Origin of the sequence: Aphanizomenon sp. CS-733/32, assembly GCF_028330045.1 — a bacterium.
In the GTDB taxonomy this organism is placed as follows: Bacteria; Cyanobacteriota; Cyanobacteriia; order Cyanobacteriales; family Nostocaceae; genus Dolichospermum; species Dolichospermum gracile.
The window spans coordinates 1-56,379 of the sequence record NZ_JAQMSE010000228.1 but is presented as its reverse complement, the minus strand read 5'-3'; the positions used below and the strand labels follow the sequence as shown (position 1 = coordinate 56,379).

Genomic DNA, 56,379 nt, shown 5'->3' with positions numbered 1-56,379 from the left:
AACCTCAGTAATTTATCAAAATTAAAGTAAGATAGCCAAAAACTCAACCTGACACTTTTTTGAAATTGCCTAAAACTTGCCATAATCAACCTGCAAACAAAACTAAAAATATTCATGAATACACTTGAACAAAAAACTTGGATGACGCAAGCAGAGTATGCTAAAATGGTAAGTCTAAGTATCCTGTAGTGGCTTTTACAGTTAGTGTGAAAGAACAACGGGCGATCGCTATAGAATTACTCATGATTATTGCCATCCATGCCACGATCTTAACTTACCTGGAGTTCCATGCCATTAAACTACTTCTTAGCTACTTCTTGCCCATATAGGCTATGGGGGGGCTGATATTTTATATCTATACCAATCATCTGTTATGCCCCATGACAAATGTGAATGATCCTCTCATCAATAGTCTCTCTATTCGAGTTCCCAAACTATTTGATGTCTTACATTTAAACTTTTCTTACCATACAGAACATCACATTTTCCCCGGTATGAATTCAGATTATGCGCCAATGGTGCAAGAACTATTACAAACATATTACCCTGAAAGATTTAACTTATTAAATGCGGGAAAAGCCTGGGAATTAATGATGGAAACACCCAGACATTACAAAAATGATCATACTTTCACAGATTGGTCTGGAAATAAATTTGTAACCTGTCCAATCTTAGGGATAAATCTCAGCGATCTATAGTCAAATTTAATCAGCACCTATGGAGAAGTAATGTAGAGACTTTCCCTTGTCAACTCGATTATATCTCCATCCAAAGACGTTCTAATTGTCTTTGCCAAGCTGCTAAAACTTGTTCTCTTCCCTGGGCATTTTGGTCAATATCTCCTAACAATCCTTCGGCATAAAAACGATCTAGATTTTGCATAGTTGCTTCTAAGGATTGTCCCTGTTGTTTTGCGGCTTTAATAATTTCGCGGATACGAGTTTCTACTAAATTATTGAAAACATCATGAACACCAGCTTGATATAATGAAATCAGACGAGCGATCGCATTAGCAAAATCTCCATTAGTCAAAGTCCCACTATTATGCTGAAACACGCCCCAAATTACATCATCATAAACAGCATATCGTGTTTCCTGAGTATCATCAAAATTAGCCTCTAGAAACTGTGTCATAAAGGCTGTAGCTTCTTGTAAAGGCATAATTGGCAATAACACCCGCAACCAAGTATTATCTTCTGAAAGCAGCACCAATAACCGAAAATCAGCAGTTTCTACTTGCCAAGAACCAGGAGCGATAGATTTTACAACTTCAGCACTAAATAACTCTGTTAACGTACCCGCTATGTCTTCCGGTGTCATAATTATTTTTGAACTTTATCATCTAGAGTAACGCTTTTTGGCATAGGACTTACCCAAGTTTCACACTAAAAATCTGTTGTCGGGTACTAATCTTAGCACTATTGACTTTTAGACTCAGTTGGTGATGTAGTCGCAGGTTCTAGTGATGCGGGAGACTCTGCTGGCGGTGAATCAACAGACTTTTGACGACGACGGAGGACTTCTGTTAAGCGTCTCTGACTTTTTTGCACCCTTTCGGTTCTATCTTCGTCCGATTGATTACTCGTGTCAGATTTTACGGGCTGAACTGAACGGCGACGGGCTGGAGATTCTTCTGTTTGCTTGGGTTGTTCAGGTTCAATAGACTGACGGGGTAGTGAAACTGGTTTACTTTTGGAGGGTGCAGATTCTTGTCTCTGTCTAGTTATATTTTCGGATGGAATATCGGTAATAATAACATTCGTTTTTCTGCGATTGCGTTGACGTGATTCTATCGAAGTGGAAGCAGCAGCTTCTTGTTCCGGTTTTTTATTAATGGCTTCCCGCTGTTTTTCTATTTGGCGTTCTTGAAGTTTACGGTGACGCTGTGATCCTTTAATAGCAAAGTTAACCGAGGCTCTTACTCCTTCTCTTCCTGCTTCTGTAGGCGTTAATTTCCACTCTTGAGCAGCTTTTTGAGCAGCTTCATCTAGTTCACTATCACCACTGGAACGGATTAACCGTACTCTAGTAACATTACCTTTATTATCTGTGTCAATAGCAACTTCTGGAGTTCCTTCTGCACCTCGCCGTCTGGCTCTCTCTGGATACTTAGTTTCACACCGTAGACAATCCGCACGATTTAATTTAGAACTGTTTTCGATGGGAGGTTTGGGTGCGGTAGCTACTGGCGTATTTTCTGGCTTTGCTGTGTTTCCCACACCATTACCGGAATTGTTTCCCACACCATTACCAGAATTATTTCCCACACCATTACCGGAATCTTTACCTAAAATATTTCTCCAGCGCTGATTTCCTAAATTACTGAAAATCTTTTTATTCTGCGAAACAGGTGTAAAATTCGTGGAGTTACTGGGGATATTATTAGAACTAGTATTGGGTTGAGTTTCTGGCTTTAATAATGGGATTTCTGTAGGTTTAGTTTCTGATTGAGGTTGAGTAGATGCTAGAGTATTGGAATTTTCATCTAATTTTGGAATTGGTTTAGTTTCTGTGGGGATTGGTGCTATTGTCGGTTCAGGATTTGTGTTGGCTATGGGGGTATTTTTTACAGGATTTGGTATGATTGCGGTTTGAGGAGGCGTGAGTATTGGGGATTGTTTACCAAGAAGATTGTTATTGGCTGTTGGTTGAGAATGTTTGCTTACAGGTGCAACAGAAGATTTAATTTTACTAATAGTTATTTTTTTAGGTATGGAAATTTCGCCACCTTCATTACCACCACCAGAATTTGTTTTTGGTTGGGATTTTATCTCTACTGGTGGTTGGATTGGTTTCTGAGGGAGAGTCTCCAAAATCGTCAATTCAATTGGTTCACTTATAACTTCAGGTACTTTCAAGAAAAACTTATTAATAGCTAAAGCTAGTAGTCCAGTATGTAATGCTAATGAGCCAATAAAACTAAAAACCAGGAAAGTTTTTAAGGCTTCAGCCTCTTTTTCGCGCTGTTCTATAGTGATGCTTGATAAACTCATATTTTATGATTAGTTATGAATAATATGACAGTTATTACGCTTGATGAAACACAATCTAGGGCGGGGAAACCCCGCCCCTACAGGCTTTGCGGGTTGCTGACTGTATCTCACAAAGAGTGAATACTGCTATAACTATAGGAATAATAAGCGAAAAGCCCCGCACATTGTTAAGCCATCAAGTTAGTACTTTTTGTAGTTATTCACTCCCCCCCTCTAAAATTATCGGAACCCTTGATCTCTCGTTAAAGATGGGGGGAGTGTGAACAGTTACTACCTTTTTGGCCAGCCTTTATCAGCTTGTTGTAGGACATAAGCAGCTACATTTTCTATTTGTTCTGCTTTTAATCTCTTACCAAAGGCTGGCATTGCGCCTTTACCCTTAGTAACTTGAGCAATAATTTTTTCAGCCGAGTACATATCGTACTTTTCTAAAGCCTCTTTCTTCAAGGTTTTCGCGCGATTAACTATATTACCACCCCCTATGTGACACTGAGCGCAATTAGCCTTAAATATTGCCGCGCCACTAGCAGCGTCCGCGGCGAAAGCGGGACTACTGAAGGTAAAGGTAAAGATAGCTACGCCTAGCAATAATACTGAGATGATCTTTTTCATGTGGTGTTTTCTCTACAACAATGTCTGAATCCGTGCAAGTATCCTCTATAATTCTCATTTAATTTTGTGGGATTAGTCAAACGACAAGCTGTCAAACTTGGTTCTCAATTATGGGAAATTGGCGATTAATTGATTGATAGCTTGAGGGTTTAGGCTGAAGGTAAATTTATGTGAATTTAAATTTACAATTAGCAAAAGGAAATTAATTATGAAACATAAAAGGTAAACTGTTCGGATTCCTCCTTGATTTTTTAAACTTCATTTTTGATTTGCTAATCTAGGAATATCCTTTTCGGTGACACGACAAATCCGCCAATCGTCTAAAATGTCTGCGCCCATATTCCGGTAAAATGCTTGGGCTGACACATTCCAATCTAAAACGCTCCACTCTAAGCGCCCACAATCCCTTTCTAAAGCTATTTGGGCTACCTTTGCCAAAAGTGCTTTACCAATACCTTGGCGGCGATATTCTGGCAAAACAAAGAGATCTTCCAGGTAAAGTCCTGGCTTGGTGAGAAATGTTGAATAATTATGAAAAAATATAGCAAAACCTACAGTTTGACCTTGAGATTCAGCTAAGATTGCGTCTACATATTTTGGCGAACCAAATAAATGATCTTTGAGGGCTTCAGCATTACCAATCACAGCATCGGATAGTTTTTCATATTTTGCAAGTCCTTGAATTAATGCAAATAAGGTATGAGCATCACTGGGTTGGGCAAAACGGATGATTAAATTAGTCATTGGTCATTGGTCATTGGTCATTAGTTTACAGTTTATACTTAAGAGGTTTAATTTTTTAACAACTAACAACTGACTAATGACTAATGACTAATGACTAACAACTTATACTAACCAGCCTTTTAACCGTTTGGCTATGTGGGGGCGACGTAACTTTCGCATGGCTTTACTTTGGATTTGACGAACTCGTTCGCGGGAAAGGTTAAACATATTACCCACTTCTTCGAGAGTGCAGGGTTCGCTGCTGGTGAGTCCATAGCGGAGGGAAATAACATCTTTCTCTCGTGGAGTGAGTACGTCTCCTAGAACTTCCCAAATTTCCTGACGCATCATATTTTCGTTCATTTTTGCTTCGGGAGATTGGTTGTCTTCATCTTCTAGCAAGTCCATTAATTCTGTGTCTTCTTCTTTACCGACACGGTGGTTAAGGGACAGTGCTTGTCGTCGAAGTTGTTGCAGTTGACGCAGTTGGTGAACCGTAATTTCCAAAGATTCGGCCATTTCGGCTTCCGTTGGGTTACGAGAGAGTTTTTGTTTGAGTTCCCGTTGGGCTTTTTTTAGTTTATTAAGTTTCTCAACAATATGGATTGGTAAGCGAATAGTTCGGGCATCATTAGCGATCGCTCTGGTAATTGCTTGTCTAATCCACCAATAAGCATAAGTAGAAAACTTATATCCTTTATCGGGATCAAATTTTTCAGAAGCGCGGTTTAAACCCATTGCTCCTTCCTGAATCAAATCGAGAAAAGGGACACCACGATTTAAATATCGTTTAGCAATAGATACAACTAACCGGAGATTGGAGCGAATCATTTTTCGCTTGGCGACTCTACCTTGATACAAGCGGCTGTCCAGTTGTTTTTCTGTCATTTCTAATTTTGAAGCCACCTGAACCTTACTAGGGTGCGTTCCTAGTTCCAATTCCAATGCTGCTTGCAATTCTTTGACTTCTTCCAAAAATCTCACTCGTCTGGCTAATTCCACTTCTTCATCAGGTTTGAGTAGTGGATAACGCGCCATTTCCTTAAAAAATGCACCGACCGCATCATCATTTTCGGTTTTATTATATCCCGAAGGACGGGCTGCGGCCATGTCATCGCCATTGCGTTCTTCTGATTCCAAGTTTTCGACAATTGCAGTATCTTCATATACTACCTGATCTAAACTCTCGATTGATGGTTCTTCATGATCAGTAATATTCTCTAGTATTTCCATTGTTCCCAATTCAGCAAGATTCATAGTTTCCTTTAGGGATGGTTGCTTTGTTTGGTACATAATTTAATCACAACAGCCTGTTTCAGACTGGGTAGTTTTCCCTTCAGGACAAATACACCCTTTTTCTCTAGCAAAAGACTCTCTTTTTGATCATTCCTTATCTGGAAGGTAAATCAGTATTTGTCCATTATTTTTGGTTATGGCTAGATACAACCTATGATCATTACTGGTTTTAGCACCCACAAAAAACTATCTTTTTTGGCAGATATCTCGGCATATTCTTCATTCTTTTCTTAATTAGCAAATATGTCAAACCCCCTGATACTCACTTTAACAAATATCCAAAATGTGAATAAACACTCCTATATATCCATCCTAAATGATCTGTAAAAAAATCTATTGCTTGTTGCCTGTTGTCTGTTTAGCACCTCCATGAATAAGCCAGGAAAGCTATATATTAAATTTTTGTGTATTTTTTGCAAAGTTTCTATGTTTGTCCGGGTTGGCAGATGAGAGTAATTGGATAAATCGCCATTTTGTTACTAGAGTTATTTCTACGAAAATCTACTAAATAATCCAAAATACAAAAATAGAAACTTCCAATCCGGATAGTATTTATCGTTTAAAAGCATCGCATATTAAAAAAATATTTAATATCTATCAATGGGTGGAAAAGCTCTATGCCTGATTTCGTAGTTCAAAATGAGTTTTAATTAATAACACAATTACGGAGGAAGTTATAAATAATAATTCAACACTTAATGCGCTGATGGGATATAGATGGCATGGGTATTTAAGAGTTAGAATACTTGTGATACGAGAATTTGTCTAAAAGGTTTATCTCAGATTTATTCTATATTTTGAATCCTGACTTAATTGCCTATTACTCATAATTCCTCATTCTCTGAATGTATTTCTCAAGATAGATTTGGCAGATTGCGGACACAAGTATGTAAATCAATTTTCAAGTATTTAATACTCGGATACTAGGAGATAATTTGTCTGGTAGATTACATAAATTCCAGATTATCAAGTATTATGTGTAATTGAAGTATTGTAAAATACTATTTACAGCAGGTAAAATCAAAGGATATAGTTAGGTAAGCTTGAATAGAATTAACCAAGTCTGTAAGTAGAATATTTGTTTATAAATTGAGAAATTATGTATACTATTAGTGTAAATTCATCGGTTATAGCCGTATCCGAACCAGGAGGATTATATCAATTTCAACCAAAGTTGTCCCAATGGGTTGAAGTGCTTGTAGACTGTCCAGGATGTTCAGATTTATTTACCTATAAAATACCCGAACAGTTAGAAATCAAACCAGGGGATATTTTAAGTGTTCCTTTTGGTGCAACACAGGTAGGTGCGATCGCTATTCGCTTATTAACTCACCCACCAACAGATTTAGCAATAGAAAAAATTCGAGAAGTAGAAGATGTAGTTAGTGAAGGGTTTTTCCCTCCTGGTTATTGGATTTTGCTTAATCGTGTTGCAGCTTATTACTATACACCTCTAATTCAGGTAGTTCGCGTCGCATTACCACCGGGATTATTAGGAAGATCACAACGTCGTCTGCGGTTGACTCCCTTGGGTAGAGAAAATCTTTCTATTTACATTAGCCCTACAGCCCAGCAAGTAATCACACTTTTACAAAAAACCCCCACGGCAGACTATAGTTATCACTACATTCAACAAAAAGTTAAAGCTGCATATCGAGGTATTCGGGAATTAATCCGTTTGGGATTAGCAGAAAACTATTTAGAACCGCCACGACTTACCCAACCTAAATTACAAAAAGCTGTCACACTTCTGGATAATCATGATGACGATTTAACAACCCGTCAAAAAGAAATTGTCGAAGTTTTACGCCGACAAGGCGGGGAAATGTGGCAAAGTGAATTATTGCAACTTTGCGCTACCAGCACATCTACGCTGAAAGCCTTAGTAGATAAAGGATATATAGTCATTGAAGACAGAGAAATATTACGTCGAGAACAAGGACCAACAGTAGCCGGAGATTGGGCGAAATCCTTAACACCAGACCAAAATAACGCCTTAGAAACAATTAATTCCTTAACTGGATTTACTCAAGTATTGTTACATGGGGTGACAGGTTCAGGAAAAACAGAAGTATATTTACAAGCCATATCACCGTTACTCGCCCAAGGAAAATCCGCCCTGGTTTTAGTTCCTGAAATCGGACTTACTCCCCAACTTACAGACAGATTCCGCGCCAGATTTGGAAACAAAGTCCACGTTTACCACAGCGCCCTTTCCGACGGTGAACGTTACGACACTTGGCGACAAATGCTCACAGGAGAGCCGCAAATCATCATTGGGACTCGCAGCGCCATTTTCGCCCCTTTACCCAATCTAGGCTTAATTATCCTGGACGAAGAACACGATAGCAGCTTTAAACAAGATTCCCCCATTCCTACTTACCACGCCCGCACTGTCGCCCAATGGCGAGCCGAATTAGAACATTGTCCCCTCATTTTAGGTTCAGCAACTCCTTCTTTAGAAAGTTGGGTAAGTAGAAATCATCAATATTTATCATTACCAGAACGGATTAACTCGCGGCCATTACCACCTGTGGAAACAGTGGATATGCGTCAAGAGTTAAAAGAGGGAAATCGGTCTATTTTTAGTAGGAAGTTGCAAAATGCACTGCAACAATTGGAAGAAAAACAACAACAGGGAATATTATTTATTCATCGGCGGGGACATAGTACCTTTGTCTCTTGTCGCAGTTGTGGTTATGTATTGGAATGTCCCCATTGTGATGTTTCCCTAGCTTATCATCATGTGGAAGCGGGAGCGCCGGAATTATTGCGTTGTCATTATTGTAATTATGGGCGTCTACATCCTCCCCATTGTCCCGAATGCAGTTCCCCTTATTTAAAGTTTTTCGGAAGCGGTACTCAACGGGTAGCGCAGGAATTAACTAAACAATTTCCCAATTTGAAAATAATTCGCTTTGATAGCGACACCACTACGAAAAAAGGTTCGCACCGTGAACTCCTAACTAGATTTGCTAACGGTGAAGCGCATTTATTAGTGGGAACACAAATGTTAACTAAAGGGTTAGATTTACCCCAAGTTACCCTTGTGGGTGTCGTCGCTGCGGATGGATTATTGCATTTATCTGATTACCGCGCCAATGAACGCACATTTCAAACTCTGACTCAAGTTGCAGGAAGGGCAGGAAGAGGGGATGATCCAGGTAGGGTAATTGTCCAAACCTATACTCCAGAACATCCGATTATTGAAGCTGTGCAAAAGCACGATTATCAATCTTTTTGTGATGCAGAGTTAGTACAAAGACAAGCTTTGAATTATCCTCCCTATGGAAGATTAATTTTATTGCGGTTAAGTAGTTTAGATCCGATTCAAGTCCAAAATACAGCCCAAATCATTGCTACATTTTTAAGCAGTAAAGAAGGATTTGAGATATTAGGACCTGCACCTGCTAGTATTTTACGAGTAGCTAACCGTTATCGCTGGCAAATATTACTCAAGTTTGCTCCTGATGCTTTACCTAATTTACCAGATTGGCCAGAGGTGCGATCGCTTTCTCCCGCTTCTGTGAGTTTAACAATTGATGTAGATCCCATTAATATTATGTAGTCGCGGAAAATAAATTATTGTCTGAATCAGGATTGACAGGATTTAATGCTACTCCAACTCACATAAGACGTAATATGCAACTTACCAACAGTATCGCTTATCTTTTAGTATCCCATGGGGGTCGTGATCCTCGTCCAGATCTGGCTATGCAGCAATTAGCTAGGCTGTTAAGAGAGATATTACCCCCGGGTGAAAATTTCATAGAAGTTGCTACCCTAGAGGCAAATATCCAACCTTTACATTTGCAAATTCAAGATTTTGCTAATCGCGTTCAAGCTTTTGGCTGTAAGAAGCTGCAAATTATTCCCCTATTTTTGTTACCGGGATTCCATGTCATGACTGATATTCCCGCAGAAATCGCCCTGGTAGAACAGGTGATAAATAAAGGCATGATCATAGAATTGCGCCCTTATATTGGTAGTTATCCTGGGTTAGAAAAGTTTTTTGCTAAAATGATGATGACAGTTAAAGCAGATATAGCAATTATTTTAGCTCATGGTAGCCGCCGTGCTGGTTCTCATACCTCTGTGGAAAGTCTAGCAGCTAGTGTCGGCGCAGTTACAGCCTATTGGTCTGTGCCTCCGAGTTTAGACACAAGAGTACAGGAATTAATTACTGCTGGTTATAGACAAATTGCGATTTTTCCCTATTTTTTATTTACAGGTGGGATAACTGATGCGATCGCACAAGCAGTAGAAACGCTAAAATTACAATTTCCGTCAGTCAGTTTTCAACTCGCACCACCTTTGGGAACAAGTCGAGAATTTGCTGATTTAATTGAGAATTTCATCACAGAAGAGGAAAAAGTTGTTGGGTAAAGTCTATTTAGTCGGCGCTGGTCCTGGAGATCCTGGACTCATGACTCTCAAAGGCAAAGGTTTATTAGCTTGTGCAGATGTGGTTATTTATGACGCTTTGGTGAGTCCAGAAGTGCTGGAAATGATCAATCCCCAAGCTGAACAAATCAACGCGGGTAAACGCATGGGTAGACATTCACTGTTACAAGAATTTACTACCCAATTACTGATTGAAAAAGCCGCAAATCAGGCCATAGTTGTTCGCCTCAAAGGTGGTGATCCTTTTATCTTTGGTCGTGGTGGGGAAGAAATGGCGGAATTAATAGCCGCAGGTATCCAGGTAGAAGTTGTCCCCGGAATTACATCAGGAATCGCCGCAGCGGCCTATGCTGGTATACCCTTAACCCATCGGCTTTATAGTTCTTCTGTTACTTTTGTAACTGGACATGAATCCGCTGGTAAGTATAAACCCCAGGTAGACTGGCAAGCCATAGCTCACGGCTCGGAAACTATAGTAATTTATATGGGCATTCACAATTTACCCTACATTATTGAACAGTTTACTCTAGCTGGATTGAGTTCAGATACACCTATTGCTTTAATTCGCTGGGGAACTCGGCCAGAACAGGAAGAATTAATTGGTGAATTGGGGACAATTGTCGAACAAGTGGAAGCCAAGGGATTTCTTGCACCGGCAATAGCTGTAATTGGTGCAGTCGTTAAAATGCACGGTATATTATCTGATTCTGTACAGGAGAAAAAATGATAAACTAGTACACTGCGGCGTAAATAAACCAACCATTCTTAATCGTCAAAAAGCTTACTCAGTATTACTTTTGACCTTTGACTTTTGACTTCCGCTTTCCGGTAGTAGTTTGTAAACAAAATACTTTTGACCATCCTCAAATCCTGAGCATCCTGATTCAGACAAAATGCAATTTCTGAAAATGTAGATTAATTTTAATAAAACATCCTGTACATCCTCAAATCCTGGACATCCTGATTCAGACAGATTTGGTATAATTAACATGAGCATTCACTAACTGAGTTAACTATGAAAACACTAGACATAAAAGTAACTATAACAAATGATGGCAAATTATTAGTCAATTCTCCTGTAGATATGCCAATGGGAGAATATAACGCTGTGATTGTCTTAGAAGATCGCCCAATTAAACATCATCTGCCAACTTCTGTACAAAATGCTCAGGCTATTTTTAGAAAATATATTCCTGTTAATAGAAAACTTTCTGAAGAATTAATTCAGGAACGAAAAGAGGAAAGTTTAAATGAGTGAAGTTGTTGTAGATGCTTCTGCTATTTTAGCTTTACTCAATGAAGAAACTGGTAGCGAAGAAGTTTTAAAGTTTATTGGTAAAGCTGCAATTAGTACAGTGAATTTATCCGAAGCTATAGCAAAATTAGCAGATGCAGGAATCCCGGAAGAAGATATTAGACAGATTCTTTCTAATCTCAATCTTGAAGTTATTGATTTTAATGAAAAACAAGCCTTAAGAGCGGGAATGTTGCGCCCAAATACTAAATCAATCGGGCTTTCATTTGGTGATAGGGCTTGTTTAGCATTAGGTATTATTCTTAATCAGCCTGTTCTCACAACTGATCGGTTGTGGGGTAGTATTAATGTGGGGGTTGAAGTTATAGTAGTGCGTTAGGCATTAATGAGAGGAAATAATCATTTAAGCATGATTATTGACAATAATTTTGGCTCTTCGGTAATTGTTACGAACTTCAAGGATTGCCTTTAGAACTTTGCTTACACTCTCATCTAGACTTTCATGATCTGTCTTGCATTCAACTTCTGGGTCAATTGGTGGTTCATAGGGATCATTAACTCCTGTGAAGTTTTTAATTTCCCCTGATCTAGCTTTTTTATATAAACCCTTGACATCTCGTTGCTCACAAACATCTAACGGAGTATTGACATAAACCTCAATGAAATTACCAATTTTCTGCCGAACTTCATTACGGATATCTCGGTAGGGAGAAATGGCTGCAACCAAAACAATTACACCATTGCGAGTCAATAATTGGGCAACAAAACCTATGCGACGAATATTTTCGTCTCTATCTTCCTTGCTGAAACTTAAACCCTTCGTTAAGTTCTGGCGGACAATATCGCCATCAAGAACTTCAACTTTATCGCCCTGTTCCAGAAGCTTTTGCTCTACATCTCTACAAATGGTAGTTTTACCCGCTCCACTTAAACCAGTAAACCAAACAGTCACACCTGATTGTTGCATTTTTATGGGTTTGAATTCTAAATCTTAATCAATGCCTTGCTCAAAAAAAGAGTATGAAAAGAGGGCTGATGTAGTAAAGTTTATGCAACATTTATTTACAATGTGTCCCAAATTGCAGCTATCTCGACTTTACCCTCTGTAGGCTATATGACAAAGCAGAGGGATATTTTAAGGTAACACTCTATCTCCTAGAGTGGTTATGCTAAAATAATTAATATAAATAAAATAGAAGATGAATACATTCTAATTGTATGTAGCAATTATGCACTCTAGTCGAAAACCAAAATATTGGCAGGATCGTATTTAATTGATTTCTAAATTTTCACACAATATGATGAAAGATTATTTTCAGCAAATCTCCTTGGGAAAAGGGTTTTTCTAAATAACCATTAGCTCTCACCAACTTAGCTTTTGCTCTATCTCTTAATCCCATTCTTTCAGTCATCAAAATCACAGGAATATTTTGATAATGCGAGTGTTTTCGTAATAAAGAACAAATTTCATAGCCATCTAAATTAGGCATTTCTACATTTAATAAAATCATATCTGGCTGTACCCGTAGAATCTCTATTAAAGCTTGGGAAGAATCCATAAATTTCAGCACAGAAAATATTTGCTCATCTAAAAAATCTTCCACAGCATTTAATATGCTATAATCATTGTCCACACCCAAAATACTATATTTCTTCCTCTCCTTAACTTCTGAGTTTATCGGCTGCTGTATATGTGGTTGAGGATCAACTTGATCAAAATTACTTTTAGATAATTGTTCTTGATAGGTACTAGGTGACGGGGACTGATGATGATTTTCCAAATTCAAATTTTCCTGAACATCAACCTTAATCTCTGATTGACATTTTTCTACTAAAGTTCTTAAATTCAAATGACAAAATTTAGGAAGATTATCTAAAAAAGTATGGGGAACAAATTCATAACTGCCATATTCTAAATTCAGTAATGATTCTAAAACCTCCAAAGCTAATTGTTCAATCAACAAAGCAGCCTGATAGTGACTGAGATATTTTTGATTAACTAACCAACAAATTGCTAAATAATCTGGATTGGGAATTGACTGATTTTCAACATCTTTTTCAAATATCATCCGCACCTGTTCATTAATACCTAAAGGCAGAGTAGAAATTTGTTGGCTTAATCTCTGTAAATTGCGATAAAGAGGTTCAAACATTTCCTCTGAATAACTAGCGTAAATTAACTTACCCTGATCCATGTATATTGACCATGCACCCGACTCACTAAATACCTGCAAACAACCAGTAAAAGAGTTATTAGTAATCTTTTTGAATAAGCTAATTGGCTGGATATTTTGAAAAAATCTATATCTACTAATAGGAATTATGTTCATATTCTGAGATTGATCATTAAAATTTTCTCTCATGATCATTTAATTACTGGATTTTACAAAGGTTGTGAATTATAATTCTTCAATTATTACTTTTAGGTTACTATAGATTTTTTAGAGAAATAAAAAAGTATCTTAAAATAAGATGAAAAAATCAAGTACAGAGGTTCTCCTAGAACATTTTGAATCTCAATGTTTCTTAAAACACCCCACATTTAATCGTGTCTGCAATTAATAATATCCAAGTTAGCGAAAATAGCGATCGCCTAGACCGCTACTTATCCCAAGCCTTATCAGATTTATCCCGTTCTCGGATCCAGCAGTTAATAGAACAGGGTCATGTTCAAGTTAATGGCAAAATTTGCACATCTAAAAAGATTAACCTGAAAACAGGCGATCGCATTACCCTGGAAATTCCCACAATCCAACCTTTAGAAGTAATCGCAGAGAATATTCCCTTAGATATTCTTTATGAAGACGACGAACTTATCATTCTCAATAAACCCGCAGGTTTAGTAGTCCACCCCGCACCCGGACATCCTGACGGGACTCTAGTTAATGCCATATTGGCACACTGTCCCAACTTACCAGGAATCGGTGGCGTGCAACGTCCAGGCATAGTCCATCGTTTAGACAAAGATACAACAGGAGCAATTGCGATCGCCAAAACAGACCTAGCCTATCAGCACCTCCAAGCGCAACTACAAGCAAAAACCGCCAGAAGAGAATATTTAGGCTTAATTTACGGTGTCCCCAAAACAGAAACCGGCACCATCAACCTACCCATAGGTCGCAATCCCCAAGATCGCAAAAAAATGGCTATTCTTGCCGTAGAAGATGGTGGACGCAATGCTATCACTCATTGGTGTGTAAGGGAACGCTTCGGCAACTACACTTTAATTCACTTCCAACTAGAAACAGGACGTACCCATCAAATTCGCGTCCACAGCGCCAAAATGGGTCATCCCATCGTCGGCGACCCCATTTATAGTTCAGGTCATTCCCTGGGTGTAAATTTGCCGGGACAAGCATTACACGCTTGGAAACTTCAGTTACAACATCCCGTTTCTGGCGATTTAGTCGCAGTCACAGCACCCCTTCCCCGCAGCTTAACAACTTTACTGGAAGTTCTGCGCCGTCGTAGTGGTATTTGTTAAGAATTTTTAAAAAAATAGCCATTTAGTCTCATTTTGTGAATGCCACCTTTGGGAAAAATTATATCCCCCCTGGGGGGAAAAACAGGAAAATTTCCCAAATATTTAGAAATGTAAATTTAACACTCCTTAACAAAACTCATAAAACTTTTACAGGAAACAAAAAGGCTGTAATGTAATTACATCAAGAGTTTCCAGCAAAGTTAAAACAATCTTTAACCGCCAAGTATTGCGATTTTTTGCAAAAAATGTAAACTTGTGTAACGTAAATATAAGATTTTTCTCAGGCACACCCCTTATCCAGGAAGGATTTGAGCCTTATCTTAAGTTACGATCTCATTTATTCATAATTTGTAACGAATAAAGACTCTATAGCATTGTATAAACATAAACTGTAGGGGTTAAACAACAGAGGAAAGTTGAAAAAAGCAGGCAATTCATCAAGTTTGCCAGTTTCTCATAAAATTCTCCTTGACTCTCATAATTTCTGGTTTGTAAACTGTAAACTAGTAGATGAGAAGACAAACTGAGAGACGCTTTGATTTGACTCCGTTGTGAACAAATCCAAATTAGTTTTAATTTAGACATCTCTCAACTAAGTAATTTAGGAGATTAGAGTCCATGACATTAGATGTATTTTCCAAGGTTGTTTCCCAAGCTGACGCTAGAGGCGAATTCCTCAGCACCGAACAACTAGATGCTTTAAGTGCAGTTGTAGCTTCTGGCAACAAGCGTTTAGATGCTGTTAACCGGATCACAAGCAACGCTTCCACAATCGTTACCAACGCTGCTCGTTCTTTGTTTGAAGAACAGCCTCAATTGATTGCTCCCGGTGGTAATGCTTACACCAACCGTCGTAACGCTGCTTGTTTGCGTGACATGGAAATCATTTTACGCTATGTTACCTACGCTGCGATCGCAGGTGACGCTAGTGTTCTTGATGACCGTTGCTTGAACGGCTTGCGCGAAACATACCAAGCTTTGGGTACTCCTGGTAGCTCTGTAGCAGTTGGTGTTGGCAAAATGAAAGAAGCAGCGATCGCTATTGTTAACGATCCTAACGGTATCACCAAAGGTGATTGCAGTTCTTTGGTTTCCGAATTAGCAAGCTACTTCGACCGTGCTGCGGCTGCTGTTGCTTAATAATTCACTACAAATTAGCTCGAACCTGAATTGAGCTTTTCCCATAGTCTGCATGGCCTAGCCATACAAAAAAAGCAAGAAACTATCTAGGAGATTTTCACCAATGAAAACACCAATTACCGAAGCAATCGCATCTGCTGATACCCAAGGACGCTTTTTAAGCAATACCGAATTACAAGCAGTTAACGGTCGTCTAGTTCGTGCTGCTGCCAGCATGGAAGCCGCTCGTGGTTTAACAGCTAACGCTCAAAAATTGATTGACGGTGCTACCAGTGCTGTATACAGCAAATTCCCTTACACCACCTCTACACAAGGCAATCAATTCGCATTTGATCCTCGTGGTAAAGCTAAGTGCGCTCGTGACGTTGGTCACTACCTCCGCATCATCACCTACAGCTTAGTTGCTGGTGGTACAGGTCCTTTGGACGAGTTCTTGATTGCTGGTTTAGCTGAAGTTAACGCCGCATTTGACTTGTCTCCTAGCTGGTACGTAGAAGCTTTAAAATCCATCAAAGCTAATCATGGTTTGAGTGGTCAAGCTGCTAACGAAGCTAACACCTACATTGACTACGCAATCAACGCTCTTAGCTAGATAGCGTCATGCCCGGAGAGGGATACAATTGTTAGATGGATTTACCCCTAAAGGGGTTCACCAGTCGTTCATGGGGAGTCACTGCGTAAGTTGGAAAATATTCCGACTGGGAATTGAGTGGCGTTAAGACCATACATGATCACTCTGGTTCACCTAGCAATTGGATCTAGCTCCGGGCATAGTTTTATGTACAAATAAAATAGGTCAAGAGGTAAGAGGTAAGAGGTAAGAGGCAAGAGGCAAGAGGCAAGAGGCAAATCCTACTGACCACTGACCACTAACCACTGACCACTAACCACTAACCACTAACCACTGACCACTGACCACTAACCAGTGACCACTGACCACTAACCAAGCTTTATTCAGCCAAAATTCGGCACAATAAAGGGGAAAAATATGGCAATTACAACAGCAGCATCCAGATTGGGGACAGAGCCTTTTAGCGACGCACGCAGAGTTGAACTGCGCCCCAACGCCAGCCGAGAAGAAGTCGAATTAGTAATTCGTGCCGTTTATCGGCAAGTTTTAGGAAATGACTATATATTGGCATCAGATCGCTTAATCAGTGCAGAATCACTATTACGCGATCGCAACTTAAGCGTGCGCGAGTTTGTCCGCAGCGTTGCTAAATCAGAACTCTACAAAGCTAAATTCTTCTACAACAGTTTCCAAACTCGGTTAATTGAACTCAACTATAAACATTTGTTGGGTCGCGCACCATACAATGAGTCCGAAGTCACTTACCACTTAGACTTATATATTAACCAAGGTTACGACGCGGAAATTGACTCCTACATTGATTCTGAAGAATATCAAAATAGCTTTGGGGAAAATGTTGTTCCCTACTATCGTGGTTTTGATTTCCAAACAGGACAAAGTGCAGCCGGATTTACTCGGATGTTTCGTTTATACCGAGGTTATGCCAACAGCGATACTGCTCAAGTTGAAGGTTCTAAATCTCGTTTAGCGCGGGAATTAGCTAGTAATCAGACCTCATCAGTAGTTGGACCATCTGGCAGTAATGAAAACTGGGGTTTCCGTGTATCTGCGGATAACGCTCCTAAGCAAAACTTGGGTAATGCCGTAGGAGAATCAAATCGTACCTACCGAGTTGAAGTTACAGGCATCCGCAATCCAGGATACCCCAGCGTGCGCCGTAGCAGCACAGTATTTATTGTACCTTACGAGCGCCTCCTAGACAAAATGCAGCAAATTCATCGAGTTGGCGGCAAAATTGTCAGCGTAATTTCCACCTAAGATCCGGTGCTGTTCACCGACAAAACTCATCATAGGAGATATAGAAGTAATGTTCGGTCAAACCACACTTGGTGCTAGTAGCGTTTCCTCATCTGCAAGCCGCGTATTTCGTTACGAAGTTATCGGCTTAAAGCAAAACGAAGAAAGCGACAAAAATAAATTCGACATTCGCCGCAGTGGTAGCGTGTTTATTACCGTACCCTACAGCCGCATGAATGAAGAAATGCAGCGGATTAGCCGCTTGGGTGGCAAAATCGTCAAAATTGAAACTTTGACAGTAGCAGAATAAACATAACACCCTGGCAATGATAGAACCCAGTGGAGAAGAATATTCTGTAGAGAATGCACCAAATCTCACACCAGAGATAGCAATCGCTAACCTGCAATCATCAGATTTAAGTCTCCGCTATTATGCTGCTTGGTGGTTGGGTAAGTTCCGGGTCAGTCAGCCAGAAGCCATAGACGCACTGATCAGGGCGTTAGAGGATGAATCTGACAGAACCGAACTGGGTGGTTATCCCTTACGGCGTAATGCCGCGAGGGCGCTTGGTAAATTGGGCAACCTAAAAGCCGTACCAGGTTTGATTAAGTGTTTAGAATGTAGTGATTTTTATGTCCGCGAGGCAGCAGCCCAATCTTTAGCTATGCTTCAGGATAAAACCGCATTACCAGCACTGATCAAACTGCTCGATGGGGGAGTTGACCAAGCTGTACAAGTACCTGGTTTTCCCCACCTTGCCCAGCCCTATACAGCAGTATTAGAAGCCTTAGGAGCTATGGGTGCAACTGAGGCTATTTCCCTTGTGCAGCCTTTTCTCCAGCATTCCGTTCCTCGATTGCAATGCTCCGCCGCCAGAGCCATGTACCAACTGACACAAGACTCTATTTATGGTGAGTTATTAGTGAAGACTTTGGCAACAGGTGATTTAAAAATGCGTCGCGTTGTCTTGGGGGATTTGGGAGCAATTGGGTATTTGGCAGCAGCAGAAGCGATCGCCCAAGCGCAAGTGGAAAGTAGCTTTAAACTTATTGCTTTAAAAGGATTATTAGAGTATCAACTGCCAGAACAGTCTGATACTTTTGATATATCCGCACCAGCTATCCGCATCATGAATCTCATAGATTCACTCTTGTAGGGGCGGGGTTTCCCCGCCCATAGGTGGATTTCCCCGCCCATAGGTGGGTTTCCCCGCCCATAGGTGGGTTTCCCCGCCCATAGGTGGGTTTCTTGCTACTGACAACAGAAAAATGGATGAACTAATTCGGGCTGTCACCGTAGCAGAAACACCTGACCAAATGGTGACAGCAGTTAAAAATCTGGCAGCAGCCAAAGATCCATTGGCAATTCCTACCTTAATTGCCGTCTTTGGTTATAACAATCCAGCGGCAGCCATAGTGGCAGCAGCCGGATTGACGGAGTTGGGAGAAATAGCAGTACCACAATTGCTAGACCAAATTGATGATTATAACTATGGCGCACGGGCTTATTCGATTCGCACAATAGCGGCGATCGCAGATCCCCGTGCTTTGGATATTCTCATCTCCACCGCATTGACTGACTTTGCCCCTAGCGTCCGCCGTGCTGCTGCGAAGGGATTAGGAAACATACATTGGCAGAAATTAGCACCTAATGAAGCTGAAATAGCCATTAATCGAGCCTTAGAGACACTTCTGTTGATTTGCGAAGATGCAGATTGGTCAATTCGTTATGCTGCTATTGTTGGGTTACAAGCTTTAGCAAAAGTGGCTACAGTGCGATCATCTATTTCGGCTAAATTTCAATTAATGCTGACCAACGATACTGAAAAAGCCGTTCGCGCTCGCGTTCAGTTGGCCTTGGCTTAGTAGACTGATTTATATACCATATAACAAGGTAAAAGTAAAGATGTCAATACCACTACTAGAATACGCGCCCAAGTCGCAAAACCAACGAGTAGAAGGTTATGAAGTTCCTAACGAGGACACCCCAACTATTTATCGCTTAGATCGAGCTACATCAGACCAAGATATTGATAGCATCATCTGGGCTGCATATCGCCAAATTTTCAGCGAACATTTGATTTTAGCCAGCTATAAGCAAACCGCTTTAGAATCACAACTGCGAAATCGGGCGATTACCCTCCGTGATTTTATCCGAGGTTTAGGTAAATCAGAGGTTTACCGTACCCAAGTAGCAGATACAAATTCTAACTACCGCCTAGTTGACATCACCTTAAAACGTTTCTTAGGTCGGGCTGCTTACAACAAAGACGAAGAAATTGCTTGGTCAATCGTGATTGCTACCAAAGGGTTACATGGTTTCATAGATGCTCTATTAGAATCAGAAGAGTATTTAGACAACTTTGGTGATGATGTAGTCCCTTACCAACGTCGTCGTTTTGGCTCACGCCCCTTTAACCTAGCTAACCCTCGTTATGGTACTGACTGGCGCGATACTCAAAACCTGCGTGGTTTAGCTGGTCGTTCCTACTACAGTATCCGCACATCAGGACAACTGACCACAGCAGATATCCGTCGGGCAATTCCTGCCAACTTCTTCATCATTGCTGGGTCTATTATTACCAACGAAGTTAACTACCAACGCAGTTTGGCCACAGCCCAATCTTACGTTAGTAGCGGCGATATTCCTGATACAAGCAGAGATCATCAAGAACAACCCACAGTTAAACCTGTAGCAGTTTCCTTACCTTATCGTTACATTCCTGCGATCGCTAAAAATTAGTCATTGGTTATTGGGAAACATCTTTTCTCTGTTCCCTGTTCCCTGTTCCCTAACAACTAACAAACATGGCAATACCTTTACTAGAATACAAACCCAGTTCTCAAAACCAGCGTGTTTCTGGTTATGAAGTTCCCAACGAAGATACACCCAAAATTTACCGCATCGAAGACTATGGCTTTGGTGGAGAAGTAGAAGAATTAATCTGGGCTGCTTATCGGCAACTTTTCAGTGAACACGTCATTCTCAAATTTTACCGCCCAGTTAATTTAGAATCCCAAGTAAAAAACAAAGCTATTACCGTCCGTGATTTTATTCGGGGTTTAGCAAAATCTGAAGCTTTCCAAAGTTTAGTAATTCAGAGTAACTCCAACTACAGATTAGTAGAAATTGGACTAAAACGGTTATTAGGTCGCGCACCTTATAACAAAGAGGAAGAAATCACTTGGTCAATTGTGATTGCTACCAAAGGTTGGGGCGGTTTCGTGGATGCTTTACTAGATTCTGAAGAATATCAAAGCAACTTTGGGGAAAATATCGTTCCTTACCAAAGACGACGTTATAAGGATAGACCCTTTAATTTAGTAACACCACGATACAGCGACTACTGGCGCGACCAAATCGAAGATGCTCGTTACAAATGGGGCGATATTAAAAACTTTTTGGATATGGCAAATTCCATTAAGATTAAAACAGTGACTCCCACACCAGTTAGCACTGCCAATATCCAAATTCCTAACACTACCAAGGAAACAAAATCAACAGGTATTCCTGTTTCTATTAGTCCTAGTGCTAGTTTTCCCGTGCGCTAAATAGTTTTTTAACTAGCTGGGAAATTTCAATGATCAAAGTAACAAAGTTTGCATTTTTTAAGGATTTTAATTTTAGTTATTTGGCTAAGTATTACGACATTTTAAGATGCCAACTTTACCAAAAGGCAGGTTCTTTAAAATGGCAATTCCTTTACTTGAATACAAACCTACAACTCAAAACCAAAGAGTAAATAGCTTCGGTACGGCAGATATTAGCGAAGACAATCCTTATATCTATCGCATTGAAAATGCTAATTCTTCCGGCGAAATTGAACAACTAATTTGGGCTGCTTATCGCCAAATCTTTAACGAACAGGAGATTCTCAAATTTAACCGTCAAATTACCCTAGAAACCCAACTCAAAAATAGGTCAATTACGGTTAAAGACTTCATTCGTGGTTTGGTGAAATCAGAGCGATTTTATCAGCTAGTTGTGACACCGAATAACAACTATCGGTTGGTAGAAATGGTTCTGAAAAGAATCTTGGGTCGTTCTCCCTACAATGAGCAAGAGAAAATTGCTTGGTCAATTCAAATTGCTACTTTAGGTTGGGGAAAATTTGTGGATGTTCTGATTGATAGTAGCGAGTATGAACAAGCCTTTGGTGAGTATACAGTACCCTATCAACGTAAACGAATGACCACAGACCGCCCCATCAGCTTTACTCCTCGCTATGGTGCTGATTATCGTGACCGGGCAGGTATTGTCCAAAAATGGTCTTATATTCGTCAATGGCGCGGAGGTTTCTACCCAGGCTCTGGGCAAAATGTTGATTTGGGGGCCTTGTCTGCTGTATTACTGGTAATAACCGCAGGCATCACTTTCTTGTTGATTCTCAATTGGTTAGGAATTAGTGATATCTACTAACCTTTTGAGGGGAAAATAAGATCGAGAGGAAATAGGGAATAAGCAATAGGGTAAAACTATTACCTATTCCCTGTTCGCTGAGAGGTTGTTTGAACAAGTCTAATTTATTACCGACCTAGCGACTAGAAGTCGCGGCTACACAGGCGAAACCCACCTGCGTGGGTTAAGAACCTTGATTTTTTATTAGTCCACGCAGGTGGACTTTGTTTGTGTAGTAGCGATTTCTAATCGCCATAAACTTTTCAAACATCCCCTGTTTCATTATCTTTGTTTAATTTGATAATAAAAGGAGAAAAATAATATGGCATTGCCATTACTTCAATACAATCCAAGTAGTCAAAATCACCGAGTGGCCAGCTTTGGTGTTGCTGACCAAAATGAAGATACACCTTATATCTATCGCATTGAAGATGTTAGTTCTTACACTGACATGACAAATATCATTTGGGCTGCTTATCGCCAAGTTTTCAGTGAACATGAAATTCTCAAGTTTAACCGTCAAGTGACTTTAGAATCTCAGTTAAAAAATGGTTCTTTGTCAGTTCGTGATTTTATTCGCGGTTTAGCTAAATCTGAAGCTTTCTATCGTTTGGTTGTTTCTGTTAACAACAACTACCGTTTGGTAGATATCACCCTCAAGCGGTTGTTAGGTCGTTGTGCTTACAATAAAAAGGAAGAAATTGCTTGGTCAATTGTAATTTGTAACAAAGGCTTTGGCGGTTTCGTTGATGCTTTATTAGATAGCGAAGAGTATACCCAAAACTTTGGTGAAAATACTGTACCTTACCAACGCAAGCGGTTTGTAGATCGTCCCTTTAACTTGGTAACTCCTCGTTACGGTGAGGACTTCCAAGAAACAGCCGGTACAGTCACAACCGATTGGCGCTTTACTTTGGAGAATTTCTATACTGCTAAAGCTAAAGCCAAGCGTTTGAAAGCTGGCGATCCTGGCAACTTTAAAGCTATGGCGGCTTCTGTATCTGGTAAAGGTAATTATGCTCAAAAGCTATCTTCTTTTGATATTGATTACCTGAGTGCTGTTCCTTATCGTGGTAAACGCTAGTACCGCTAGGCGTTCGTCAAAAGTCAAAAGTCAAAAGTCAAAACGAAGACAGTATAGGCTTTGTAACGATTTAGAACAGTTGGTTCACTTACGCCGCAGTGTACTAGTACCCCTAGGCGGAATTAAAAATTAATAATTAAAAATTAAAAAGGCGGATATTACCAGCTTTTTAGTTATTTTTAAGAGTTAGTTAACTTCCGCTGTTGTGTACTAGGTTTACCCAAAAATTTTTAATTTATAGGGTGCGTTAGGAAGATGATTCTTGACGCACTCTTAATTTTTTGTGCTGTTGCTCATGGTTTTGTAAAATTTCTTATAACTCAATTAACTTAAAGCCCCAAATTTTCAAAACGGCGATCGCTATTTCTGGATCTATACCATCATAGGCTTCCCATTCAGACTGTGGATCTTTAGGATGTCCTTCACCTACGTGACCTGCAATTTTAATGATGGGAATATTCACTAAGTAATCACGTTCCATCCCTTTAGGAAGAGCTAGTTTAATTCTACGACCCACAAACTTTGATGCGCTAGATTCAGCTACAGATTCCCGAACTAAACAAATATCACCAGCAGTTCCCCAAGTAGTTTGGTAAATGTGGAGAAACGATATATAACTTTCTGGTTTGATGGATCTTTTGAGAACTTGCATTATCTAATCCTTATCCTTGTTTTCGACAATTTTATCTAAACTCTAGCTGCTATATTCCAATTTCCTGCTTTTGACAGAATAAAACAAGGGGTTTGCACCCCTTGAGAGAGTTTAAAAAGTGAACCGTATTAGTGATCTACGCAGGTGTAAATTGCAAAGATACACCGTTCATGCAGTAACGGAGACCAGTTGGTTTTGGTCCATCATTAAAAACATGGCCTAAATGTCCACCACAATTACTACAATGGACTTCAGTTCGGGTCATGAAAAATGTTCTATCTGTAGTAGTAGCGATCGCCCCCTCTATGGGTTTAAAAAAGCTTGGCCAGCCAGTACCACTATTAAACTTCGTATCGGAAGTAAACAAAGGCTGTCCACACCCAGCGCAGACATAAGTACCAGGTTCATATTGCTTATCCAGAGGACTGCTATGGGAGGGTTCTGTACCATGTTTCCGCAACACCCGAAACTGTTCTGGTGTGAGAATACTCTTCCACTCTTCCTCTGTTTTTGTCACTGCAAACTCTGTATTAGAAAGTGCCATAGATTCTGAACTCCAATTGATATAATGGGAAAAAAAGGCTGTACCGATTAATAGGGTACTAATTTGTAAAAAATTGCGTTTGTCCATAATCTATTATTTGCTATTTTTCTCTTCCTGAGCCAAACAACTCCACAGGATTGATAAATTCTCTGGCGAGAAATTGATGAAAATCACCGAAACACATCTTGCTCCTCTGAGAAGAATATGTGATAATTCTAAAATAAATTTAAATGTACGGTATCTCTATCGGATTGTCGGTGTTTATGCAGGAGGTATATTCATATATGGTGTTGCTGAGTAAAAGTATGATTTCATTATGCCTACGGCACGCTGCGCGAACACGCGGAGGCGCTCCAGGCGCAGAGAGTAAGAGTTTCATTTTTTTGATTTTTCAATTTCATACCTCAATTCAGCAACGCCGCTAATTAAATGTACAAATTGCACCTATCACATCAAAATTAATCAGTTATTCTGGAGTTGATCTTGACAACGACAAAACTAATGTGCCAACTATTAGGAATGAATTGCAACGTACCCACAGATATTTGCTTTTCCTTTGAAGGTTTTTCTGCCAGAGGAGGAAAAACAGATGAACATAGTGATGGTTGGGGAATTGCCTTTTTTGAAGGTAAAGGATGTCGGATTTTTTTAGACGCTGAAGCTTCTATCGCGTCACCCATTGCCGATTTTATCCGTCGTTATCCCATTCATTCTACTCATGTGATAGCCCATATTCGCAAAGCCACTCAAGGTAAAATGGCCTTAGAAAACTGTCATCCTTTCCGTCGGGAACTTTGGGGTAGATATTGGGTATTTGCTCATAATGGTAATTTACCAGATTTTAACCCAGAAAATCATGGGACTTTTCAACCTGTGGGTGCTACCGACAGCGAAAAAGCATTTTGCTTAATTCTCAACACATTGCGATCGCATTTTCCCCAAGGACAACCACCATTAAAGGAACTTTACCAGACATTACATGAAGTTACCAAAGAAATAGCGGTTTTTGGATCTTTCAACTATATATTATCAAATGGTCAGCATTTTTTCACCTATTGCTCAACCAAACTTTGTTACATTATTAGACAAGCACCCTTTGCGGCGGCGCATTTAATTGATGAAGAGATGACTGTAGATTTTAGCGAATTGACCACACCAAGCGATCGCGTTGCTGTCATTGTCACCACACCCCTAACCGATAACGAAGTTTGGACACAAATTCAACCGGGTGAACTCCTCATATTTCAGGATGGATTACCACTAAAATTTGCATGATTTTTGACAAAAAACAGACATCCGCCGTAAGAACCCCACCCCCAACCCCCTCCCCGCAAGGGATGAGGAGGCTAAGATGTACCTCATACGAGCGGAAACCGCTGTCAGAATAATTAGACTTAATCAAGAATTGCTATATTTATCTTCTTCCACCTTGAATTTTGTCAAAAATCGCACCATCAGCAAAGAATTTCTTCTGTACACCACTCCAACCGCCAATATCAGCCACAGTGTAAAGTCTAGCAATATAGGGGAACTTATTTTTTACTTCTTTGGACACAGTTGGATCAACTGGACGAAAACCAACTTTAGTAAATTCACGCTGTGCTTCTGGGGTAAACAAGAATTTGACAAAAGCTTCAGAAACCTCTCGATTTCCGCGCTTATCAACATTTTTATCCACAACTGCTACAGGTGCATCTATAGAGATATTTACTGGAGGAACTATGTAAGAAGTATCTGTTTTACCTTGTTGTGCAGCTAAAATGACTTCGTTTTCATAGTTTAGTAATACGTCACCCTGACCTTTTTTGTAAAAAGCATCACTGGATTCTCGTGCATCTTTGGGTAATACCACCACATTCTTAAACACATTAGTGATAAACTTCAACGCCTGAGCATCATTTCCACCATTCTTCACTACTGAACCCCACAAAGCTAGAAAATTCCATTTAGCTCCACCAGATGTCTTGGGGTTTGCGGTAACAATCTTAACGTCAGGTTTCGTTAAATCACTCCAATTTTTGATATTTTTGGGATTACCAGCGCGAGTTTCCAGCGCAACTACTGAACGGGTAACAATTGAATTATTCGGAGCTTCCTTCTCCCAACCTGGTTTAATCAAACCGGCTTGTTCAATTTTTTTAATGTCTCCAGCCAATGCCAAAGCTACCACATCTGCGGGTAGACCATCAATAACAGCACGGGTTTGAGATCCTGAACCACCATAGCTTTCCCGAATTATTACATCTTGACCTTTTTCTCTTTTCCATTTTGCCACAAAATCGGGAATGATTTTGGAGTAAGCAGCCTTGGTGACTGCGTAAGTAACTAAGGTAATTTCAACTTTTTTACCACTTTGACTAATTAGTTGCGGTTTTTGTCCTGTACCTGCAGATACAGGTAAAATAGCGCCTATGCTTAAGCTTGTGGATAATAACAGCGTAGGCAAGAATGGCTTTATTGTTGTCACGAATTTTTTAGTGTTGGAAGAATTATCTGTCATGGGATGTCCTCAAATTGGCTGCAATACAATCTACGGTATCTCTGTAAAGATACAGTATTTAACCTATCGAAAACGAGCTTACCAGATGTAATAAATAAAATCAATAGTTTTTGCACTTAAAAACAACTATTTTTCTATCGGGTATTGTATGTATTTAATATTGCAGTTAATTCTTTGGCGTTTTTATTTACAAGCCTTATATAACAAGGTTTTGAGTAAATTAAATTCTATTTTTATCGTCAAGCTTGATTATTTATGTATTTTAATTAACTTATTTTCTAAGTATTTATATTTTGTTACCTCAAGAAAGACAATTAAAAATTGATACTTCTTTATTAGAGGCGTTGTAATTTGTCCTAAAACTGGTAAAATCACCATATTCCCTATCGTCAATATGCTGTTTTAAACGGCATTGGCAATTATGTACTTTTGCACTAACACATAACTGCAAGCTGAAAAATTAATTGCCCGTAGTTTTACAGGAGGAAAAAATAATGAATTTGTGGCAACAATTACGGAAAAGATTACAACTGAGGTTTAACCCCAATTCTCTCAAAGGCTTTGTATCACTGGTTCTAGTAGGAACGGTATTGAGTTTATCTCTTGCTGCTTGTTCTGGGACAAACACCAGTAATTCTTCACCAAGTGCAAGTAATGATACAGAAAAAAAACAGAATGCAGAACTAACTCTTGTCTCTTTTGCTGTTACTAAAGCTGCTCACGCTGCCATTATTCCCAAATTTGTGGAAAAATGGCAAAAGGAACATAACCAAACTGTAGTTTTTAAACAAAGCTATGGCGGTTCTGGTTCACAAACTCGTGCTGTAGTTGATGGTTTAGAAGCAGATGTTGTTCATCTGGCACTAGCTTTAGATACGCGAAAAATTGAAAAGGCGGGATTAATTCAATCTGGGTGGGAGAAAAAATTTCCTAATAATGGAATTGTTACTAAATCTGTCGCCGCTTTAGTAACTCGTGAAGGCAACCCTAAAGGTATTAAAAATTGGGCTGATTTAGCTAAAGATAATGTTAAACTAATTACCGCAGATCCTAAAACTTCTGGGGTAGCGCGGTGGAATTTTCTCGCACTTTGGAATTCGGTAATTAAAACTGGTGGAGATGAAGCTAAAGTAACAGAGTTTGTTACTAAGGTTTATAAGAATGTCCCTGTATTAACTAAAGATGCTCGTGAAGCTACAGACGCATTTTTTAAACAAGGTCAAGGTGATGCTTTAATCAACTATGAAAACGAAATTGTTTTAGCCAGAGATAAGGGTGAAAAAACAAACTATGTTCTTCCTGATGTAAATATCTCCATTGATAATCCTATTGCTGTTGTGGATAAAAATGTTGATAAACATGGTAATCGGGAGGTGGCGGAAGCTTTTGTTAAATACTTATTCACTCCAGAAGCACAACAGGAATTTGCAAAAGTAGGATTTCGCCCTGTTGATGAAACAGTAGCTAAGAGTAAAGAATTTGCTGAAAAATATCCCCAAATCAAAACTTTAGGTACGGTTCAAGAATTAGGTGGTTGGGATGCTGTTCAGAAAAAGTTTTTTGATGATGGAGCAATTTTTGACCAAATTCAAGCTAAAAATAGGCGGTAATGGGTAATGGGTGATTGGTGATTGTTAGAGAATAACTAACAACTGACAACTAACAACTGACAACTGACTAAATTATGGCTGTATCTTCTTCTGCACAAACTAATATTAAACCTCCGATTTGGAAGGTGTTTCTAGATAATTTGATTCGTCTTCCTTGGACTTGGCGGATTACTTTAGGATATCTAACTTTCATGTTATTTATTCCTATTGTGGCGATGTTTCTCAAGGCTAGTACAGAACCCCCTGCTAAATTTTGGGAAATTGCGACTAATGATTTAGCATTGGCGACTTATAACGTTACCTTTGTTACGTCTTTATTGGCGGCTTTGTTGAATGGTGTGTTTGGAACTTTGATTGCTTGGGTATTGGTGCGCTATGATTTTCCTTTCAAACGGATTATTGATGCGACTGTAGATTTACCGTTTGCTTTGCCAACATCAGTAGCAGGTTTAACACTGGCAACAGTTTATAGTGATAATGGCTGGCTGGGTTCATTGTTAGCACCAATGGGGATTAAGGTATCCTTTACTCGGTTGGGAGTTGGGGTAGCAATGATATTTATATCTTTACCTTTTGTGGTGAGAACTGTGCAACCGGTACTGCAAGAAATGGAATCGGAAATTGAAGAAGCGGCTTGGAGTTTGGGTGCTTCTGAATGGCAAACTTTTTGGAAAGTGATTTTACCACCTTTATTTCCGACAATTTTAACTGGTGTGGCTTTGGGTTTTTCCCGTGCTGTGGGAGAGTATGGTTCAACAGTAATTATTTCTTCCAATACACCGTTTCAAGATTTGATTGCACCTGTGTTAATTTTCCAACGGTTGGAACAATATGACTATTCCGGTGCAACTGTAATTGGTGTGGTTTTATTAGCCATTTCTTTGGTGCTGTTATTAACAATTAATTTCTTACAAGCTTGGGCGAGAAGATATGACAATAGATAAAGTTAAAAGACAAAAAAAACAAAGTTGGGTGCCGGCGATTTTAATTGGAATTGCGATCGCCTACCTATTTCTGGTTCAATATATTCCAGCTATTAATGTTTTTTTTGAAGCTTTCAAAAAGGGATCTGGACCATTTTTATCCAACCTGGCAAAACCGGAATTTCTCCATGCAGCTTGGTTAACTCTATTACTAGCTGCGATTTCCATACCTGTGAATGCTGTATTTGGATTATGTGCGGCTTGGGCGATCGCTCGACATAAATTCCCAGGACGCGCTATAGTTCTCAGTATCATTGATTTACCCTTTTCCATCTCCCCAGTCGTCGCCGGGTTAATGATAGTCCTACTATACGGCAGACAAGGCTGGTTTGGTCCTTGGCTACAAGCACATAATATCCAAATCATCTTTGCTTTTCCAGGAATGGTAATGGCTACCGCCTTTGTGAGTATGCCTTTTGTCGCCAGAGAAGTAATTCCTATCTTAGAAGAATTTGGCAAAGATCAAGAAGAAGCCGCCAGAACATTAGGTGCAAACGATTGGCAAACTTTCTGGCGAGTAACTTTACCGAGTATTCGCTGGGGTTTACTCTACGGTTTAATCTTAACAAATGCCAGAGCAATGGGTGAATTTGGCGCAGTCTCTGTCGTATCTGGTAACATTGCTAATACAACCCAGAGTTTACCCTTATTCGTAGAAGATGCTTACAAACAATATGAAACTGAAGCTGCTTTTTCTGCTGCTGTATTGTTAGCATTTCTAGCCGTAATTACCTTGATACTCAAGGAAATTCTAGAACGCAAAACCCAGATTAAGGAAGTTGAATAATGGCTAATGGGTAATAGGTAATGGGTGATTTTTATACAGATAGAAAATTACATCTTAGGAGTTGTTATGAGCAGTGAAAATACCCTGATAAACAAGCGAATTCGCATCAGAATCACTCAAGATCATCATCAAGAACCAGTAATTTCTCGCCTAGTTTCTGAATCTGGCTTAACAGTAAATATCAAAGCCGCAATTCTCGGACAAAATGCTGTAGGTGATGGTTGGTTTGACTTAGATATACAAGGAACAGAAACACAAATTCAAAATGGGTTAACCTATTTACGGAAATTAAACTTGCAAATCTGGGATGAAAACAGCATTAGTGATTGGTAAGAAAATTGCCAGCCAGATTAAGCAATAGATCCAACCAATCAAGGCTATTTCATTCTTATTTAGCAGTTGATATTCCGTTAAATCGGAATTGATTTATTAGCCCTGTTTGCGTAGCGTTTCCGTAAGCTAATTCAGTACAGGGCGAACTATGTTTAGAATCAAATAACCATACAGATTATGAATTTGTGTTACACTTAATTCTGAGCAAAAATTACGTGCTGCCGTTTTTAAAGATTCTAGTGTTAGTAATTCCATTTTGAAATTAAATAGCCAAACTTAACTGTTGCCAAGAAGATTTAGTAAATTCAATATTGCTTTTACCAATTCTTTGACATACCCATTCTACACAACTAGGAACAATTGCATTACCAAATAACACATATTGATCATAAATTCTAGCAACCCGACACCAATCATCAGGAAAACCCATCAATCTGGCATATTCAACATTAGTTAAACGCCGATATTTATCACCTATTTGATAACGTTCATAATGTCTGGATGTGGAAGCAGTTAATGTTGATGCAATTCCATTAATTCCAAATATTGTATACCCCAATCTTGCACCCCCATCTTGATTATATAATAACTCCACACCTTGACAATAACGATTTACAGCTTTACTTTTTTTAATGCGTTCTAAAGTATCAGATGTAAAATCAAATTGAGCATCTACCATTAAATCATCTTGGAGAATATTTTTTAATTTTTTTCTAGGTTTGATATCCGGTAAAGCAGGAAGATTCAAAGTTAACATTTTATTTTTATAAGCAATTCCCCAATTATAGTTCTTGCCTTTATTTGCAACTATAGGCATCATATCTTTTTCTATTAATATTTCTATATTTTCTAAATCAATTAAATCTGGTTGAGTTAAAAAAACCGATGTATTTTGTAAAAGGTGAGAATTTATATAAACTGAATTTAACTTAGTCCCAAAAATAAAAATCCTGTCTCTATTTTGAGGAATACCAAAGCTAATAGGACTAATGATTCTCCACTCTATAAAATAATCTAATTCAGAAAGTGCATTTAAAATCACTCGAAAATGATAACCATTTTCCATTGTTAAAAGTCTTTTGACATTTTCTAAGAAAAAATATTTCGGTTGTTTTTTATCTATTATTTCTACAATACGCTCAAATAAAGTCCCTCTCACACAATCTCTCACACCCAATTTTTTACCAGCAGGGCTAAATGGTTGACAAGGGAAACCAGCAGTTAGTATATGATGATTGGGTATATCTGATATCGGGATTTTATTAATATCACCTAAAACTAAAGAATCTTTCCCAAAATTACTTTCATAAACTTGACAACTCAATTCATTGATATCATTAGCCCATATAGTTTCAATATTAGCATTTGCCATACCCAAGCGAAAACCACCGATACCAGCAAATAATTCTACCGCTTTTAAATTCTCTGTTTTCATATATTAATTGTCTACTATTTAATAATTACTCATCTGTAAAATAATCGGAATCTATCTTTTTAATTTCGTAAATAGAGACTGTGGAAACACCCACATGATTATCAATCATCAACTGAGCTAATTCTTCTCCATCTATTAACACAATTTTACTATCTATAATAGATACATATTCTCTCGCTTCTTGGGAAAATCTGGAAGTAGTGATAAAAACACCTTTTCTTGCTCTTTGTCCATGTAAAGCCCCGACAAACTTTTGAATTTCTGGTCTACCAACAACAGTATTATCCCATCTTTTAGCTTGAACATAAACAATATCTAAGCCTAATTTATCTTCTTTAATTATACCATCAATTCCCCCATCTCCACTTTTACCGATCGCTCTCCCCGCATCACGTCTTGAGCCACCATAACCCATTTTTACGAGTAAATCTACCACTAATCTTTCAAAAAAATCAGGTGAACAACTTTTCACACGGTTAAGTAACTCTAATTCTAATTCTTTTCTAATTTTCTGATATCCAAATTCTATGGATTCCTGGGGTGTAGTTTCCGATATTTCTATAATTTCTGGTTCTGATTTATCATTATCTTTTTTAGAAGTTCTAAATTCAATATACTCTGGAAACTGTCCTAGAAATTTGACATTAATTGCTGCAATATTTTGATTTAAAACATCCTTTCCCCGCGTGGTAATTTGAAAAAATCCTCTTTTAAGAGATTCTACTAAACCGGCTTTTTTTAAATGTGTTCTAGCCCAACCTACTCTATTATCAAATACTGCTTGTTGTCCACTAGATAATAATTCCTTTCTTTCGTCATCACTTAAATTAAAAACATCAGCTAAATATGTAATAGCCTCTCTTAAAGAATGTTCCTTACCATCACTTGCATATTGCAATAAAGGCAGCATAATAGCTTGGAAATCAGGAATAGTCATTTTTCACAAATTAATGTATTACTTTTTTATACCATACTCTTGTAGTTTTTTGCAGTATTTTTATATCACTGCGCTAAAGAAATATATTTTAATAAATATAAAAGATAAAAAACTGACAAGATAAGTAGGTAGACAAAAATAAATAGAACTATGTTAAGTAAGTTAACAGATTCTGAAATTGGCTCGTAGTTAGGGCTTTAGCCCTACTTTCAGGTCTAAAGACCTTACTACAAACCTTTAATTATTTACATTACTCTACTTAATTTATAACTTTATGAATAAATCACATCGTCCCCCAATTCTCAAACCTGATGAAACATACACATTTCTTAAGTATTTTGAGTTAAGGTTTGCACCTGCGGCTATTTTACAATAACTAGGAGTTAATTTAACTAGAGGAACAATTAATTTTCCAATAAATAATAATCAAATACTTCGATTATTTGATCTCCAGAAACGATTAGAAGAAGCAATTCAAAGAGTTAGTTTAACAAGCGAAACTGCAAAAAGAGAAGTTTTAATTACGCCAATTCTCTTAGAAGTTGCACATATTACTGAATCTAAAATTAATATTGAATATCCCATTGAAATAAATCAGTTTTTGCGAGGTGATTTAGATTATTACTTGCAATCTCAACATCACCTGAGTTCGGTGTTAGGAGTTTCTCCTTCGGAGACGCTACGCGAACAGAGTCATGATTTTTTCAACGAGAGAATAAGGGCTTGAGACTCCTACGTGGGGTGAGTTTTCCACAAATTATCGTTATGTCGAACTCACGTCAGTTGATATACTGTTAATTAATTTGCACAAACATTTCTCATTTCTGGTTGAGGGTTAATATAATGGTACTCGAAGCCCCGTCCATCAAAGCCAAATCAACAGTCACCTGGGAACCCCTACCAGCTAATTTTATATTACCAGATGATCCTGTGGAAAATATTCAACAACCCGCCCTCGCAGCGGCTTTAACCGATGCTTTGGGAGCTTCAGGATATATCCAGCCAGAAATGCTAATTGGCTCGAATTTGGGGCTGGTAGCAACAGTTAATAAAAAAATTGTCGTCAAAGCTCCAGACTGGTTTTATGTTCCTCAAGTACATTCCGTACCAGAGGGGGTAATTCGTCGTAGTTATACCCCTAATACAGATGGTGCAGCAGTCACAATTGTGATGGAATTTCTCTCAGAAGCAGAGGGAGGAGAACTATCCATTAGGTCAACCCCTCCCTATGGTAAACTCCATTTTTACGAGCAAGTTCTGCAAGTACCTACTTATGTGACTTATGACCCCTATGATAGTAGTCTAGAAGTCCGTTATTTGCAAGATGGCAGATATATTTTACATCCAGTAGATACCCAAGGGCGGCTGTGGATTCCACAATTGGAATTATACCTGGGAATTTGGTTTGGGGAAAGGTTGGGACAAACCATGAACTGGCTGCGTTGGTGGGATAAATCAGGTAATTTACTGCTATGGAGTTCAGAACAAGCAGAACAAGAACGCCAGAAAGTGGAGGAGGAAAGACAAAGAGCAGATAGAGAACATCAAAGAGCAGAAAGACTAGCTGCTAAATTGTGGGAATTGGGAATTAAGCCAGAACCGTAGAACGGTGTAGAATCGTAGGTTGGGTTAAGCAACAGCGCAACCCAACAGAATCCTAACTAATGTATCAATAGGTTCAGAAAAAATGTGTAAAGAAAAGTAAAATAGCCCAAACCCTCTTCACTCTTGCCTATTGCATGATTGCCTCTTGCTTTGCCATAACGACGACTTTCAATGCTAACCTACTTATGCAGTTGATACCAATTATAATTACAGGGTGAGATAAATCACCCTATGTAATTAAAATTAAGCTGCTAAGCCTTCTCTTTCTCTAAATTTGGCATCTAACCAACAGCGTGGTAATTTTTCTCCAGAGGGAAATACTAGTTCTTCCTTTTGATAAATGTCCGTTTCTTGTTCTTCTTGTCCTTCTTGGTCTTGGGCGTGGACAATTTTGCTAGTGGGGTCTAGTAGTTCTTGAACATCAACTATTTTCACCAAATCTCGGCTATCTTTGATCTGTAAAAACATATTGATCAACCTCCATTATTTAAAATGTGTAAATTTGCCAATGGGAAGAAAATGAAGATTATATTTCCCGTTGATATTTTTCGACAATATCTACTAAGGTAACTTGACATTGCAAGGGCAATAAATTAATTAAAGATAGTTCATTTCTACCACCACCAACTTTAACGGTGATAGATTCTAAAGCGGCAATGACTTTTTCTTCATTAACGCCTTTAGAAGTAATTAAAGGATACAATTTTTCAGCAACAACATGATGCAACTTGGCATCAGCTAAATAAAGATGCCATTTTGCAATATCTATATAAACACTTTCACCAATTTCGGCGGCTAGGGTTTCCAGTAATTCTGTGGTATTAGTTTTAGCCACAAATATAACCTCATTGTTAGTAATATTGGGATCTCTGATTCCATTTCACATTATTACTCAATTAATTAGACTTTAGCTACTACCACAGGTAAGAATTCCCTAACTGAACTTTCTTTCTTTAGGTAGATTTTGGTGGGGTTTGGTCGTAATTAGCGATCGCACCAATGTAAATTAGATGCAGTAGCAATACTCCTACCCAACCAATTGTTAACCCAGGTAGCCATTCCCAGGTAGTAGTTTTCAAAATGTGGAAAAACCACAACCCAGAAGTGACAGTTGCACAAATACCAACATGAACAGCGAAATTCATGCGATCATCTAGTTTACGGAAATCTGGATCTTGACGATCTGGTTTGCGAGGCCAACGAGGAGGCATAAATATAAATGTTTGTAACAGCAGTTAACGCACCTTAACCATTGTAAGGTGTTTGGGGTTAACTTGCTCAGATCCGCAGATAATTTCCTCCATCTGGGGATTAAAAATGTTGCTAGGATACCCCAGATGGTAATATGTTCTATGAACTCTGCACAGTTGACTCTGCATAGCTAGTGGGGGCAAATTCGCTGCCTCTGGCACTAGGCACTAAAGTCCAACCTGCTTTCAAGAGTTTTTGATAAGTGGCCCAACCCTTAGAACCGCGAGGAATGCGATAATCTGGAACTGAAAATTGCGGAAAAGCTGTGTAAGGTCGCCAAGGTTGTCCAGGTGTAGTTTGCAGGTGTAAGATCTTTTCATCATCGCCGCTAGACTTAGATAACCAGCACATTTGTTGAAGCATAATGAACTCCTTGATTGTTTAGCTGAAATATCACAAGGACGCTAACTGCGGATATTTAGTGGTGTGGGAAACTATTGTCAAAGTGTTTTTCATTCCCAATCTAAAATCCTGAATTAGTATGACATATTTTGATCATGTCATACTGATACCAAATTCAGATGAAGCTACATGAAATCAGATTTCTAGAATCATTGACCGCAGATCAACGCAGATAAACGCGAATAAGGACGGATGAATTCACGGATTTGATGATTCTGTGCAGTCTCAGATAAAGTTGGTATGAATTGTGATAGAGTTGTTTTAACCTTATATTTAAGGCAATCAAGATTATTCTTGTCGGGTAAATTATTTAAGAAGGCAAACTCCTGTAGGTTGCTGTTTATTGAAGATCCTAAGAGGTACAAGAAATGGTTTTTTTGATTCTTGATGTTTCTTACTGTGTGAATATTTTCATCATGTTATCCACTGTTGCCAGAATTGGATGTATCCATAGTTACGATTTTGCAAAAATTATTAAAATTTTATGGATCAGGAAAGTTAGAATGGTTGGAGTTGAGGGTCAGAATGCTTGTCAAATCAGCAATTAACGGATTTGAGTTTGTGGGAAAATGATTAACTATCACCCTTATAATTTAAGATGGCTGTATAGTATATTGGTTTTTCTATTGATATAGATAAGCAAAGATTATGAATAAACCAGTTATTTGGATCAATGGAGACTGTCTGAGTCCCCACAACCCTGCATTTCAAGAATATCCCCAAGCCCCAGCGATTTGGGTTTGGGATGATGCTTTAATTGCAGAATGGCAAATTAGCCTCAAACGCCTGACTTTCATTTATGAATGTTTACTAGAATTACCTGTAGAAATTCGCCGGGGAAATATAGCAGAACAAGTTTTAGCTTTTGCTAAGGAACATAATACTAAGTTAGTTGTAACTACAGATAGTCCCAGTCCCAGGTTTGATGATATTTGTGATCAAATAGAAAAGTCTGTAGAGTTGGAAGTTTTGGCTGTAGAACCGTTTTTTGAATATGACGGATATATTGATTTAAAGCGGTTTTCCCGTTATTGGAAAGTAGCGGAAAAATATGTTTTTGAATAAGAAAATACAGCAGGAGTCAGGAGTCGGGAGTAAAAATGACTTGCTGTCCGGCTTTGAATTTAGATTCTGTACTTCATTAATCTGCAATCTACTGTAAATCTAGTTTATCGTCAATTCCAGGTTCTCAATCTGTTTAGAATTTTAAATTGTTTATAGTAGTATCAGTCTAATAACATACAAAATTTACTTCTCCTTTCTTCTTTCTTCTTCCTTCTTTATCCTGACTCCTGACTCCTGACTCCTGACTCCTGACTCCTGACTCCTACTTATAGCGATTTATAAAATGACTACTAAACTTGCTGATGTTCAAAATCTTCTCTCAGATTTAATCTCCCGTTATTCTTCCCGTGTGGATTATTTGATGATTCGTTTAGAAGAAGCGGAGGGAACAGATATTGTTTTGCGTGGTGATAAAGTGGAAACTCTCAGCGAGGGAATTTCTATTGGTGGTCACGTTCGCACTTGTTATAAAGGTGGTTGGGGATTAAGTAGTTTTAATAAATTAACAACCATTGAAGAACGTATAGAAGAGGCGATCGCCGCGGCCCGGATAGTGGGTGATGAGGAAACTATACTTGCAGCGATTGATCCTGTGCAAGCCGTATGTAAATTACCTCTGTTGGGTACTGATCCCCGTCAGGTTTCACTAAAGCAGAAAAAGCAATTATGCGATCGCTATACTGACCTCTTAAAAACAGTTGATCACCGGATTACTACTACCTCAGTCCATTATAGTGACAGTACCCAAAGAGTAATTATTGTCACATCTGAAGGAACTTCTATTGATCAATCTTGGGTAGATATGGAAATGCGCTTTGCCGCTACAGCTAGGAATGGAGAGACAGTCCAAACCGGTAGAGAAACCACTGGTTCTCGCAAAGCCTACGAAGACTTAACTAATTTAGATACACAAGTTAAAGGTGCAGCAGTAAGGGCGGTTACGTCTTTATTTTTACCATCTGTCAAGGGTAATACTTATACCGTAGTTATTGATCCCATTCTCAGCGGTTTGTTTGTGCATGAAGCCTTTGGACATCTTTCCGAAGCAGATATGGCTTATGAAAACCCTGATATTCTGGAAGTCATGACTCTAGGACGACGTTTCGGACCCGAAGAACTGCAAATATTTGATGGTGCTGCACCCCAAGGACATCGCGGTAGTTATTTTTACGATGATGAAGGTACACCAGCGACGACTACCCAATTAATTGAAGATGGTGTATTAGTTGGTAGACTCCATTCCCGTGAAACTGCTGGTAAATTGGAGGAGAAACCTACAGGAAATGCCCGTTGTCTCAATTATCACTATTCCCCCATTGTGAGAATGACAAATACCTGGATTGAACGGGGGAGAACCCCCGTCGCAGATTTATTTACGGGGATTAAAGAAGGTGTTTTTGCCCAAAATTGGTTAGGGGGAATGACGAATGGGGAAATGTTCACCTTCAGTGCTGGTGAAGCTTGGATGATTAGAAATGGCAAAATTGCTGAACCTGTAAAGGATGTGACTCTTTCCGGTAATGTTTTCCAAACCCTCGCAGATATCGAAGCCATTGGTGATGATTTTTACTGGGATGAATCCGGGGGTTGTGGTAAAGGTGGACAAAATGGTTTACCTGTCGGTTGCGGTGGTCCGAGTTTACGGATTCGGGATGTCGTGGTGGGCGGAGAAAGTAGAGAATAGTTCTTCCTTATCAAGGTCTAGTATAACAGATTTTTTGGTGCAAGTCAATAGCCTCAACCCATAAAACGCGAAAAATTATCATTCATTTTAGATGCTCGACTTCTCCCAGCAGTCGGGTATTTAAAATGAATGGTAAGTGGGGATTTATTAATAATAGTGGTCAATTACTTATTCCCTCTAAATTTGATGATGCTTTAAGTTTTTCAGAAGGTTTAGCAGCAGTAACAATTAATGGCAAAGAACACTTAGGAATGTGAATTAAATAAGGTGCAAAAGTAGGGTGTGTTAGCGACAGCGTAACGCACCATTCCAGGTTACATCAGAATTGCAGGTTATTAAATTTGCGTTCCTTAATAGATAAAACAGGAAAGATAGTTTATTAACTAAATTATGACTAATGATACAATAAAAACAGTTATTTGGGTAATTCAGGAGTCTCTAATTAGTGTCTGACAAAATCCATTCCAGATATGCGGATGGAACACCAGTTTATCAAAGTCAAAGACCTCCTAGATTTGGTGAACCCGTAGCCGATCCTTTAGCACAAGCAGCCCATTCCAGATTAAGATGGGATCAATACCATCAAAGAGTTTATTAAGCTAGAGAATTTGATACCAATGGTCAACCAGTGCGAGATATTGACTTTACTAGTCCGACATATCCTAATGGTACACTCCGCCCTGATCATTTACCACCGCCTCATCAACATCTTTGGCTTGCTAATATAACAGGTGGTACTCCCACTCGCAGTAAACAACCACAAATTCTATGAATAACCTCCAAAAATCGGCTTTTACCTTAGTTATTCAACCAGGGGAAAAAATAGAAAATCGCGTTTATATCATTGTCAATTACTTAGCTAAAACCTATCTTGAATCACAATGGCTGATTACTGAAATAGATGCTACCGGATTATTAGGAAATCGTTTAACGTCTATTTTAAATAATCAAGAAAATACGACTATTTCTTCTTCAGATTTTTTACAACTTTTGCAAGAAGAAGGACAAATTCTAGATTTAGAAGCTACCTTAGTGAAAAGTTATCAAGAAATTATTACTATTTTTATCAGGGATGGTTATTCTGTAGATATTTTAGGAGTAACAGAATTATTACCTGTTAATGTTTTGAATAATTGTATTCAAGTTGATGCTAATTTATTTGACACTCAAGAAACAGAAATATCTGAACCTAAAATTAATGTTGTTTATCAAAAAATTGCTTAATGTCTAGATATGCACATTATCAGCAAAAAGAGATTAAAAGAATTTTCGCAGCAGCATCCAAAATCTGAATCAAATCTAGAAACATGGTATAAAATTGTTAATAAAGCCAAATGGGAAAACTTTGTTCAATTACGTCAAGTATTCCCATCTGCGGATTTAGTTGGTAACTTCACCGTCTTCAACGTTAGTGGGAACAATTACCGACTGATCGCTTTAGTAGACTATCAATATCAAGAAGTGTATATTCGCCATATCCTTACCCATGCAGAATATGACAAACAAAATTGGAAACAAGACCCTTGGTACACCTAAAACTTATGTAGAATTAATTACCTCTTTTCCTCCCAGAAAAATTACCTCAGAGGAAGAATTAGCCATAACTCAAAATATTATTGATTCTTTATTAGATCAAGAAAGGCTAACTCCTGACGAACGAGATTATCTGCATTTATTAGGATTAGTAGTATCTGAATATGAAGAGGAAAATTATCCTGTAGCAGATATTTATGGAGTAGAATTATTAAAAGTATTAATGACAGAATTGAATTTACGACCCAAAGATTTAATGCCAATTTTTGCCGATGAAACTATAATATCTGATATTTTGTCAGGAGAACAACCTCTAACTATTGAACAAATCGAGAAACTTAGTAAGTTCTTTCATGTTTCTCCATCTGTGTTCTTAAAAAATGTTTAGTTGATGTAATGAATACTAATAATAATAAAAGAATTTGATACCAAGTATAGTAAATATAAAAATCCCCGACTCCGCGAAGAAGTCGGGAATCTATTACACCAAAGCCGCTACCTTCCCCAACAACCCCTCAAACAAACGCAAACCATCGCTATTACCTAACGCGGAATCTGCTGCTCGTTCTGGATGTGGCATCATGCCCAAAACATTGCCTTGAAGATTACAAATCCCCGCAATGTTGTTGAGTGAACCGTTGGGATTTTCTTGATAACGAAATAAAACTTGTCCATTGGCTTCGATTTCTGCTAAAGTAGTTTCGTCACTGTAGAATCGCCCCTCTCCGTGAGCAATGGGTAAAGTGATGATTTCTCCTTCAGCATAACCTTGAGTCCAAGGTAAATTATTACGCTCAACTTTTAAGGGAGAGCGATCGCAAATAAAATGCAAATCCTGATTTCTCGCCAATGCCCCAGGTAATAAACCAGCTTCAGTTAATACCTGAAAACCGTTACAAATACCGATGACAAATTTACCTTGTTGTGCATGGTTGATAACTTGCTGCATCACAGGAGAGAAACGAGCGATCGCCCCACATCGTAAATAATCCCCATAACTAAAGCCACCGGGGACAATTACCACATCTATATCACTAATATCCGTCTCTTGATGCCAAATCATCCGCGTTGGTTGTCCTAGCAAATCTCTAGTCACATAGGCAACGTCGCGATCGCAATTAGAACCTGGAAAAACTAAAATACCGAATTTCATAATTAGTCATTGGTCATTGGTCATTAGTCATTGGGGAATGGGTAAGAGGTAGGGGAGAAGAATTAATTTTTCTGATTACCTATTACCCATTACCAGTTTTAAAATACGCCAGTTTGTGATTCTACCTCAATCAAGTCAAAGCGATAATTTTCGATGACCGGATTAGATAACATTTGGTCACAGATTTGATTTAAGTCTCGACGCGCTTTCATTTCATCAGGTGCAGTAATGGTTAACTCAATGTACTTACCAATTCTCACCTGTTCCACATTGTCGTATCCCATTTGTTTGAGGCCAGATTGTACAGCCACACCAGCAGGATCTAAAACTGAAGTTCTCAGAGTCACGAAAATTTTAGCTAAATATTTTATTTGCACAGGCTTTTTGCTGAATGCTGCGATCGCTATCCTATAACTTTTATGGTCTAACTGAGTGAAAATATAATCAGGAGTGGAAGTAATTCATGAATTACCCCTACTATAGATACAAATTTAACAAACATTTATGAGAGCCATACATACCCGTAGTCAAGAACGGATTTTAAACCTGTTACAAGATATTAAACAAGGCATTTCCGCTCAAGAAATTTACATAGAACTACGTAATCTTAACCAAAGCATGGGTTTAGCAACAGTTTATCGTTCCTTGGATGCTCTCAAATTAGAAGGCTTAGTGCAAGTGCGAACTTTGGCAAATGGTGAAGCCCTTTATAGCTTAGTACAACAAGATAAACACCATCTAACTTGTTTACAATGTGGTATTTCCATTCCTATTCATCAATGTCCTGTCCATGAACTTGAAAACCAATTGCAAACCAGTCATCAATTTAAAGTGTTTTATCACACTCTAGAATTTTTTGGACTGTGTACAAAATGTCAAGCTAAGGCTTAGGAATGAAAGAAGGAGTCGGGACTCACTTGAAAATCAGCATTAAACACCCTGTCAGCTTTTTTCTTGATGTGTGATAGTTAGGTTGCAGAAAATGGGTTCCATGACCGTTTGAATTTTTTGAGGATCAGGTTTTTTCCCACCCATTAAATCACCAAAATACACACAAGCAGCCTCACCTAAAGCCCAAGTATAAGCACCAGCCCAGGAAACTGCGATCGCACTACCAAAACCGGGGATAAATTTAATTAATTCCCGTGACACTGCCTGGGCAATAAAACCACCTGCTATAGTGCTGACAATGCCTCCAGCTTGAGATGGTGTTACAGTCTGTCCATATAATTTACCCAACAATCCCACCATTGATACTTATAATGCCGTTAAAACAGGCATAGTGATCCTGTAACCTTTTTTTCCAGGAATTATCATTACCTTGTTCGGTCATAAATTCCACTCCCTACAATTTAGAGAATATTTTTAGAAACCCGACAGAGGGCGGGGAAACCCGACAGAGGGCGGGGAAACCCCGCCCCTACCTGCCCATTTCTAAAATCTTACTGGCGACTGGTTCTATTACCGGAGTTACTGATAAACGATTGCCTTTTTTCACTACCAATAATTCATCATCATTAAACTTAGCTTTGAGTGTTGATAGTGAAAGAGGATGATTGAAAACTTCGACAAATTTCACTTTTACAGTTTGCCAACGGGGGGATTCAAGAGTTGATTTAGCATCATAATATTTACTATTTATATCAAATTGTGTTGGATCAGCAATACCTATTTCAACTATCCGCATTAAACCAAATATACCGGGTGGTTCAGTGTTAGAGTGATAGAAAAAAGCTAGATCTCCTATTTGCATTTGCTTCAAGAAATTCCGGGCTTGATAATTACGTATACCGTCCCAAATTGTCTCACCTTGCTGTTGTAAGTTTGTAATACTATAAACTGCTGGTTCTGACTTCATTAACCAATAATTAATCGTATTCATTTAATAATTAATTCCATAATTGTAGAGACGTTACAGAGAACGCCTCTATATATACTAACTTGCTGCTAAATTACCCCAAGCAATATAAGGTAGTTTTGCTGCTGTTGCTTTTACCTGTTGGGCATTTGCTACTAACTGTCCGCAAGCGTCCCAAGTTCCAGTAATAAAGGTGCTTCTTGTGCCTTCACTAATCACAATTGAGGCAGTAAAATCACTAGTTTGCACTTGCAATTTTTCCAAATCTATGGTTGTAACTACTTGAGGATTGGTAGTAACTAATTCTTGCAGATGTTTGACTACTTCCCCATCAGCAGTTACGCATGGTATCCCCATTGCTACGCAGTTACCAAAGAAGATTTCGGCGAAGCTTTCACCAATCAGGGCTTTAATTCCCCATTTTGCCAGGGCTTGGGGTGCGTGTTCTCGTGATGAACCACAGCCAAAGTTGCGGTTAACTATGAGAATTTTCGCGCCTTGATATTGGATTTGATCAAAGGGGTGTTCACCATTTAAGGCTTTTCTGTCGTCAACAAATACGCCTGATCCTAAGTCGTCAAAGGTGATGGCTTTTAAGTAGCGGGCAGGGATAATTCGGTCGGTATCTATGTCGTTACCGATGAGGGGAACGGCGTTACCGGATATTTGTTTTACTTCACTGACCATTGGTAATTGGTAATTGGTAATTGGTAATTGGTAATTGGTAATTGGTAATTGGTAATTGAAAAAACTCTTTTCTGTCACCTGTCACCTGTTCACTGTCACCTACAGTAGTTCACGCACGTCGGCGATTTCGCCTTTGATGGCGGCTGTGGCTACCATTGCGGGACTCATTAATAAGGTGCGACCGGAGGATGATCCTTGTCTGCCTTTGAAATTGCGGTTAGAGGAGGAGGCGCTAATTTGTCTGCCTTGGAGTTTGTCGGGGTTCATGGCTAAACACATGGAACATCCTGGTTCTCTCCACTCGAAACCGGCGGCTTGGAAGATTTTATCTAGTCCTTCGGCTTCGGCTTCTTTTTTGACTCTTTCTGAACCGGGGACTACGAAGGCTTTTACACCCTCTGCAACTTGGCGACCTTGGGCAATTTTGGCGGCTTCTCTGAGGTCGCTGATACGTCCGTTGGTGCAGCTACCAATGAAGCAGACATCAATTTTTGTGCCTTGGATGGGTTGACCGGGATAGAGATCCATGTAGCGATACGCTTCTTCGGCAATAAAGCGGTCTTCTTCTAGGAGTTCTGCTGCTGTGGGGACTTTTTCATCTACACCAATTCCCTGACCTGGTGTAATTCCCCATGTGACTGTGGGGGGAATATCTTCCGCATTAAATACTACGATATTATCATATTCTGCATCAGCATTACTACTGAGGGAATCCCACCAAACAATGGCTTGTTCCCAGTCTGCACCTTGGGGAGCAAAGTCTCTATTTTGCAGGTAATCGTAAGTAATTTCATCGGGGTTGACGTATCCGCATCGCGCCCCACCTTCTATGGCCATGTTACAAACGGTCATTCGTTCTTCCATGTTCATTTGGGTAAAGGTTGTACCAGCAAATTCGTAAGCGTACCCTACTCCACCTTTAACGCCTAGAGTACGGATGATATGCAATATTACGTCTTTGGCATAAACTCCGGGTTTTAAGTTGCCATTAACTTCGATTTTGCGGACTTTGAGTTTTGATAATGATAGGGTTTGGGAGGCGAGAACGTCTCTAACTTGGCTTGTACCGATACCAAAGGCGATCGCTCCAAATGCACCATGACTCGATGTATGGCTATCCCCACAAGCGATGGTCATTCCCGGTTGTGTTAGTCCCAATTCAGGGGCGATGACGTGAACTATGCCTTGATTTCCTGAACCAATATTGTAAAAAGTTATGTCATTTTCTTGACAACTCTTTTCCAATGCCTGAATCATTTCTTCGGCCATGCTATCCACAAAGGGACGAGCTTGGTTTTCTGTGGGAACGATATGATCAACTGTGGCTATTGTCCGTTGTGGAAATAATACTTTTAAATCTCGCTCCTTGAGCATTGCAAAGGCTTGGGGACTGGTAACTTCATGTATAAGATGTAGTCCAATAAATAGTTGTGTTAATCCTGATGGTAATGTACCAACGGTGTGTAAGTCCCAAACTTTGTCAAATAGTGTACCCTTGCTCATACATCAATCTACGTTAAAGGAGTCGGACTTCCGATTGTATCAGAAATTTGGTGACAATGGAATTTTAGAAATCTAGCTGCCGATAGTAGTTAACAAAAAAATATATGACCGTTTGTCATATTTGGCATTGATTGTATTTAAAATGAGATGAGAACAACAAACATACTTCCACAGGACAGAACCATGAAATCTATGGCAGCAACTTTGCGACGCTTGAGCCTAGCTGTATTAACAGTTATTGTAATTTTTGGTAGCTTTGCAGTATTCACTCCTACTGCATCTGCGGAAACATATCAAGTTAAGTTAGGTACTGATAAAGGCTTGTTACAATTTCAACCCAAAAAATTGACTGTTAAGCCCGGTGACACAATTGAATGGAAGAATAACAAAGTTCCTCCCCACAACGTTGTCTTTGATGCTAAGAAGAATCCCAACAAGGATGCTGCTTTGGCAAAATCTTTGTCCCACAAGAAGTTATTATTGAGTCCTGGACAAACCAAAACCACCGTTATTCCTGCTGATGCTGCTCCTGGTGCATACACATTCTATTGTGAACCTCACCGTGGTGCTGGTATGGTTGGTCAAATCATTGTTGAAGGTTAATATATAGGGATTAGAGGCGGGAGTCAGGAGTCAGGGGGAAGAAAAAAGAAGAAACTAAGAATAGTCTCGAAAGTTTTTTCTGTCCCCTGTTCTTTGTTCCCTATTTAGGTGGTTGAGGTTTTGGTTTTTCTTGGAAACCAATACCCATATATCCATATAAGTAGGTGAACACAATAAAACCAAACTGTGTAAAGAAACGTAAAATCGCCCAAACCCTCTTCACTCTTGCCTTTTGCCTTGCCATAACGACAATTTTCAACGCCAACCTACTTATAATGAGTTAATTTCTGCAACAGTTCCTCCACAAGAATACATATTTGAGCAAGCACTATTCAAGAAATTTAAGACTTGCTTTTTGGAAAGATTATCGAGGCGATCGCCTCAATTGTCTATCTTGCGAAAGGTTTGCTGTAGGCGATCGCTAGAAGCGATAGTTTTTAATCAGTCTCTGGTGTGAGATCAAGTTTGCGATAGATTTGCTCAATGGGAAAGTTTAAATTAATGCTTTTGAGTTCTACGGTGTCACCTGCTTGATAGTTAATAATTAACCAATCACCTGCTTCGTTTTTGTGATACAAATCCATTTCGATGCTGGTGGAACTCACTAATAAATAATCCTGTAAGACTGGATTTTTGCGGTACAGTCTAAATTTGCCACTGCGATCGTAGCTTTCAGTGCTAGGAGAGAGAACTTCAACGATGAGGCAGGGATAGGTGAAATAATTTGGGGTGTTTTTGTCACGATCGTCGCAGGTGACACTGACATCTGGGTAGGTGTAGTTATTTGTGTCAACAATTTTAACTTTCAGGTCTGAGTTACCTGTTATGCAGTTACTAGCGTCTAAATGGGTATCAACCATAGTCGCAAGTCGAACTGCAATGCGGCTATGATTAACGCTGCCGCCGCTCATGGCGTAAACTTGACCGTTAATCAGTTCGTGTTTTTCTAGTTGCTTTTCTTCCCAAGCAAAGTATTCTTCTGGGGTAAGTTGGGGAAAGTTTTCTTTAACTAGGATCATGGGAAAATCACTCTTTGGTTAGTTTTGGTACTATTTAACGGGTTACACAAACATTTTTTGCAGCAAGCCTTTTTTGAATTTTTCAAATCCTTATATCATGGTGACGAATGATGTTTACAATGCGCGTGTGCCTTCGATTAGCTTACTTTCATTATGACAAAGAACAAGGCTACGCTATCGGCGATCGCTATTCTTGTGAGTCGTGATTTTTGGGCGATCGCTTTCCAAAAAGTATTCATAGTAAGAGTTTGACAGTTTTCGGAGATGTCTAGTTGATTGAAGTAACTAATGCATAAATTGTACCGTTTTTGTCAGTTATCAGGGAACAAGCGCAGTTTATTGGTGCAAGCTTTAGTGCTGTTACCGATAGTAAATATCGCTTTAAAAATTTGGGGACTACAACGAACACAAACTACTCTGAAGCGATTTTTAAGTACTTCCGAAATAAGCGTACAAAGTTCCACACAACTATCACAGATTATGACTTCAGTTCAAATAGTACGAACAGTTGCTCGATATAATGATTCTTGGACAAGCTGTTTGAAACAGTCTTTAGTACTATGGTATTTATTACGTAATCAGGGAATTGCGGCCGATTTGCAGATTGGAGTGCAAATGCAGCAGCAATTTCAGGCTCATGCCTGGGTGGAATATCAAGGATATGTGATCGGCGATCGCCAAGATATACGGCAACATTATACTCTCTTAGATAGCCTTAATAACAGTCTGAATTCATGAATCTAAATTGTATATACAGCACTTTGCGTAACAATGAGGTACACTAACAGAGTGGAAAAATCAAAAAAAAGATGAAAGCATACTCTGGGGAAAGTCCAAATGTTCACTTTCTATATTAATAGACATTTATTTGTGCCTCCCAAGACTTGGCATAGCGACCACCTTGGGTTAATAATTCCTGATGAGTACCAGACTCGACAACCTGACCTTTTTCCATAACATGAATAATATCAGCTTGCATGGCGGTAGTAAAGCGATGAGTAATAATGATCGCTGTCCGCCCTACAGCAAGCTGGCGAAACCGTGCTAACCAATCTGCTTCTGCCCAAGAATCCATTGCACTTGTTGGTTCATCGAGGATAATGATTGATGCTCGGCGTAAAAAAGCTCGTGCTAAAGCAATACGCTGCCATTCTCCCCCACTGAGTTCTTCTCCCCCAAACCATTTACCTAGTAAGGTATTGTAACCTTGGGACAATTTACTGATGGGAATATCTGCTCCAGATGCTTGTGCTGCTGCTTCAATTTCTACGAGAGTAGGTGCAGATGCTATAGCACTCAAGGCAATATTGTTAGCTGCGGTATCCTGATAGCTAACTGGTTGTTGAAACATTACCGTAATTAAACTACGCAGTTTTTCCAAGGGAAGATGGCGCAGATCGATACCGTCGAGCATAATACTACCAACTTCAGGATCGTAGAAACGGCATAACAGCTTAATTAGCGTACTTTTTCCCGCCCCATTCTCTCCTACAATTGCCACCACTTGATGAGCAGGAATCTTGAGTGTGAATCGATCTAGGGCTAGGTGCTGACTGCCTGGATAATGAAATGTTACCTGCTGAAAAAGTATCTCTTTGTACAGTTCTAAAGGTGTAGGCTGCAAAGAGAAATTAACAATTTGGGGTTTAAGTGATAAGAAATCAAATAAATCTTTGAGAAACAGAAGATTTCTATAAATTTTTCCGACATTGCTCAACAATGCAAACAATACACTTTGTCCGATCCAAAGCGCTTGAGCTAGGAGGGCTAAATCTCCTAAACTTAACTTTTTTTGTGCCATTGCCCAAATAATCCAGCTTGTAGCAACGGACACAATTAATAGGGATATCGCACTAGCGGTTAATTGAGCTAAATTTTGCTCTTTAATTAACTGCATACGTTCCTGACGCAATCGTTGGCTATTAAAGGTTGCAAGGAAAATAATAAGCATATCATGGATAGCATTGTCATACCGTTCCTAGCCAACTCGCTGATGTTTTCTAGGAGGGCGATCGGTTGTGTTCTCGCTTCTAAAGTTGCCCTATGTAAGCGATCATAATAGTCGGGTGTTTCAAAAAAAGCTAAGTCGAGAGCGATCGCCTGGGTATGAATTAACTCACTAATATAGTCTTGGGTTAATTCTGCTTGCATCATCCGAATCCAAAAGCTGAGATTGTTAAGAATTCGTGTTAGCAACCAAATACCGAGCAGCAAAGCAATCGCTTGCCAAGATTGATAGAATTGACTGGAATGAATACCTGCTCCCATTAATACTGGGAAGCCATTGACTAGTCCTGACAACAGGTATACTTGAACTGCTGGCAATACTCCCAATAATAACAGCAGCACCGCCGAAGCGATTGTCCAGTTCCCCGCAGCTTTCCATACAAGTCTGAATGTTTGAGGTAAGTAAGGTAGTTGGGGTAATATTTTGTTTACTTTGGTTAAAACTTCGTTCATTAGTAACATGAGTAAAGTGAATCTGAAGGTGTTAACATATTCTGAGATATATTATGTCGGTACAAGCTGCTTTACAATTTATTCAAGCCGTTAGCCAAGACGAAAGTCTAAGAAATCAGATCCGAATGCTGATACCTGAAGTAAATTTAGAAAACCTCGTCAGTGTCGGCATAGAAGCTGGATTTGAATATACTCCAGAAGAGCTAAGTATAGCTTATAGGTACGATTGGACAATGCGATCGCTGCGCTATGGTATTACAACCAGCAACATTCCCTAACTACCGATAAAGCGACTAGAACAGTAGCTGTAGTAAAAAGTCTACGATCATCTGGGATCGCACTACTGGGATGATTGTCTGGATCTATAATATCCGCCGAAACTGGTAAGCGAAGCAACGCTGAGGAATCCCAAGAACCATCAGGTTTTTGATTTCCCAACAACCAGTTAATCGCTTGATATATTTCACCGAGCGGCTCTTGGGCTAAAGCCAGAATACGCACGCACCATGCTGTAGCAAAAGGGGAATTATTACCATACTGAAGAGAATACACAGCCCCGCTGGCATTAATTCTCCGACGTGCCCACTCAATAGCTCGGTTTATCTGCTGGTAATTACGGTGATAGTTCTCTTTTGCTAAAGATTCAGCAGCTAAAGCTGTGGCGTATTCATGGTCATACCACCAATAAGCTGTCCAACTTCCACAGTCATCCTGAGTATCCCTGAGAAAACACCGGGAAGCTTCTCCTATCTCCTCCAAACTGGCTACAGCAGCAGTTACACAACTATGAACACCACACCAACCTTTGACGGGAGAAGAACCTGTATACGCTAGAGGAACAAGTTGTTCTAAATAGGTGGCTATGCCTCCTGTAACTGAAAAATGCTGGGCTATAAATTCAGAAGCTACTTGTGCCTTTTGAGATTTGCTCTCGCCCAAACTGCTAGCCAGCCGTAGCGCCCAAGCTGTGCTATCTGCGTCCGGTGTGACGAAGCCGTTATATCCCCATCCCGGACAGGACTGGCGACGGTTAATTAGTAACAACCAAGCTTGTTGTGCTGCTAGTTTCGCTTGTTGATCGGGAAGTGCTGCTAGAGCAGCACCTACATAAGCTGTAACCCATTCATCACTTCTCCTGACCTCACCCTCAATGCCAATATATAAGTGAAAGTCGCGCCACCAGCCTTTCTGATTGCGGGAACATAAAAGAAACTGGGTTGCGGCTAGTATGGCCTTATCCAACCGATTTTTGTCTAATTGGCTGGAATGATCAATTTTTTCGGAGGTGATGGAGTCTTGAGGTTTTTCTGCACCAACAGTCAGATTGTTTTCTAACCATTGATGTATAAATCCTAAATATGCTTTAGCTGCCAAGGAGCGTTGTGGTTTGTAAGTAAGTTTGACATGGCTGAGTCCTCGTTTTAGCGCACTTAGGCTTTCTTGAGATTGCAACATAGACTGAGCAATTAGAACAGCAGGCCAGGGTTTGGGAGTAGAAATAGGAGTTACATATCCCGGCCAACTAAGTAGCCATTTCCGTTTTTCAGGTGTGCATAACCCCCCACTTACTAAATTATCCAATAGAGTAAACCATAGAGGTTCTAGTTCACTTTGTGATCTAAATAGACATTCCAAGCCAACTTGAGCATGGATCACATCACCAATATCTAGACACACTCTCACGTCGTCAACAATCTCTAAAAACTGCATCACCAAAGCCTCAATTTCTTTGGTTGACTCTGGATAATCAATTTCTTGTAGATAGGTAGCTATCTGACTGGGAGGCAAGTTACTGACATTTAAACGTAATACTTGTATCTGACGAGATAACATTACACCAATATTGCTGATATTAGCAGGCTTAACGCAAGCTTTAAAACAACGGTACAAATTATGGTTTAGATCATCTGATATTGACAGATTCCAGAGTAATTCTAAAGCAGTTTTAGTGACGGTAAAAGCTTCTTCTGTGTCGGTTAAATTAGGATTTAGACTAATAAAAATAGAAGGGATGAAATCTTGAGTATCTGATTCATTGAGATCGAATTCTAGCCAAATCTCAGTAATCCCATGATAAATACAAGAACTAGGGTTACTCCATAATTCGCACAACTGGCAAATATAGTTCCATGGTGGCTGTTTAAATCTTGAATCAAATTCAGCCATTGCAGCAATATGCTTGGCTAAAATTTCTGGTTCATTATTTTTGGAAAAAATACCTTGCTGTAGATCGACTTGCTTATTTTTGTTTTCTAACCGGATTTCAAATCCAGCCCTGGGGATAGGAGCTAAGAAGCTTGCTAATTTTTGGATGCGATCTAATGCTTCTGGTGTAGCTATCTCAGGGGGAAGATCGCTAACAATAATTTGGAGATAATCAGCTAAACTTGGTCGGTTCATTGTCTAGAAAAAACAGTAGCCTTAGCATCTTCAATAATAGCTTGGCTAATCAGAGGCAACATCGATAAATTATCTGGGCGATAAACTTTTTTCAAAGGCACTTTAGCTGCTAATCTACCCAATAACTCAAATTCAATTCTCTTATTTTCTTCGTCTAACATCCAGCTTGCATAAGTATTTGCCACTAAGTTGAAAAGACCAGTTATGGGTGGAGTTGCCTGAATCTCTACTGTTGTTCGATTTGCACAGCGTTCTTCTAATATATAAATAGCCGCCAAAGGAACTGGACTTTCAGGAACTAATTTTTCATTCTTGAGTAGGGATAGTTCCTTCTTGGCTGGCCAAATATCCGGGTTTGATGTAATCAACTGCAAGCATTCGGAGGAACCATATAATTGAGTAGCTGCGTCTTCGTGTAAACGTAAAGCTCGATAACCAGGCTGAACTAAAAATTGTTGTTTTTGCTCCACTAGCGCGGCTACATCGTCGGCAAAAAGTCGCCCACCACATTGTAATAATGCCGCAGTTGTAGTTGACTTACCTGCGCCTTGAGCACCAAGTACGGCAATTGCCATGTTTTTAATAATAACTACGGAAGCGTGCAAGCATGTAACGCTACGTATTCGTAAAACACATCCGAGAACAACCCCAAATAAAAGTGAAATTACACCTCTTAAATTTGCTTCTTTGCCTACAGCGATCCAAATTTGATCACCACTGGGGTTGATTACAAATTCAGCATAGGTGAATTCGTTCAATATATATTGAAAAAGCAAATATATTCCTTTTTCATGAATTGCCATCGGAACACCCGGATGCTTGGGACTAATTTGCCAAGCAGAACGGGAAATAGGCATTGAGCTTTCTTCCAATGTTCTAGATATATGAATCGAAACATCCCAAACATCCAGTAATTCGCTTATTTCTGGCAGATATATCAGAGACTGATTACTACGTAGGGTTAAACCATAAGCTTTATAAAAGTAATATGTAATATGCTCAAGAGAACCCATTTAGAATACTTGTAATTTAAAGAATTTTTTGGATTAGCTATCAAGGTAAAGCAGGACAATTGCGGTATACATAACGAATTCCACAAGAGACCTCACCTCGGTTTTACTAGGTCAAACCTTTCCCCCTTTTTGATAAGGCTATGTATTACTAAGGAGAGGGTTAGGATAAGGTTCTTTGATATGTTTTCAGAGGAAGATTTGAGTTTAAGCCGCGACTTAAACTTCTAACTTCGACTAGACTCAGCACACGTATATTTGCGTATTTAGCAAGCATTAGACGTTTTTGTCATTAAATCATCTTGAGGTCAGCTAATGCACATTTAAGTTTCATGACGGTTGTGCCGCTCGAAGCGCGCGGCACAATTGTTTTCAGGTTTTTAGTATGCATTTTAAAAGATGTTCAGCTTAGGAGGTGGGCTTGTGCGCGAAGTTGTGATCACAGGTGTATAAACCAATCTACCACCATTTACACTAGATAAGGCAAGCGTCAAATCTTTTACCGTGCCATGCTTGTGTAACTTAGGCTGTATAACCACTATCAGTACCACCACCACTTACAGAATCAAGCGTTAAGTCTTTTACCGTGCCATGCTTGAGTAACTTAGGTGGTTCGTATTCTTGTTTTGAATGCCTAATCTTTTCGGACATAATCTTCTATTTTTTTTACTTATGCTTACTAAGATACCACTTTATCATCATTATCAATTCTAGTCAACCAGTATGCTAACGATAAATTTTGTTCGCTCAATCTAGCAATAGATGGAGTTTTTGGTGTCGGCGACTCTATTAACGATAGCAACTACGAAATGTCAATCTAAATTGAAAATACTAACTATGCCACTCATGCTTTAGATACTAGAAGTAATGGTGAGCAAACCCTCAGTTGTTAATTCCTCAACTAAACTAGCTAAATCTTGACGAATCGTAGACTCATCTACCAGATATTTCTTTAGTAATTCCTGGTAAACAGTTTCCAAGTTATCATGCGTACTCAGTAAATTCCACATTTGACTACCAACGGGGTTGAGGCTATAGTAATATTCGTTTTTTAGATTAAGTAAAACTACTTGACCTTCCAGTTCTTGAGACAAGGTAGTAGGAGGTACAGAAACGCGCATGGAAAAGATAGAAGTCATGGGATAAATTTCAACATTAGATATTTTTTAACTTATTATTGATAATAAATCTATTAGGCAAAATGTGAATCACAACGTCATAAATAAAACTTTAACAAATTTTTATCAACCTGAGATCGAACTACTCTTGTGCTGTTCTCGATCCTATATTGATATAGATACTGCTAATCGGATTAATACTTTACTCCAGAAAGACATTGACTGGGTATACTTAACATCAGTAGCACAACGGCATAACGTAGAACTTCTGCTATATAAAAGCTTAAACAGCACTTACCCAGAAGCTGTCCCCAAACCTATTCTAGAACAACTACGGAACTTTTACTACGCTAACACGGTACGCAATCTATTCCTGAGCAGTCAATTGCTGGAACTACTAAATTTGTTCGAGAAGTCCGAAATACCTGCTATTCCTTATAAAGGAGTAGTTCTAGCTACTTCAGTCTACGGCAGCCCGGAACTCCGCCTTTGCTCCGATTTAGATATCTTAGTTCGTCAGCAGGATTTCTCTAAAGCCAAGGCAATTCTCCTCTCTCACGATTTTTCTCATGGAGAGCTACCTACTTGGGAACAACCTTGGGAGATAAATTTTACTAGTAAAGATGGCAACATAAATGTCGATCTTCATCAATCAATTACACCTGCGTTTTTAAATATTCGACTCGATTTTGATGATTTATGGAAAAACCTAGAACTATTATCTATTTGCAGCAAAAAAGTGAGGAATTTAGCGCCGGAAGATTTGTTGTTACTGTTATGTATATACTTAACAAAGGATTTCTTGCTGAACCGTGAACGACTGATTCAAATTTGTGATATTGCCGAGACAATCCGCGTTTTTCAGAGACTTAATTGGGGATATCTCCTAGAACAAGCTGAAAAACTTGGCTGTACGTATATACTTTTTTTAGGCATTTTCCTGGCACGGCAGTTATTGGGAACAAATCTTCCTGAAGAAATTTTACAAAGATTACAAAATGTTCAAGTGGTTAAATCCTTGGCGGCACAAATGACAGAAAAGCTTTTTAGTGAGACTTACCAACAAATGAGTTTGATTAAAAGTATTATTTTTTACTGTAGGGCTAGAGAGCATCTACAAGATGCGGTGGTTCCTTATGTAGCTTACTATGCAAAAAATTTTATTTCTCCAACCAAAACAGAATGGACGCTGATACCTCTACCTCCACAGGTTTATTTTCTCTATTACATAATTAGGCCATTTCGGATATTCATTAAGTATGGATTGCTATTTTTAAAACACTAACTAAGTAAGCGACAGTCAAACTAATGTTTGATTTCTGGAAAAACTTGGTGGTAGTCGTTGATGGTTAACGGTCAACAGACTATAAGGAAAGGTTTTCACAAATCAAATGTTAGTCCTATATCAATACTACTCGGTTAAGAGAAACAACACCCCGTGCCTACCCCGATTTATGGGACAAGTGCGATTTATGATGGGGCAACCACCGGGGGTTTGCCCCTACACTGATTTACTAAATACCGCAGAAAAGTTTATTTCTAATAAGGAACAATCATCTGTAAAATTGAGAACTTCCGAGGGTTGATGAAAATTTGCTTGAAGAAGATTTTGCGATCGCAACAAATTATGTACAGAAATTGAAGGAAGTGCCGCCGCCAAACCATGTCCAGAAACATCCAAGAGATAAATGACCAAGTTATCTGCATCTAACCAGTAATAATCAATACTAAAATAAAAAATGCTCTGGATAAAGTTGGTTCAGATTTACAGCGATTTCCAATCATATAAGGTACATCTTAGCCCCCTCCCCGCAAGCGATGAGGGGGTTGGGGGTGGGGTTTTTGTTACGGGTTTGATGACAATTTGCTGTAATAATGCGACATACTTGTGACGTACTCCACACACTCCTTTTCAGGTGAGTGTGGGCTTCTCAGTGACTCCTCTATGAGGACATTAACTGAGCTTTAAGACCGTGCGCCCCACGGTTCTTTGGTTTTGAGATTTGTTTTTTGTTTTGTAGGCTGCATT

At 39.1% G+C, this 56,379-nt stretch carries 65 protein-coding genes and 2 pseudogenes; 37 read left to right on the top strand and 30 right to left on the bottom strand.

All coding sequences use genetic code 11. From position 1 onward, the window contains the following. Nucleotides 1–188: 188 nt before the first annotated feature. Both PN471_RS19425 and PN471_RS19420 read left to right on the top strand, forming a co-directional pair. A complete protein-coding gene (locus tag PN471_RS19425) occupies nt 189–329 on the top strand; it encodes a hypothetical protein (protein ID WP_271778241.1) in 141 nt (46 codons plus the stop codon). Nucleotides 330–332: 3 nt separating this feature from the next. After that, nucleotides 333–698, top strand: coding sequence for a fatty acid desaturase (locus PN471_RS19420; RefSeq protein WP_271778240.1), 366 nt, complete (start codon nt 333–335; stop codon nt 696–698). Between the two features lie 58 nt (nt 699–756). On the opposite strand, the gene PN471_RS19415 is transcribed toward PN471_RS19420, so the two are convergent. From PN471_RS19415 to PN471_RS19395, 5 genes are all read right to left on the bottom strand, one after another. Continuing rightward, nucleotides 757–1,320, bottom strand: a complete 564-nt coding sequence (locus PN471_RS19415) for a hypothetical protein (RefSeq protein ID WP_271778239.1) — start codon at nt 1,318–1,320, stop codon at nt 757–759. 98 nt (nt 1,321–1,418) lie between these two features. After that, nucleotides 1,419–2,993: a TonB family protein gene (locus PN471_RS19410; protein ID WP_271778238.1), complete on the bottom strand. Its 1,575-nt coding sequence runs from the start codon at nt 2,991–2,993 to the stop codon at nt 1,419–1,421. Between the two features lie 270 nt (nt 2,994–3,263). Then, nucleotides 3,264–3,605, bottom strand: a complete 342-nt coding sequence (gene petJ, locus PN471_RS19405; protein ID WP_271778237.1) for a cytochrome c6 PetJ — start codon at nt 3,603–3,605, stop codon at nt 3,264–3,266. A 258-nt stretch (nt 3,606–3,863) separates the two neighbouring features. Further along, entirely contained in the window at nt 3,864–4,349 is a 486-nt protein-coding gene (locus tag PN471_RS19400; protein WP_271778236.1) for a GNAT family N-acetyltransferase, read from the bottom strand. A gap of 102 nt (nt 4,350–4,451) precedes the next feature. Further along, a complete protein-coding gene (locus PN471_RS19395; RefSeq protein WP_271778235.1) occupies nt 4,452–5,621 on the bottom strand; it encodes an RpoD/SigA family RNA polymerase sigma factor in 1,170 nt (389 codons plus the stop codon). Nucleotides 5,622–6,723: 1,102 nt separating this feature from the next. Here PN471_RS19395 and priA point away from each other — a divergent pair. The 5 genes from priA to PN471_RS19370 all read left to right on the top strand — a co-directional run bounded on the left by priA (nt 6,724) and on the right by PN471_RS19370 (nt 11,662). Continuing rightward, nucleotides 6,724–9,192 (top strand): primosomal protein N', encoded by a 2,469-nt coding sequence (gene priA, locus PN471_RS19390; protein WP_271778234.1) that lies wholly within the window; start codon nt 6,724–6,726, stop codon nt 9,190–9,192. A gap of 74 nt (nt 9,193–9,266) precedes the next feature. Beyond that, nucleotides 9,267–10,010 (top strand): sirohydrochlorin chelatase, encoded by a 744-nt coding sequence (locus tag PN471_RS19385; RefSeq protein WP_271778233.1) that lies wholly within the window; start codon nt 9,267–9,269, stop codon nt 10,008–10,010. Then, on the top strand, nt 10,003–10,755 hold the full coding sequence (cobA, locus tag PN471_RS19380) for a uroporphyrinogen-III C-methyltransferase (RefSeq protein WP_271778232.1): 753 nt from the start codon (nt 10,003–10,005) through the stop codon (nt 10,753–10,755). Before PN471_RS19385 ends, cobA begins: the two co-directional genes overlap by 8 nt. A gap of 288 nt (nt 10,756–11,043) precedes the next feature. Next, a complete protein-coding gene (locus tag PN471_RS19375; RefSeq protein WP_271778231.1) occupies nt 11,044–11,286 on the top strand; it encodes a hypothetical protein in 243 nt (80 codons plus the stop codon). Further along, entirely contained in the window at nt 11,279–11,662 is a 384-nt protein-coding gene (locus PN471_RS19370) for a type II toxin-antitoxin system VapC family toxin (RefSeq protein WP_271778230.1), read from the top strand. The genes PN471_RS19375 and PN471_RS19370 overlap by 8 nt, the downstream gene beginning before the upstream one ends. Before the next feature lie 24 nt (nt 11,663–11,686). On the opposite strand, the gene cysC is transcribed toward PN471_RS19370, so the two are convergent. After that, a complete protein-coding gene (gene cysC, locus PN471_RS19365) occupies nt 11,687–12,250 on the bottom strand; it encodes an adenylyl-sulfate kinase (RefSeq protein WP_271778229.1) in 564 nt (187 codons plus the stop codon). A gap of 322 nt (nt 12,251–12,572) precedes the next feature. Beyond that, complete coding sequence (locus tag PN471_RS19360) at nt 12,573–13,613, bottom strand: response regulator (RefSeq protein ID WP_193899509.1); 1,041 nt, start codon at nt 13,611–13,613, stop codon at nt 12,573–12,575. Nucleotides 13,614–13,831: 218 nt separating this feature from the next. Here PN471_RS19360 and PN471_RS19355 point away from each other — a divergent pair, with 218 nt between their 5' ends. The 11 genes from PN471_RS19355 to PN471_RS19305 all read left to right on the top strand — a co-directional run bounded on the left by PN471_RS19355 (nt 13,832) and on the right by PN471_RS19305 (nt 23,218). Then, nucleotides 13,832–14,767 (top strand): RluA family pseudouridine synthase, encoded by a 936-nt coding sequence (locus PN471_RS19355; protein WP_193899506.1) that lies wholly within the window; start codon nt 13,832–13,834, stop codon nt 14,765–14,767. Nucleotides 14,768–15,385: 618 nt separating this feature from the next. Beyond that, a complete protein-coding gene (locus PN471_RS19350; protein ID WP_193899504.1) occupies nt 15,386–15,907 on the top strand; it encodes a phycocyanin subunit beta in 522 nt (173 codons plus the stop codon). 103 nt (nt 15,908–16,010) lie between these two features. After that, complete coding sequence (gene cpcA, locus PN471_RS19345; RefSeq protein WP_193899502.1) at nt 16,011–16,499, top strand: phycocyanin subunit alpha; 489 nt, start codon at nt 16,011–16,013, stop codon at nt 16,497–16,499. 396 nt (nt 16,500–16,895) lie between these two features. Next, on the top strand, nt 16,896–17,756 hold the full coding sequence (locus PN471_RS19340; protein WP_271778228.1) for a phycobilisome linker polypeptide: 861 nt from the start codon (nt 16,896–16,898) through the stop codon (nt 17,754–17,756). Nucleotides 17,757–17,805: 49 nt separating this feature from the next. After that, on the top strand, nt 17,806–18,045 hold the full coding sequence (locus PN471_RS19335) for a phycobilisome linker polypeptide (protein ID WP_193899498.1): 240 nt from the start codon (nt 17,806–17,808) through the stop codon (nt 18,043–18,045). Between the two features lie 16 nt (nt 18,046–18,061). Next, nucleotides 18,062–18,892: a HEAT repeat domain-containing protein gene (locus PN471_RS19330; protein WP_271778227.1), complete on the top strand. Its 831-nt coding sequence runs from the start codon at nt 18,062–18,064 to the stop codon at nt 18,890–18,892. A gap of 112 nt (nt 18,893–19,004) precedes the next feature. Next, on the top strand, nt 19,005–19,601 hold the full coding sequence (locus tag PN471_RS19325; protein WP_271778226.1) for a HEAT repeat domain-containing protein: 597 nt from the start codon (nt 19,005–19,007) through the stop codon (nt 19,599–19,601). Between the two features lie 40 nt (nt 19,602–19,641). Then, entirely contained in the window at nt 19,642–20,478 is an 837-nt protein-coding gene (locus tag PN471_RS19320) for a phycobilisome rod-core linker polypeptide (RefSeq protein WP_271778225.1), read from the top strand. 65 nt (nt 20,479–20,543) lie between these two features. Next, nucleotides 20,544–21,287: a phycobilisome rod-core linker polypeptide gene (locus tag PN471_RS19315; RefSeq protein WP_271778224.1), complete on the top strand. Its 744-nt coding sequence runs from the start codon at nt 20,544–20,546 to the stop codon at nt 21,285–21,287. Nucleotides 21,288–21,426: 139 nt separating this feature from the next. After that, nucleotides 21,427–22,155, top strand: a complete 729-nt coding sequence (locus tag PN471_RS19310; RefSeq protein WP_271778223.1) for a phycobilisome rod-core linker polypeptide — start codon at nt 21,427–21,429, stop codon at nt 22,153–22,155. A 301-nt stretch (nt 22,156–22,456) separates the two neighbouring features. After that, nucleotides 22,457–23,218, top strand: a complete 762-nt coding sequence (locus PN471_RS19305; protein ID WP_271778222.1) for a phycobilisome rod-core linker polypeptide — start codon at nt 22,457–22,459, stop codon at nt 23,216–23,218. A 313-nt stretch (nt 23,219–23,531) separates the two neighbouring features. On the opposite strand, the gene PN471_RS19300 is transcribed toward PN471_RS19305, so the two are convergent. Together PN471_RS19300 and msrB are read right to left on the bottom strand one after the other, a co-directional pair. Next, the gene (locus PN471_RS19300) at nt 23,532–23,870 is read right to left on the bottom strand and encodes a hypothetical protein (protein WP_027402207.1); all 339 of its coding nucleotides are present in this window, start codon (nt 23,868–23,870) and stop codon (nt 23,532–23,534) included. Between the two features lie 136 nt (nt 23,871–24,006). Continuing rightward, nucleotides 24,007–24,501: a peptide-methionine (R)-S-oxide reductase MsrB gene (msrB, locus tag PN471_RS19295; RefSeq protein WP_271778221.1), complete on the bottom strand. Its 495-nt coding sequence runs from the start codon at nt 24,499–24,501 to the stop codon at nt 24,007–24,009. Nucleotides 24,502–24,915: 414 nt separating this feature from the next. On the opposite strand from msrB, the gene PN471_RS19290 reads away from it, so the two are divergent. Next, nucleotides 24,916–25,689, top strand: a complete 774-nt coding sequence (locus PN471_RS19290) for a class II glutamine amidotransferase (RefSeq protein WP_271778248.1) — start codon at nt 24,916–24,918, stop codon at nt 25,687–25,689. A gap of 139 nt (nt 25,690–25,828) precedes the next feature. On the opposite strand, the gene PN471_RS19285 is transcribed toward PN471_RS19290, so the two are convergent. Next, nucleotides 25,829–26,914 (bottom strand): sulfate ABC transporter substrate-binding protein, encoded by a 1,086-nt coding sequence (locus PN471_RS19285; RefSeq protein ID WP_271778220.1) that lies wholly within the window; start codon nt 26,912–26,914, stop codon nt 25,829–25,831. A gap of 494 nt (nt 26,915–27,408) precedes the next feature. Here PN471_RS19285 and PN471_RS19280 point away from each other — a divergent pair, with 494 nt between their 5' ends. The 4 genes from PN471_RS19280 (at nt 27,409) to PN471_RS19265 (ending at nt 30,627) form a co-directional block, all read left to right on the top strand. Beyond that, the gene (locus PN471_RS19280; RefSeq protein ID WP_271778219.1) at nt 27,409–28,524 is read left to right on the top strand and encodes a sulfate ABC transporter substrate-binding protein; all 1,116 of its coding nucleotides are present in this window, start codon (nt 27,409–27,411) and stop codon (nt 28,522–28,524) included. 74 nt (nt 28,525–28,598) lie between these two features. Beyond that, nucleotides 28,599–29,468 (top strand): sulfate ABC transporter permease subunit CysT, encoded by an 870-nt coding sequence (cysT, locus tag PN471_RS19275; RefSeq protein WP_271778218.1) that lies wholly within the window; start codon nt 28,599–28,601, stop codon nt 29,466–29,468. Continuing rightward, nucleotides 29,455–30,294, top strand: a complete 840-nt coding sequence (cysW, locus tag PN471_RS19270; RefSeq protein WP_271778217.1) for a sulfate ABC transporter permease subunit CysW — start codon at nt 29,455–29,457, stop codon at nt 30,292–30,294. The genes cysT and cysW overlap by 14 nt, the downstream gene beginning before the upstream one ends. Before the next feature lie 66 nt (nt 30,295–30,360). After that, nucleotides 30,361–30,627 carry an NIL domain-containing protein gene (locus PN471_RS19265; RefSeq protein ID WP_271778216.1) on the top strand — a complete coding sequence of 89 codons (267 nt, stop codon included), beginning with the start codon at nt 30,361–30,363 and terminating at the stop codon, nt 30,625–30,627. Nucleotides 30,628–30,889: 262 nt separating this feature from the next. On the opposite strand, the gene PN471_RS19260 is transcribed toward PN471_RS19265, so the two are convergent. Together PN471_RS19260 and PN471_RS19255 are read right to left on the bottom strand one after the other, a co-directional pair. Continuing rightward, nucleotides 30,890–32,062, bottom strand: a complete 1,173-nt coding sequence (locus PN471_RS19260; protein WP_271778215.1) for a DNA cytosine methyltransferase — start codon at nt 32,060–32,062, stop codon at nt 30,890–30,892. Nucleotides 32,063–32,087: 25 nt separating this feature from the next. Next, nucleotides 32,088–32,999 carry a restriction endonuclease gene (locus PN471_RS19255; RefSeq protein WP_271778214.1) on the bottom strand — a complete coding sequence of 304 codons (912 nt, stop codon included), beginning with the start codon at nt 32,997–32,999 and terminating at the stop codon, nt 32,088–32,090. Nucleotides 33,000–33,842: 843 nt separating this feature from the next. On the opposite strand from PN471_RS19255, the gene PN471_RS19250 reads away from it, so the two are divergent. Then, nucleotides 33,843–34,604, top strand: a complete 762-nt coding sequence (locus PN471_RS19250) for a Uma2 family endonuclease (RefSeq protein WP_271778213.1) — start codon at nt 33,843–33,845, stop codon at nt 34,602–34,604. Nucleotides 34,605–34,847: 243 nt separating this feature from the next. Here the strand turns inward: PN471_RS19250 and PN471_RS19245 are convergent, their stop codons facing one another. The 4 genes from PN471_RS19245 to PN471_RS19230 form a co-directional block, all read right to left on the bottom strand. Next, nucleotides 34,848–35,072, bottom strand: a complete 225-nt coding sequence (locus tag PN471_RS19245; RefSeq protein WP_271778212.1) for an acetyltransferase — start codon at nt 35,070–35,072, stop codon at nt 34,848–34,850. A gap of 58 nt (nt 35,073–35,130) precedes the next feature. Continuing rightward, on the bottom strand, nt 35,131–35,439 hold the full coding sequence (locus PN471_RS19240) for a DUF3181 family protein (protein ID WP_193895083.1): 309 nt from the start codon (nt 35,437–35,439) through the stop codon (nt 35,131–35,133). A 118-nt stretch (nt 35,440–35,557) separates the two neighbouring features. Beyond that, nucleotides 35,558–35,815 (bottom strand): hypothetical protein, encoded by a 258-nt coding sequence (locus tag PN471_RS19235; protein WP_271778211.1) that lies wholly within the window; start codon nt 35,813–35,815, stop codon nt 35,558–35,560. A 139-nt stretch (nt 35,816–35,954) separates the two neighbouring features. Next, entirely contained in the window at nt 35,955–36,218 is a 264-nt protein-coding gene (locus tag PN471_RS19230; protein ID WP_271778210.1) for a hypothetical protein, read from the bottom strand. A gap of 687 nt (nt 36,219–36,905) precedes the next feature. Between PN471_RS19230 and PN471_RS19225 the strand changes: the two genes are divergently transcribed. The 8 genes from PN471_RS19225 to PN471_RS19190 all read left to right on the top strand — a co-directional run bounded on the left by PN471_RS19225 (nt 36,906) and on the right by PN471_RS19190 (nt 40,927). After that, on the top strand, nt 36,906–37,322 hold the full coding sequence (locus PN471_RS19225; RefSeq protein ID WP_271778209.1) for a hypothetical protein: 417 nt from the start codon (nt 36,906–36,908) through the stop codon (nt 37,320–37,322). Between the two features lie 283 nt (nt 37,323–37,605). Beyond that, nucleotides 37,606–39,006, top strand: coding sequence for a TldD/PmbA family protein (locus PN471_RS19220; protein ID WP_271778208.1), 1,401 nt, complete (start codon nt 37,606–37,608; stop codon nt 39,004–39,006). Nucleotides 39,007–39,131: 125 nt separating this feature from the next. Beyond that, nucleotides 39,132–39,263: a WG repeat-containing protein gene (locus PN471_RS19215; RefSeq protein ID WP_271778207.1), complete on the top strand. Its 132-nt coding sequence runs from the start codon at nt 39,132–39,134 to the stop codon at nt 39,261–39,263. A gap of 188 nt (nt 39,264–39,451) precedes the next feature. Next, on the top strand, nt 39,452–39,604 hold the full coding sequence (locus PN471_RS19210; RefSeq protein ID WP_271778206.1) for a hypothetical protein: 153 nt from the start codon (nt 39,452–39,454) through the stop codon (nt 39,602–39,604). Between the two features lie 30 nt (nt 39,605–39,634). Continuing rightward, entirely contained in the window at nt 39,635–39,778 is a 144-nt protein-coding gene (locus PN471_RS19205; RefSeq protein WP_271778205.1) for a hypothetical protein, read from the top strand. Further along, nucleotides 39,775–40,230, top strand: coding sequence for a hypothetical protein (locus tag PN471_RS19200; protein WP_271778204.1), 456 nt, complete (start codon nt 39,775–39,777; stop codon nt 40,228–40,230). Before PN471_RS19205 ends, PN471_RS19200 begins: the two co-directional genes overlap by 4 nt. A 9-nt stretch (nt 40,231–40,239) precedes the next feature. Then, nucleotides 40,240–40,542: a type II toxin-antitoxin system HigB family toxin gene (locus PN471_RS19195; protein ID WP_015078395.1), complete on the top strand. Its 303-nt coding sequence runs from the start codon at nt 40,240–40,242 to the stop codon at nt 40,540–40,542. After that, on the top strand, nt 40,502–40,927 hold the full coding sequence (locus PN471_RS19190; RefSeq protein WP_271778203.1) for a helix-turn-helix domain-containing protein: 426 nt from the start codon (nt 40,502–40,504) through the stop codon (nt 40,925–40,927). Before PN471_RS19195 ends, PN471_RS19190 begins: the two co-directional genes overlap by 41 nt. A gap of 93 nt (nt 40,928–41,020) precedes the next feature. On the opposite strand, the gene purQ is transcribed toward PN471_RS19190, so the two are convergent. Together purQ and purS are read right to left on the bottom strand one after the other, a co-directional pair. After that, on the bottom strand, nt 41,021–41,692 hold the full coding sequence (gene purQ / locus PN471_RS19185; RefSeq protein ID WP_271778202.1) for a phosphoribosylformylglycinamidine synthase subunit PurQ: 672 nt from the start codon (nt 41,690–41,692) through the stop codon (nt 41,021–41,023). A 98-nt stretch (nt 41,693–41,790) separates the two neighbouring features. Further along, nucleotides 41,791–42,069, bottom strand: a complete 279-nt coding sequence (purS, locus tag PN471_RS19180; protein ID WP_027401955.1) for a phosphoribosylformylglycinamidine synthase subunit PurS — start codon at nt 42,067–42,069, stop codon at nt 41,791–41,793. Between the two features lie 127 nt (nt 42,070–42,196). On the opposite strand from purS, the gene PN471_RS19175 reads away from it, so the two are divergent. Continuing rightward, entirely contained in the window at nt 42,197–42,583 is a 387-nt protein-coding gene (locus PN471_RS19175; protein WP_271778201.1) for a Fur family transcriptional regulator, read from the top strand. Nucleotides 42,584–42,634: 51 nt separating this feature from the next. Here the strand turns inward: PN471_RS19175 and PN471_RS19170 are convergent. From PN471_RS19170 to leuC, 4 genes and pseudogenes are all read right to left on the bottom strand, one after another. Next, nucleotides 42,635–42,976: pseudogene (locus PN471_RS19170) on the bottom strand (YcjF family protein); the annotation flags it as partial. A 136-nt stretch (nt 42,977–43,112) separates the two neighbouring features. Next, nucleotides 43,113–43,574: an EVE domain-containing protein gene (locus PN471_RS19165; RefSeq protein WP_271778200.1), complete on the bottom strand. Its 462-nt coding sequence runs from the start codon at nt 43,572–43,574 to the stop codon at nt 43,113–43,115. 54 nt (nt 43,575–43,628) lie between these two features. Beyond that, a complete protein-coding gene (gene leuD / locus PN471_RS19160; RefSeq protein ID WP_271778247.1) occupies nt 43,629–44,237 on the bottom strand; it encodes a 3-isopropylmalate dehydratase small subunit in 609 nt (202 codons plus the stop codon). Nucleotides 44,238–44,336: 99 nt separating this feature from the next. Further along, complete coding sequence (leuC, locus tag PN471_RS19155) at nt 44,337–45,740, bottom strand: 3-isopropylmalate dehydratase large subunit (protein WP_271778199.1); 1,404 nt, start codon at nt 45,738–45,740, stop codon at nt 44,337–44,339. Between the two features lie 183 nt (nt 45,741–45,923). Here leuC and petE point away from each other — a divergent pair, with 183 nt between their 5' ends. Continuing rightward, entirely contained in the window at nt 45,924–46,343 is a 420-nt protein-coding gene (gene petE, locus PN471_RS19150) for a plastocyanin (protein ID WP_271778198.1), read from the top strand. Nucleotides 46,344–46,780: 437 nt separating this feature from the next. On the opposite strand, the gene PN471_RS19145 is transcribed toward petE, so the two are convergent. Further along, complete coding sequence (locus PN471_RS19145; protein WP_271778197.1) at nt 46,781–47,362, bottom strand: Uma2 family endonuclease; 582 nt, start codon at nt 47,360–47,362, stop codon at nt 46,781–46,783. A gap of 288 nt (nt 47,363–47,650) precedes the next feature. On the opposite strand from PN471_RS19145, the gene PN471_RS19140 reads away from it, so the two are divergent. Further along, nucleotides 47,651–48,100, top strand: a complete 450-nt coding sequence (locus PN471_RS19140) for a lasso peptide biosynthesis B2 protein (protein ID WP_271778196.1) — start codon at nt 47,651–47,653, stop codon at nt 48,098–48,100. Between the two features lie 115 nt (nt 48,101–48,215). Here the strand turns inward: PN471_RS19140 and PN471_RS19135 are convergent, their stop codons facing one another. Together PN471_RS19135 and PN471_RS19130 are read right to left on the bottom strand one after the other, a co-directional pair. Next, nucleotides 48,216–49,259 (bottom strand): ABC transporter ATP-binding protein, encoded by a 1,044-nt coding sequence (locus PN471_RS19135; protein WP_271778195.1) that lies wholly within the window; start codon nt 49,257–49,259, stop codon nt 48,216–48,218. After that, complete coding sequence (locus PN471_RS19130) at nt 49,250–49,822, bottom strand: hypothetical protein (protein ID WP_271778193.1); 573 nt, start codon at nt 49,820–49,822, stop codon at nt 49,250–49,252. The genes PN471_RS19135 and PN471_RS19130 overlap by 10 nt, the downstream gene beginning before the upstream one ends. 53 nt (nt 49,823–49,875) lie before the next feature. On the opposite strand from PN471_RS19130, the gene PN471_RS19125 reads away from it, so the two are divergent. After that, nucleotides 49,876–50,100, top strand: a complete 225-nt coding sequence (locus tag PN471_RS19125; protein ID WP_271778192.1) for a Nif11-like leader peptide family natural product precursor — start codon at nt 49,876–49,878, stop codon at nt 50,098–50,100. Here the strand turns inward: PN471_RS19125 and PN471_RS19120 are convergent. From PN471_RS19120 to PN471_RS19105, 4 genes are all read right to left on the bottom strand, one after another. Next, the gene (locus PN471_RS19120) at nt 50,078–52,222 is read right to left on the bottom strand and encodes a hypothetical protein (protein WP_271778191.1); all 2,145 of its coding nucleotides are present in this window, start codon (nt 52,220–52,222) and stop codon (nt 50,078–50,080) included. The genes PN471_RS19125 and PN471_RS19120 overlap by 23 nt on opposite strands. Beyond that, nucleotides 52,219–53,235: a serine/threonine protein kinase gene (locus PN471_RS19115; protein WP_271778190.1), complete on the bottom strand. Its 1,017-nt coding sequence runs from the start codon at nt 53,233–53,235 to the stop codon at nt 52,219–52,221. Before PN471_RS19115 ends, PN471_RS19120 begins: the two co-directional genes overlap by 4 nt. A 519-nt stretch (nt 53,236–53,754) precedes the next feature. Continuing rightward, nucleotides 53,755–53,883: a lasso RiPP family leader peptide-containing protein gene (locus tag PN471_RS19110; protein WP_271778189.1), complete on the bottom strand. Its 129-nt coding sequence runs from the start codon at nt 53,881–53,883 to the stop codon at nt 53,755–53,757. 200 nt (nt 53,884–54,083) lie between these two features. Beyond that, the gene (locus tag PN471_RS19105) at nt 54,084–54,371 is read right to left on the bottom strand and encodes a PqqD family protein (RefSeq protein WP_271778188.1); all 288 of its coding nucleotides are present in this window, start codon (nt 54,369–54,371) and stop codon (nt 54,084–54,086) included. 64 nt (nt 54,372–54,435) lie between these two features. On the opposite strand from PN471_RS19105, the gene PN471_RS19100 reads away from it, so the two are divergent. Then, complete coding sequence (locus tag PN471_RS19100; RefSeq protein ID WP_271778187.1) at nt 54,436–55,635, top strand: nucleotidyltransferase domain-containing protein; 1,200 nt, start codon at nt 54,436–54,438, stop codon at nt 55,633–55,635. A gap of 282 nt (nt 55,636–55,917) precedes the next feature. On the opposite strand, the pseudogene PN471_RS19095 reads toward PN471_RS19100, so the two are convergent. Further along, nucleotides 55,918–56,073: pseudogene (locus tag PN471_RS19095) on the bottom strand (SpoIIE family protein phosphatase); the annotation flags it as partial. Between the last annotated feature and the right edge of the window lie 306 nt (nt 56,074–56,379).

Bases quoted from the DNA above. Each gene is read 5' to 3' on its own strand.
- PN471_RS19420 (WP_271778240.1), top strand. From the start codon at position 333: ATGGGGGGGCTGATATTTTATATCTATACCAATCATCTGTTATGCCCC.
- PN471_RS19415 (WP_271778239.1), bottom strand. From the start codon at position 1,320: ATGACACCGGAAGACATAGCGGGTACGTTAACAGAGTTATTTAGTGCT.
- PN471_RS19410 (WP_271778238.1), bottom strand. From the start codon at position 2,993: ATGAGTTTATCAAGCATCACTATAGAACAGCGCGAAAAAGAGGCTGAA.
- petJ (WP_271778237.1), bottom strand. From the start codon at position 3,605: ATGAAAAAGATCATCTCAGTATTATTGCTAGGCGTAGCTATCTTTACC.
- PN471_RS19400 (WP_271778236.1), bottom strand. From the start codon at position 4,349: ATGACTAATTTAATCATCCGTTTTGCCCAACCCAGTGATGCTCATACC.
- PN471_RS19395 (WP_271778235.1), bottom strand. From the start codon at position 5,621: ATGTACCAAACAAAGCAACCATCCCTAAAGGAAACTATGAATCTTGCT.
- priA (WP_271778234.1), top strand. From the start codon at position 6,724: ATGTATACTATTAGTGTAAATTCATCGGTTATAGCCGTATCCGAACCA.
- PN471_RS19385 (WP_271778233.1), top strand. From the start codon at position 9,267: ATGCAACTTACCAACAGTATCGCTTATCTTTTAGTATCCCATGGGGGT.
- PN471_RS19375 (WP_271778231.1), top strand. From the start codon at position 11,044: ATGAAAACACTAGACATAAAAGTAACTATAACAAATGATGGCAAATTA.
- PN471_RS19370 (WP_271778230.1), top strand. From the start codon at position 11,279: ATGAGTGAAGTTGTTGTAGATGCTTCTGCTATTTTAGCTTTACTCAAT.
- cysC (WP_271778229.1), bottom strand. From the start codon at position 12,250: ATGCAACAATCAGGTGTGACTGTTTGGTTTACTGGTTTAAGTGGAGCG.
- PN471_RS19360 (WP_193899509.1), bottom strand. From the start codon at position 13,613: ATGAACATAATTCCTATTAGTAGATATAGATTTTTTCAAAATATCCAG.
- PN471_RS19350 (WP_193899504.1), top strand. From the start codon at position 15,386: ATGACATTAGATGTATTTTCCAAGGTTGTTTCCCAAGCTGACGCTAGA.
- cpcA (WP_193899502.1), top strand. From the start codon at position 16,011: ATGAAAACACCAATTACCGAAGCAATCGCATCTGCTGATACCCAAGGA.
- PN471_RS19340 (WP_271778228.1), top strand. From the start codon at position 16,896: ATGGCAATTACAACAGCAGCATCCAGATTGGGGACAGAGCCTTTTAGC.
- PN471_RS19335 (WP_193899498.1), top strand. From the start codon at position 17,806: ATGTTCGGTCAAACCACACTTGGTGCTAGTAGCGTTTCCTCATCTGCA.
- PN471_RS19330 (WP_271778227.1), top strand. From the start codon at position 18,062: ATGATAGAACCCAGTGGAGAAGAATATTCTGTAGAGAATGCACCAAAT.
- PN471_RS19325 (WP_271778226.1), top strand. From the start codon at position 19,005: ATGGATGAACTAATTCGGGCTGTCACCGTAGCAGAAACACCTGACCAA.
- PN471_RS19320 (WP_271778225.1), top strand. From the start codon at position 19,642: ATGTCAATACCACTACTAGAATACGCGCCCAAGTCGCAAAACCAACGA.
- PN471_RS19315 (WP_271778224.1), top strand. From the start codon at position 20,544: ATGGCAATACCTTTACTAGAATACAAACCCAGTTCTCAAAACCAGCGT.
- PN471_RS19310 (WP_271778223.1), top strand. From the start codon at position 21,427: ATGGCAATTCCTTTACTTGAATACAAACCTACAACTCAAAACCAAAGA.
- PN471_RS19305 (WP_271778222.1), top strand. From the start codon at position 22,457: ATGGCATTGCCATTACTTCAATACAATCCAAGTAGTCAAAATCACCGA.
- PN471_RS19300 (WP_027402207.1), bottom strand. From the start codon at position 23,870: ATGCAAGTTCTCAAAAGATCCATCAAACCAGAAAGTTATATATCGTTT.
- msrB (WP_271778221.1), bottom strand. From the start codon at position 24,501: ATGGACAAACGCAATTTTTTACAAATTAGTACCCTATTAATCGGTACA.
- PN471_RS19290 (WP_271778248.1), top strand. From the start codon at position 24,916: ATGTGCCAACTATTAGGAATGAATTGCAACGTACCCACAGATATTTGC.
- PN471_RS19285 (WP_271778220.1), bottom strand. From the start codon at position 26,914: ATGACAGATAATTCTTCCAACACTAAAAAATTCGTGACAACAATAAAG.
- PN471_RS19280 (WP_271778219.1), top strand. From the start codon at position 27,409: ATGAATTTGTGGCAACAATTACGGAAAAGATTACAACTGAGGTTTAAC.
- cysT (WP_271778218.1), top strand. From the start codon at position 28,599: ATGGCTGTATCTTCTTCTGCACAAACTAATATTAAACCTCCGATTTGG.
- cysW (WP_271778217.1), top strand. From the start codon at position 29,455: ATGACAATAGATAAAGTTAAAAGACAAAAAAAACAAAGTTGGGTGCCG.
- PN471_RS19265 (WP_271778216.1), top strand. From the start codon at position 30,361: ATGAGCAGTGAAAATACCCTGATAAACAAGCGAATTCGCATCAGAATC.
- PN471_RS19260 (WP_271778215.1), bottom strand. From the start codon at position 32,062: ATGAAAACAGAGAATTTAAAAGCGGTAGAATTATTTGCTGGTATCGGT.
- PN471_RS19255 (WP_271778214.1), bottom strand. From the start codon at position 32,999: ATGACTATTCCTGATTTCCAAGCTATTATGCTGCCTTTATTGCAATAT.
- PN471_RS19250 (WP_271778213.1), top strand. From the start codon at position 33,843: ATGGTACTCGAAGCCCCGTCCATCAAAGCCAAATCAACAGTCACCTGG.
- PN471_RS19245 (WP_271778212.1), bottom strand. From the start codon at position 35,072: ATGTTTTTACAGATCAAAGATAGCCGAGATTTGGTGAAAATAGTTGAT.
- PN471_RS19235 (WP_271778211.1), bottom strand. From the start codon at position 35,815: ATGCCTCCTCGTTGGCCTCGCAAACCAGATCGTCAAGATCCAGATTTC.
- PN471_RS19230 (WP_271778210.1), bottom strand. From the start codon at position 36,218: ATGCTTCAACAAATGTGCTGGTTATCTAAGTCTAGCGGCGATGATGAA.
- PN471_RS19225 (WP_271778209.1), top strand. From the start codon at position 36,906: ATGAATAAACCAGTTATTTGGATCAATGGAGACTGTCTGAGTCCCCAC.
- PN471_RS19220 (WP_271778208.1), top strand. From the start codon at position 37,606: ATGACTACTAAACTTGCTGATGTTCAAAATCTTCTCTCAGATTTAATC.
- PN471_RS19215 (WP_271778207.1), top strand. From the start codon at position 39,132: ATGAATGGTAAGTGGGGATTTATTAATAATAGTGGTCAATTACTTATT.
- PN471_RS19200 (WP_271778204.1), top strand. From the start codon at position 39,775: ATGAATAACCTCCAAAAATCGGCTTTTACCTTAGTTATTCAACCAGGG.
- PN471_RS19195 (WP_015078395.1), top strand. From the start codon at position 40,240: ATGCACATTATCAGCAAAAAGAGATTAAAAGAATTTTCGCAGCAGCAT.
- PN471_RS19190 (WP_271778203.1), top strand. From the start codon at position 40,502: ATGACAAACAAAATTGGAAACAAGACCCTTGGTACACCTAAAACTTAT.
- purQ (WP_271778202.1), bottom strand. From the start codon at position 41,692: ATGAAATTCGGTATTTTAGTTTTTCCAGGTTCTAATTGCGATCGCGAC.
- PN471_RS19175 (WP_271778201.1), top strand. From the start codon at position 42,197: ATGAGAGCCATACATACCCGTAGTCAAGAACGGATTTTAAACCTGTTA.
- PN471_RS19165 (WP_271778200.1), bottom strand. From the start codon at position 43,574: ATGAATACGATTAATTATTGGTTAATGAAGTCAGAACCAGCAGTTTAT.
- leuD (WP_271778247.1), bottom strand. From the start codon at position 44,237: ATGGTCAGTGAAGTAAAACAAATATCCGGTAACGCCGTTCCCCTCATC.
- leuC (WP_271778199.1), bottom strand. From the start codon at position 45,740: ATGAGCAAGGGTACACTATTTGACAAAGTTTGGGACTTACACACCGTT.
- petE (WP_271778198.1), top strand. From the start codon at position 45,924: ATGAAATCTATGGCAGCAACTTTGCGACGCTTGAGCCTAGCTGTATTA.
- PN471_RS19145 (WP_271778197.1), bottom strand. From the start codon at position 47,362: ATGATCCTAGTTAAAGAAAACTTTCCCCAACTTACCCCAGAAGAATAC.
- PN471_RS19140 (WP_271778196.1), top strand. From the start codon at position 47,651: ATGCATAAATTGTACCGTTTTTGTCAGTTATCAGGGAACAAGCGCAGT.
- PN471_RS19135 (WP_271778195.1), bottom strand. From the start codon at position 49,259: ATGCAGTTAATTAAAGAGCAAAATTTAGCTCAATTAACCGCTAGTGCG.
- PN471_RS19130 (WP_271778193.1), bottom strand. From the start codon at position 49,822: ATGAACGAAGTTTTAACCAAAGTAAACAAAATATTACCCCAACTACCT.
- PN471_RS19125 (WP_271778192.1), top strand. From the start codon at position 49,876: ATGTCGGTACAAGCTGCTTTACAATTTATTCAAGCCGTTAGCCAAGAC.
- PN471_RS19120 (WP_271778191.1), bottom strand. From the start codon at position 52,222: ATGAACCGACCAAGTTTAGCTGATTATCTCCAAATTATTGTTAGCGAT.
- PN471_RS19115 (WP_271778190.1), bottom strand. From the start codon at position 53,235: ATGGGTTCTCTTGAGCATATTACATATTACTTTTATAAAGCTTATGGT.
- PN471_RS19110 (WP_271778189.1), bottom strand. From the start codon at position 53,883: ATGTCCGAAAAGATTAGGCATTCAAAACAAGAATACGAACCACCTAAG.
- PN471_RS19105 (WP_271778188.1), bottom strand. From the start codon at position 54,371: ATGACTTCTATCTTTTCCATGCGCGTTTCTGTACCTCCTACTACCTTG.